Genomic DNA, 55,805 nt, shown 5'->3' on the forward strand with positions numbered 1-55,805 from the left:
GAAGCTGTTTCAGCGGAGCCTTCGATTATGCACTGTTTTTTGCAATCCAGTCAACTTCGAAGAATCTTTTTATCAGCCAACTATCAGCAACCACCCCTTCCAGAGCAACCACCGAAACACTACGTAAGCGTCATCAGCCGAGCCCACGAGTATATGCCAAATCCATGGCCTCGCAAGACTTCGCCGAACAAAATCGACATCGAAGCCTCTTTGCCTTGAGGCAGCGCTTCGCGCCGTCTCAAGGCAAAGAGGAGGCTCCTCCGATAATCCGTGCCACATGGCACTCATCACACTCCTCGACGCCCAACTCGCGTTCGGTCACGTCCCGCTGCTCGATCATGCGGACTTCTCTCTTCTTGAATCGGAACGCATCGGCCTGATCGGCCGCAACGGCGCGGGCAAGTCCTCGTTGCTCAAGATACTGGGCGGCCTGGAGAAGACCGACGACGGCACTCTCCAATTGCAGCAGAACCTGCGCGTCGCCTACGTAGCCCAAGAGCCCGTACTAGATATGGATGCGGATGTATTCACCGCAGCCAGCCAGGGCCTGGGAAGCGTGATCGCCGTGCGGGACCTCTATCTGTCAGGCGCTGAAGGCCTCGACCTCGACGCCCTCCAGTCCCAGATCGAAGCCTTCGACGCCTGGAACTGGGAGCAGCGCGTCGAAGAGACGCTGCACCGCCTCCACCTGGACCGCAACGCCCGCGTCGGTTCCCTCTCCGGCGGCACACGAAAGCGAGTGGCGCTCGCCCAGGCCCTGGTGGCCGCACCCGACGTCCTTCTATTGGATGAGCCCACCAACCACCTGGACCTCGACTCCATCGAATGGCTCGAACAGTTGCTGATCGACTTCAAGGGCAGCGTCGTCACCGTCACCCATGACCGCAGCTTCCTGAACCGCGTCGCCACCCGCATCGTCGAACTCGACCGCGGCAAGCTGGGCTCCTACCCGGGCAACTTCGAGCAGTACCTCTTGCAGAAGGAAGAGCAGCTCGCCCAGGAAGCCGTCATCAGCGCCAAGGCCGACAAGCTCCTCGCGCAGGAAGAGATCTGGATCCGCAAGGGCGTCGAAGCCCGCCGCACCCGCAGCCAGAGCCGCATCACCCGCCTGCAGGAATTGCGCGCCAGCCGCTCTGCCCGCCGCGAGGTGCAAGGCAGCGTCAACATGGACGTCGCCTCGGGCCAGTCGAGCGGCAAGATCGTGGCCGAACTCACCGAAGCCACCAAGTCCTTCGGCGAGAAGACCGTCATCCGCAACTTCAGCGGCACCATCCTGCGCGGCGACAAGGTCGGGCTGCTAGGCCCGAACGGCGCGGGCAAGACCACGCTGCTCAAGCTCATCCTCGGCGAACTCGAACCCGACAGCGGCAAGATCCGCCGCGGCACCAACCTGCAGGTGGCGTATTTCGACCAGATGCGCGACAAGCTCGACCTCGACGCCACGCTGGAAGACTTCATCAGCCCCGGCAGCGAGTGGATCGAGATCGGCTCGCAGAAGAAGCACGTCAAGAGCTACCTCTCCGACTTCCTCTTCTCCCCCGCGCGCGCCAACTCCCCTGTGCGATCGCTCAGTGGCGGCGAGCGCAACCGCCTGCTGCTGGCGCGCCTGTTCGCCCGTCCCGCCAACGTGCTGGTGCTCGACGAGCCGACCAACGACCTGGACATCGACACCCTGGAGTTGCTCGAGAACCTGCTGCAGGACTACGACGGCACTGTGTTCCTCGTGAGCCATGACCGGACCTTCCTCGACAACGTGGTCACCAGCACCATCGCCTTCGAAGGCGACGGCCGCTGGCGCGAGTACGAAGGCAGCGTGCAGGACTGGCTGATCCAGTCGAAGCGCGCGAGAGAGATCGCAGAGCAGCGCCTCGCAGCGGCGCCGCCACCCGCCGCACCCGCGCCCGCCCCGGCGGCCGAGGCAGCCCCCAAGGCAGCAACAGCTCCCCGCAAGAAGCTCTCATATAAAGAGCAGCGCGAACTCGAAGCCCTCCCCGCCCAGATCGAAGCCCTCGAAGCCGAGCAGAAGCGCATCACCGAGATGCTCGAACTCGACGGCGGCGCGATCTACGCTTCGGACGCCTCGCGCGCCGTCGAGCTGAGCGAACGCCACGCCCAGATCGACGACGAGCTGCTCGCCGCGCTCGAGCGCCAGGAAGAACTGGGCGTCGCGCGTTAAGCGTCAAGGCGCTCGTCCGTCCGTCCGACGCGGGGCGGGCGCCGACTAGGCTATATATGCGGCTACCCCATTCCCCGGGAATCGCCGCATGCTTTCACCTCTCACGTTCCTTGGCCGCCATGCCGTGCTCGTCGCGGCATTGCTGCTGGGCGCCTGCGCGCAATTGCCGCAAAACGTCGACCGCCCCACGTCCACCGCGCTCGCCTCGCCGAACGACACCGCACTCGGCGCGCTGGTCCGCCAGCGCCGCCAGGCCGACAAAGCCCGCTTCGAGTCGGGCTTCCTGCTGCTGGGCGGCCCGCCCGCCGCATACGGCAGCCGGCTCGCGCTGATCGAAGGTGCGCAGAAGACGCTGGACCTGCAGTACTACGCCATCCACGCCGATGCCAGCACGGGCCGTCTCGTGCGAGGCCTGCGCGCGGCCGCCGAGCGCGGCGTTCGCGTGCGCATCCTGCTGGACGATTTCCACAGCACCGGCCGCGACGCGCTGGTGCTGGGCCTGGCCTTCGTGCCCAACATCGAGATGCGCCTGTTCAACCCGCTCGCGGGTTCGCGCGATTCCACCTTCAGCCGGCTCCTCAATTCGATCGGCGACGCCTCGCGCATCCAGCAGCGGATGCACAACAAGCTGTTCCTGGCCGACAACGTGCTCGGCGTCACCGGTGGACGCAACCTGGGCGACGCTTACTTCGGCAATGCGACCACCGGCAATTTCGTCGACCTCGACGTGCTCGCGGCCGGCCCGATCGTGCAGGACCTCTCGCGCAGCTTCGACAGCTACTGGAACAACGAGCGCGCCTACCCCGTGCAGTCGCTGGTCTCTCGCGAAGAGTTCCAGGAGATCCGCGAACGCGCGCGCAAGGCCGACAAGGAAATCACCGACGAAGCCGCAGCAGCCGGGAAAGAGAATCCCGGCGCGCCCGAAAGCAAACCCAAGCCCGGCGCGCCGCCCACCGCAGAGCAACGCGCCCGCGTCTGGGACGAGAAACCGCTGGACCTGCGCACCGCCACCTTCGTCTGGGCGCCGGCCGTGATGCTGGCCGACCAGCCCGGCAAGATCCCGGCCGACAGCGGCCCCGGCGCGACGCGCGACCCGGGCCTCGTGGTGAGCCAGTCCGCCGACGCCGGACGCGCCCCCCGCGCATCGAACGCGCGGCCGCCCTCACCGGCCTCGCACCGCACCGAGTCGCTCGAAGCCGCATCGGACGCGGCCGCCAGCGGCGACACCGTGGTCGAGGGCCTGCTGCAGCTGATCGGGCAGGCGCGCTCCGAGCTCCTCATCATTTCGCCGTACTTCGTGCCCGGCCAGGACATGAAGCAGGCTTTTGCCGCGGCACGCGCCCGCGGCGTGAAGATCCGGGTGCTGACCAATTCGCTGGCCTCGAACGATGCGCCGGTGGCACACGTGGGCTACGCGCGGCACCGGGAAGAGCTGCTGAAGATGGGCATCGAACTCTACGAACTGCGCAGCGAACAGACCACCTTCGGCACCGTTTTCGGCTCCGGCTCCTCGGGCGGCGGCAGCAGCGCCACCGGCGAATCGCGCGCGATGCTGCACTCCAAGGTGCTGGTGATGGACGGGCGGCTGCTGGTCGTCGGCTCGATGAACCTGGACCTGCGCTCTCAACTCCAGAACACCGAGATCGCCCTCTTGATCCGCAGCGACGAACTCTCGCGCGTGGCCGGCGAGCAGATCGATCGCGGCATGCGCGAGCGCTCCTGGCATGTCGAGCAGGTCAACGGCGCGCTGGTCTGGCATGCACCCGAAGGCAGCGGCCTCGCGGACACCACCACCGAGCCCGACGCCAGCGCCACGCTGCGCCTGATGCTCAAGCTCTTCGGTCCGCTGGCGCCCGACCAGCTGCTCTAGCAGCCGATCCGGTCAGGCCCGATCAGGTCAGTGCTTGTGCTGGTGGGCTCCGCCGGCATCGGCGCCTTCAGGCGCACCCACCGGCAGCGTCACGTCCAGCACGGTCTTCACACCTTTGGCATCTTCGAACTTCAGGGTGAACGGCACGGTCGCGCCCTTGGCCAGCGCGCCCTTCAGGTCCATCATCATCACGTGATAGCCGCCGGGCTTGAGCTCGACGGTCTGGCCCGCGGGCAGGTCGAGGCCGCCGGCGAGCTCGCGCATCTTCATGGTGTCGCCTTCCATCTTCATCTCGTGCACCTCGGCCACGCCGGCCGCGGGCGTCGAGATGCCGACCAGCTTCGCGCCCGTGGGCGCGGTGAGCTTCATGAAGGCGCCCGTGCCGCTCTGGCCCGGCACCGATTGCCGCACCCAGCCATCGCGCACGTCGACCGTGGCCACGCCCTGCGCCACCACGTTGAGCTTCGCGGCCGGCGCCTTGAGCCCCGCGGTCGAATTGCCCGACGTCGGCACCTCGGCCCAATCGGCGACGCCGACGTCGCAGGTCTGCAGCACCTTGAACCACAGCGTGCCCGGCGTGGCCGGCACCTTGCCGCGCAGCACGAACTCGCTTCGCTCCTTGCCGGGCAGCGCGTCCTGCGGGGTCTCGGCGGTCCAGCGCACTTCGCCGTCGCCGGCGTTCTTCTGCACGTCGAGCTTCCAGCCCTTGCGCGCCTGCGCATCGCTCAGCACGAAGCCCTTGGGCAGGCGCACCGCCAGGCCAGTGGTAGCCGTGGCGCCTTCGCAGGCGTGGCCGACGCGGAAGGCGGCGTTGTAGTCGCTGCCCACGGTCGCGCCCCCGGGCGGCAGGGTGACGTGGGCCAGCGCAGCGGCGGCGCCGGCCAGCATGGCGCAGGCGGCGATGGTCTTGATCGTGAAGGTGGGGGTGTTCATGTCGGCATGTCCTCTGAAGAATGAATGAATGAAAGCGTCAAAGGTCGAACTTGAGTTCGGCCACGTAGGTGCGTTGCGGGTACGGGTGGAAGGCCCAGTACTTGTTGTTGTTCAGGTTGTCGATGCCAAAGGCCGCGCTCCACTGCCGGTCGATGCGATAGCGGATGCGCGCATCGACCACGAAGAACTTCGAGAAGCCCATGTACGCGAAGCCGTTCGGGTCGCTGTTGTCGAGCGAACCATATTGCTTGCCGCTGTAGCGCATGCCGACGGTGTAGCTCCAGTTGGCATCGGGCCGATAAGTCGCGAGCAGCGTGGCGCGCACCTTGGGCACGCGCGGCTGCTCGCGGCCGACGCTCGCGGGGAAGCCGCTGTTGGCGGTGATCTTCGAGTTCGTGAGCGTGAGGCTGCCGCTCAGGTCGAGCCCCTTCACGCCCACGTCGACCGCGTTCAGCGCCACCTCCAGGCCGCGGGTGCGGATGGCATCGACGTTCTGCACCGTGCTCACGTTGTTGCTGAGCGCCTGGCTGTAGAGCGCGTCCTTCGTGTTCTCGAAGAACAGCGTGGTGCGCAGCATGCCGTCCAGGCCCCAGCCCTTGAGGTCGCGCTCGGCGGTGAGCTCGGTGGTCCACGAGCGCTCGGGGCGCAGGTTCGGGTTGGTGTTGATGATGGTGTTGCCGTCGATCGAGCCCTGGTAGAGCTCGGTCACCGTCGGCATGCGCACCGCGCGGCCGGTCGATGCCTTGAAGAGCCAGTCGGGCGTGGCTTGCCAGGCGATGGCGGCCTTGGGCGAGTCGTAGCTGTTCTTGCGCGGCGCGAAGTCGAGCAGCCGCGTCGCGTTGCCGAGCTGCCCGCCGTAGGCCTCCCAGCGCTCGTGGCGCAGGCCCAGCGTGGTCTTCCAGTCCTTCGCGAAGCGCCAGGTGTCCTGCACATAGAGCGACTGCAGCCGGGTGTTGCCGTTGAAGGCGGAGAACGGCGTCACGGCCGGCCCGTTGGTCCAGTCGAACGTGTTGCCGACGCTGGTGCGCAACCGTGCCGTGTCCTGCTGGAAGCCGAAGTCGACCACGTGCGCGCCCACGCCTTCGGCCGAGCCGGTGGGCCGCCAGGTGCCGGCGGCCTTGAAGGTGTTCCAGCCGGAACCGCCCATGTCGGTGGTGCGCCCCGGGCCGCCGTTGAACGCACCGGGCAGCGGGTTCACCGGCACCGGCGTGCGCGAGGTGTCGCTCGAATAGTCGAACAGGCTCGCCGCCACCTCCCAGTCGAACACGCCGCCGGTGTGGCTCTTCACCGAGAGGCCGTGCATGTAGTGCGTGAGCGCGGTCTCGGTCGGCGCCAGCGCGGCGCTGGGCCCGTCGAGGTTGTAGCTGCGCCCGGCGATGTTCACCCGCCCCGAATACACCGGCCGCCCGAGCGCATCGCGCAGGTATGTGTCGACGCCGCCGTGCGTGGTGTTGTTCCAGGCGCCCAGCGTGTAGGTGGCGCGGAGGGTGGGCGAGAAGTCGTAGGCCACCTTGAGCTTGGCCTGCTCCTGCGTGGTGTCGTAGAGGGTCGAGCCGCCCACCAGCCACCACGGCTGGTTCGACGGGTTCAGCCCCAGCACGGCGCCGGTGACGGGCGTGCCCGCGTTGCCCACGGTGCCGGCGCTGAGCAGGCGATTGCCGAACACCAGCGCCTGCCCCTTGCTGTGGGTGCGCGAGGCGCTGAGCCACCACGACCAGTCGCCGCTGCGGCTGCCCAGCGACAGGTCCAGCTGCTGGCCGGCCGGCGACGAACGGCTGTTGTAGAGGTCGAAGTTCGAGGCGAAGCCGCTGAGCTTGATGTGCGCCTCCAGCTGCGTGGGCATGCGCGTCACGTAGTCGACGACAGCGCCGACCGAATTGCCCGGGTACGCGGCCGAGAACGGCCCGTAGAGCACGTCGACCCGCTCGATTTCTTCGGGCGACACCATGCCCCAGCGCGGCGCGTAGGTGGCGCCGTTGCCCAGCGGGTTCGACAGCATGATGCCGTCCGCATAGACCATCGAGCGCGCGCTGTTGCCCGTGCCCGAGGCGCGGGTGGCGAGCACCGCGTGGTTGAAGTCGCCGATGTAGCGCTTGCGCACGACCAGGCTCGGCAGGTACTTGAGGGCGTCCTCGGCATCGGTGGCGTTGACCGTCTCGGCGATCTGCTCGTGCGTGACGCCCTCGATGGTGGTGGGAATCTGCGCCGGCAGCGAGGTCGGCCGGCCGCCGCTCACGGTGACCGTGCTCAGGGCCCGGCCGGTGCCGCCTTCAGGCGCATCGGCGGTGGCCTGCTGCTGCGCCCAGGCGGGGACGCCGAGGGGAAAGGCCATGGCGATCGCCAGGGCGCGGGAATGCTTTTTCACTGGGAACCTGCTCCACGAACTTCAAGCCGGACAGGCCGCGGGCGCCATCGGTCGGGCGCATGCGGCTATGGGTTGGAAAGCTTCAGGAGAGGTTCGGAGGCCCGCGCGCCGGCAACGGCGCCGCGGTGGCCGCGGCAAGGCGCGCGGCGGGAATCGGCTGGACCACGCGGCCCAACGGCAGGGGAATCTCGAAGGAGACCGGGGCCAGCGCCGGCGGCGGTGCGCCGGTCAGCACGCACAGCGGGCAGTCCATGTGCGAGACGCCCACTTCCTGCGCGCCGTCTTGCGTGTGCACCACGACCTTGATGGAGCCGGCACCGGAGCACACCAGCTCCATGGCCTGCGGATGCACGATGGGCGACGCCACCGCCACGCCCAAAGACAGCATGAACCACAACAGCACCCAACGGCCGATCTGGCCGAGGACGCGGGGGTGGGGGCGCTGCAGGTGCATGGCGGTCGCGATTATCTGCGCACTTTGCCTTTGGGCGCTGTCTTGGCCGGGGCCTTGGCGCCCTTGGACGCCGGTGCGGCCTTCGAGGATTTCGCCCCTTTGGCGCCCTTGGCAGCGACCGCGCCCTTCTGGGCTTTCTGCCCCTTCTGTCCCTTCACGGCCTTGCCGCCACGCACAGCGCGCGGCGCCGGCTCGGGCGCCGACAGCGCCGGCATCGGCACCGCCGTCTGCGCCTGCGCGCTGGTGAGCACCGGTGTCACGGTGAAGCCGCGTGTCGCCATCAGCGCCGGCAACCCCTGCGGGCCGATCATGTGCAAGGCGCCGACAGCGGCGAACACGCTCTTGCCGCCTGCGTGCATGCGCTCGATGCCGTCGGCCAGCCCCGGATTGCGGTCGTCCAGCAGGCGCTTCATGAGCCGCTGCTCGGCGGGAGTGCGAAGGCAGTCGCACCAGTCGGCATAGCGGGCCAGCTTGTCGGCGTCGCTGCGCGCCCAGACATCGGCCAGTTCCTTCATCTGCCCGCGCAGCTTGCCGGACTCCAGTTCGTCGAGCGCCGCATCGACCTGCTCGGCTTCCTCCGCTTCGGAATCGCCGGTCAGCGCCTTCACCTGGTCGGCCGCGTTCTCCAGCGCGAAGATCGGCTTGTTGCCGTTGCGCGCGGAGACCGCCATCGTCTCGTCGACGCCGAATTCCGGGTACAGCCCGTCGGCGCGCGCCACCAGGCCCGCGAGCGCGGACACCTGCAGGATGGGCTGCAGCCTGGCCGTGGCGCCCGGCGGTACGCAGGCCTCGGCGTTCTGCCGGTCGAGCCGGCGTGCGCGCTCGCCGCTGAGCATGCGCGAGAGCAGGGCCGGATCGGCCGGCTGGCCCATCACGCGGGCGGTGGCCTCGTCGCGCGAATCGATCTCCAGCGCGAGCGCATCGCTCTGCGCGAGCGCCTTCTGCACAGTGGGACCGGGCCGGACCCACTCGGCGCGGCCGATGTGGATGGTTCCGTAGAGCCAGGAGGTGCGCCCGTCGCGCTCGATGCGCCAGAGCAGGCCCCGGTCGACGCCGTTACGCACGCCCGGTCCGAGCTTGGCGAGGCTGGCGATGGCCGAGGGCGGGCAGTCGGCCGCATGGGCCGCGACCGCGAACACGCAGAGGGCGCCCGTCAGCACCTGGCGTGCAAGGCGCACAGGCGCCGATAAATCAGTGGTGCGCTTCTTCAGCGCGGCGAGGATCCGGAGTATCCGCAAGGCCTGCTCCATGATGAAAGAAAGTCCGGCATTCTCACAGCACCGCTGCCCATAATCCGAAACCATGCAGAGCATCTTCCACCTTGCCTTTCACGTGCGTGACCTCGATGGTGCGCGCCGCTTCTACGGCGACGTCCTCGGTTGCGCCGAGGGCCGCAGCACCGACACCTGGGTCGATTTCGATTTCTTCGGCCACCAGATCTCGCTGCATCTGGGCGAGCCTTTCGCCACCGCGCGCACCGGCCGCGTCGGCGACGTGATGGTCCCGATGCCGCACTTCGGCCTCGCGCTGGCCCTGCCCGACTGGCAGGCGCTGGCCGAACGGCTGGAAGCCGCAAACACCGATTTCGTGCTGAAGCCCCAGGTGCGCTTCGAAGGCCAGCCCGGCGAGCAGTGGACGATGTTCTTCTGCGACCCCTTCGGCAATCCGATCGAGGTCAAGGGCTTCCGTTCCCTGTCCACCCTCTACGACAAGTAAAGACAAGTGAGCCAGCGCCGGGCCGCCCCAAGCAGGCTCGCGGCCCCCTCGGGGGGCAGCGAGGACACGAAGTGCCGAGCGTGGGGGTCCACATGAGCTACACCTTCGCATCGGCCACCGTGTTGCTGCTGCTGATCACCGATCCGCTGGGCAACATCCCGATCTTTGCCAATGCGCTCAAAGGCGTGGCGCCCGCGCGGCGCACCCGGGTGATCGTGCGCGAGGTGCTGATCGCCTTTGCGCTGCTGCTGGTCTTCATGTTCGTGGGCGACGGGTTCCTGCGGGTGATGGGTCTGTCGGGCCTGTCGCTGCAGATCGCGGGCGGGGTGGTGATGTTCCTGATCGCGCTGCGCATGATCTTTCCGCCCGAGCACGGCGCCGTGCCCGTCGCGCCCCCCACTGAAGAGCCGCTGATCGTGCCGCTCGCCGTGCCCGCGCTGGCCGGCCCCTCGGCGCTGGCCACGGTGATGCTGCTGGTGTCGCAGGCACCCGAGCGGCGCCTCGAATGGGTGGCCGCGCTCAGCGTCACCATGGCCGTGTGCGCCATCGTGCTGGTGCTGGCCGAGCGCATCCAGCGGCTGGTCGGCGAGCGCCTGGTGCTGGCCTTCGAGCGGCTGATGGGCCTGATCCTGGTGGCCGTGTCGGTCGAGATGATGATCCGCGGCGTCAAGCTGCTGGCATCTGAAATGGGGAGGTAGCTGTCCAAATGCCTTTCTTCGCAGAGCCCCATCTGGCGGCATGGATCTTCCGGGTCACGCTGGCCACCCTGATTCCGCTGCCCCTCTTCTTCTGCGCGAGCGGCGCGCAGGCGGTGCAGGTCTGCGAACTCAACGGCCAGAGCGTGAGCCCTTCCAACGGCAGCACCACGGCCGGCAAGACCGGCCTCATGCGCTGCAAGGACGGCACCACCGGCGAGCTCCAGCGCGAGCAGCAGGTGCAGAACGGCGTCTTCATGGGCCTCGTGCGCTTCTACGAAAAAGGCAAGCTCGCGCGCGAGCACACCCTCAACGCCAAGGGCAACATGCAGGGGCGCGCCCGCGAGTTCTCGCCCGCCGGTCAGGTGCTGCGGGAAGCCGTCTACGACGACGGCCAGGAGCGCGGGCTGGTGCGCAGCTTCTACCCCGGCGGCCAGTTGCGGCGCGCCACCTTCTACCCCGACACCGGTGCCGGTCCCGAGCGCGCTTTTGTCGAATTCACCGAGCGCGGCCAGATGTCCATGCTGCGCTGCGGCGAGGCGCCGGTGCTGGCGCCCGTGGCCGACGACGCCAAACTGTGCGGCTTCACGAGCGGCGGCGCATCGCAGGTCGACCTTTTCGATGCGCGCGGCACGCTGCGCTCGCGGGTGTCGTACCTGGCGGGCAAGCGCGTGCGCAGCCAGGAGTTCTACGACAACGGCAAGCCCTCGACGCTCGACGAGACCACCGGCAACCAGCGCATCGAGCGCAGCTTTTCGTCGGAAGGCGTGAAGCGCCGCGAGACCGTGTGGCTGCTGGCCGAGCGCATCGCCATCCGGCAGCGCGAGCAGGAGTTTTCCGAAAAAGGCACCGTGGTGCGCGACCAGCGCTGGACCCCCAAGGGCGAGCCGCTGCGCGACGACAGCTTCTACCTGAACGGCCAGCCGCGCAGCAAGGCGGTGTACAGCGGCACCGGCACGGCGCGCGTGGTCGAGGTCACCGAGTTCTACGACAGCGGCCAGCGCGCCGCGCAGGGCCGCTACCTCGCGCCGGGCCGCAACCGCCAGGTGCCCATCGGCACGCACCAGCGCTTCAGCGAAAAGGGCACGCTGCTGGCCGAATCGCACTTCGATCCCAAGGGACGCGTGACGCGCGAGCGCGCGTGGGACGAAAACGGCGAACTGCAGCGCGACGACGAGGTCTTCGAGGACGGTTCCCGCAAGGCCTTCACGGAATAAGGCTCGCCCCCAGGCTTCGCGCACTTCGTGTCGCTTCGCCAACCCCCTACCGGGGGCAACACCAACGGCCCGGCAAAGCCGGTTCCGTGGTGTTTCCCGAACAATCGGGTGCAGCCCGGAAGGTTGCTGCGGGGGTCAGTCCAGCTTGATGCCGGCCTGCTTGATGATCGGCCCCCAGCGCTTCGACTCGGCGCGCGACAGCGCCGCGAACTGCGCCGGCGTGCCGGGCATCGCTTCCATCCCGAAATCGTCGAAGCGTTTCTGCACAGCGGGCGTGCCGAAGGCCTTGTTCAGGTCGCCATTGAGCTTGTTCACCACCGCGGGCGACAGACCGGCCGGGCCGAGGATGCCCTGGAACGCGAACACCTCGGTGTTGGGCACTCCCACTTCGGCCAGCGTCGGCACGTTGGGCAGCGGCTTGCTGCGCGCACCCGAGCCGATGGCCAGCACCCGCACCTTGTTGCTTTGCATGATCGGCAGGCCCGAGGCCAGGTCCAGGAACATGCAGGGCACCTGCCCGCCCATCACGTCGGCCATCGCGGGCGCGGCGCCGCGGTAGGGGATGTGGGTGATGAAGGTGCCGGTGCGCACCTTGAACATCTCCATTGCCAGATGGTGCGGCGAGCCGTTGCCGGGGGAGGCGTAGTTGACCTTGCCGGGGTTGGCCTTCACGTAGGCCAGGAACTCCTTGAAGTTCTTCGCCGGGAAGTCCGGGTGCACCACCAGCGCGAGCGGGAATTTGCCGATGGCGCCGATGTAGGTGAAGTCCTTTTCGGGACTGAACGGCAGCTTGCTGAACAGGTGCTCGTTGAAGGCCAGCACCGCGTTGTCGGCCGAAAGGATCGTGTAGCCGTCGGGCTTGCTCTTGGCGACGATGTCGGCGCCGATGTTGGTCGAGGCGCCGGGGCGGTTGTCCACCACGATCTGCTGGCCCAGCGTCTGGCGCATGGCCTCGGCCAGCACGCGCGCGATCACGTCGGTGCCGCCGCCCGCCGGGTACGGCACGACCCACTTGATGAGTTGCGCGGGGTACTCCTGCGCATGGGCCAAAGGCGAGGCGGCCACGGCGGCGCCGGATGCGAGCGTGGCGAGAAGGGTGCGGCGATCCATGGATCAGTCTCCTGGTTGTAATTGGGTTGCGGAAAGCGATGGTACGGGCAGCGCGCGCAGCGCATCGGCGAGCGCGGCACGGCAGCGCGCCTCGTCGCCCACCTGCTCGAACAGCAGCAGCGCGAGGCGTGCGAGGAACAGCGATTCGCGCTCGGCGCCCGCTTCGGTGATGGCCCGCGCGCAGTCGGCATAGAGCCGGTCGCGGGCGTCGGGATGAAGGGATGCGGTCTCGGTCATGCGGTCTCGGTCATGCGGTGACGGGCTCCAGGGAAACGGCGGCGCGGGCGAGCGCGCCTTGCAGTGCGCCGGGCGGCATGCGGTGCCAGCGCACGGCCACGTGACCATCGGGGCGCAGCAGGTAGACAGCGCCGTCGCGTGCGCCGAGGGCCTGGAAAACGGCTGGGTTCGCGTGCGCATCAGCGCCGTCGACGCCCGGGGCGGCGATGGTGCGGATGGCAAAAGGCAGCGCGCCTTGCTGCGCCTGCTTCACATCGTCCTCGGGCAATTGCACGGCGGCACTGGCATTCGGCCGCAGCACCAGCAGCGTGAAGACCGGCGCGATCAGGTCGGTGAGATGGCCGTGTTCGAGTTGCTGCTCCGGCATCACCTCGCCCGGCAGCGGCCCCGCGGGCAACGCATCACCCTCGCTCGACAACGGCGACTCCGCATAGCGCACCGCCTGCGTCTGCCGCGGGTTGATCAGTTGCGCGATGCCGCGATGTTCTTCCGACAGCGAGAGCGCAGCTTCGCGCAGCAGGTCGAAACCGCGCGAAGGCGGCGACATGAACTCCGTGCTGCGCATCGCGTTCTCTGCGTTGACGTGGAAGGCCGCGATGCGCTCCTCGGAATACGAATCCAGCAGCGCCGCATCCGACACGCCGCGCGCCACCAGCGCCAGCTTCCATGCCAGGTTGTCCGCATCGTCGAAGCCCGAGTTGAGCCCGCGCACGCCGAAGATCGGCATCGCATGCGCCGCGTTGCCCGCGAACACGACGCGGCCGTGGCGATAGCTCTCGAGCGTCATCGCGCCCGCGCGGTAGACCGAAGTCCACACCGTCTTCCACGGCAGGTGCCCTTCGCCGATCGCATCGAGATGGCGCTGCACGAACTCGGCGACGGCCGCGGGCTGCAGCGCCTCTTCAGTGCTCTGGCCGGCGCGCAGCTGGTAGTCGATGCGCCAGATGTCGTCGGGCTGGCGGTGCATCAGCACGGTCGAGCCGGGGTTCCACGGCGGATCGAACCAGGCGCGGCGCTCGGTCGGGTGGTCGCTGTGCAGCTCGATGTCGATGATCACGTAGCGGCCTTCGTAGCCCGTGCCTTCGAGCGAGAGGCCGAGGGCCTTGCGCACGAAGCTCTGGCCGCCGTCACAGGCGGCGAGCCACTGGCCCTGCAGGCGGTAGCTGCCCTCGGCGTTGCGCACGTCGAGCGCGACGCCGTCCTCGTCCTGCGCGAGCCCCGTGAGCTCGGTGCCCCAGCGGATGTCGATGAGCCCCGGCGTCGCCTCGTTGCGGCGGAAGATTTCCTCCAGCAGGTAATGCTCGGCGTAGTACTGCTCCAGGTTGATCATCGGCGGCAGTTTTTGCTGCGCGTCGTGCGGCATCTCGAAGCGGAACACCTCGGCCGTCTTGTAGTAGCTGCGCCCGCCGGTCCACGGCAGGCCCTTGGCCATGAAAGAGTGGCGCACGCCGAGCCGCTCCATGATCTCCAGGCTGCGCCGCGAGATGCAGGCCGCGCGGCTGCCGACGCACACCGTGTCGTCGGCTTCCAGGATCACGCAGCGCACGCCGTGGTTCGCGAGCCCCAGCGCGAGCGCCATGCCGACCGGCCCGCCGCCCGCGATCACCACGGGATGGCGGCCGGGCTCGATGCCGTTTGCTTCGAGCGGCGGCGTCCAGACCTTGTAGCGCGTGTAGTCGAAGGCGCCGACCGACGGCGGCAATTCAGTCGCGCCCAGGGTGGGCCGCACGGGGCCGCTCGCGGCATCGGCGGCAACAACAACGGTGGGGTTCGTCATGCAACGGGATTGTCCCGATGCACGGCGGCCGCCAATGTCATAACTTCGTATGAAGTATTTACCCTCGAAGATTCACCCGAACGCATGAGACGCTGGCGCATCCACCCCACCGACGCGGCGCTGGCTGCGGCCGTCGTCGGCGACGTGCTCTCCGGCGTGGGCACGCCGCACCTGGCCGCGAGCTATCTCAAGGCGATGCAGCGCGTGATGCCCGTCACCTTCTGCACGGTGTTCGCGGTGAGCGCCGCGGGCCGCATCGAGGCGGTGTCGGCCGCCAGCAGCTACGGCAGCACGGCCGAGCGCACCACCGAGCGCTATGTGGAACAACGCTTCGACCTGCTCGACCCCAACATGGCCTGGCTCGCGGCCCGCAAGCTGCCGCAGCGCGCGCAGCTCTGGCTGGGCCACCAGCGCGCCGAGGAGGTGGCCGACCCGGCCTACCGCGCCGCCTGCTATGGCGACGTCGGCATCCGCGAACGGGCCTCGGTGCTGTTGCTGCTGCCGACCGGCCAGCGCGTGGCGGTGAGCTTCTACCGCAGCCTCGCGCAGCCGGCGTTCGATGCGGCCGACTTCGCGCGCATCGAGGCGCATGCGACGCTGCTGGCCGACGCCACCGCGGCGCATGGCCGCAGCGCGATGGCGGCAAGGGAGTCCGCGGCGCCCGCCCTCGCCTCGCGGTTGCTGACGCTGAGCCTGCGCGAACGCGAGGTCATCGGCCACCTGATCGCGGGCAGGACGGCGAAGGAAGCGGCGCGTGAGATCGGGGTGGAGCTCACGACGGTGCGCACGCATCAGTACCGGGCGTTCCGGCGGCTGGGCATTCGTTCGCAGAAGGAACTGCTGCTGCGCGCCACGGCAGGCGCGTAGCGCCCCTTCTCTGTCTCTCTTTGCTTACTTGGCTGCGTCCAGGCGCTTCTGCATGCGCGCCGAGCGGTCGGCCGACGGCGGATGCGAGCTCATGAGCGAGCTGCCGGTGGCGCCGCCGCTGAGCTTGGCCAGCTTGTCGAAGGCAGTGACCAGACCCTTGCGATCGAGCTTGCGCTCGGTCAGCAGGTCGAAGGAATAGTTGTCGGCCGCGCTTTCGTTGGCTTGCGAGAACTGCGCGTTGACGAACTTCTCGCCCAGGTCGCCGGCCTGCGACTGCGACAGCTGGGCCGCGACCCCACCGGCAGCGCCGGCCAGTCCGCGCACGGCCGAGGCGGCGTAGGCGGTCTGCATGCGCGACTTCGAGTGGCCCAGCGCCACGTGGCCGATCTCGTGGCCGATCACGCCACGCAGTTCATCGTCGTTCATCAGATCCATCAGGCCGCTGTAGACACGGATGCAGCCGTTGGCCATGGCCCAGGCATTCACGTCCTTGGTCATGTAGACCTTGTAGTTGGCCGTCTTGCCGTTGACGGTGGTGGGCATCTGCTTGATGACCTGGTTCAGGCGCGTGGCATAGCGGCTGCCGGCGGGCGCAATCTGGTTCTTCTGGTCCATGGCGGCGCACGACTGATCGGACATCGTGCTGACCTCGGTGTCGCTCAGCGACATGGCCTTGAAGGCCGAACCGCCCGCCTGGGCGAGCGCGGCGGTATCGGCGTTCTTCATGGTTTCGCAACCGGCAAGGGCGAAGGCCGCGACGGCGGCGGCGATGGGCAAATAACGCATGGGAACTCCCGTTTTTATTGGTATGGATGGCGGCCGCAGAGCGCAGCCGCCGGACGCGCTGCCCGCGCGATGAAGACGCGCCAGGGCGGCCGCTCGATCATAGCCATGGCAAAACGGGCCGGCCGACACCGGCAAGCAGCGGCATGCGCGACACGCGGCGCACTGCCGCCGTGCCCTCAGTCTTCGGCCGCTTCCTCTTCCGCCGCCGGCTTCACCAACGACACCGGCGCCTCCTTCGGCCGTCCATTCGTCGACACGATCTCCTGGTCGATCGCCCCGAACAGCGAGCGCCCGTCCAACCCCTTCATCTCGATGCGGATCGTGTCGCCGAACTTCATGAATTCGGTGACCGGCGCGCCGGTCTGGATCGTCTCGATGCAGCGCTTCTCGGCGATGCACGAATAGCCCTTGGGCCAGTCCATCTGGCCGTCTTTCTTCTCGACGCCCTTGTTGCTCACCGTGCCGCTGCCGACGATGCTGCCGGCGCGCACGTTGCGCGTCTTGGCGATGTGGGCGATGAGCTGGCCGAAGTGGAAGGTCATCTCCGGGCCGGCGTCGCACATGCCGACCTTGCGGCCGTTCCAGCTGCTTTGCAGCGCGAGGTGCACGCGGCCGTCCTGCCAGGCTTCGCCGATCTCGTCGAGCGTCACGGCCACGGGGCTGAAGGCGGTGGCGGGCTTGCTCTGGAAGAAGCCGAAACCCTTGGCGAGCTCGGCTGGAATCAGGTTGCGCAGGCTCACGTCGTTGGCGAGCATCACGAGGCGGATGCCGTCGAGCGCCTGGTCGGGCGTGGCGCCCATCTTCACGTCGCCGGTGATGACGGCGATCTCGGCCTCGAAGTCGATGCCCATGGCTTCGCTGGGCACGACCACGTCGTCGACCGGGCCGAGGAAGTCGTCGCTGCCGCCCTGGTACATCAGCGGGTCGGTATAGAAGCTCTCGGGCACCTCGGCGCCGCGGGCCTTGCGCACCAACTCGACGTGGTTGATGTAGGCCGAGCCGTCGGCCCACTGGTAGGCGCGCGGCAGCGGCGCCATGCACATCGCGGGATCGAACGGGAACGAATGACGCGCGCGACCGGTGTTGACGGCGTCATACAGGTCCTGCAGCTGCGGGCTCATGAAGCCCCAGTCGTCCAGCACCTGCTGCAGCCGGCTCGCGATGCCGGTGGCGTAATGGGCGAGCGTGAGGTCGCGCGAGACAACGACGAGCTGGCCGTCGCGCGAGCCGTCCTTCAGGGTGGCGAGTTTCATGATGCGGTGCGTGATGAAGGACGCGGCGCGAACCCGTAAGGCCGGGCGCCGCTCCCACTAAACTGGTTGAACGGGCGGCAGTTTACCGAGGTGGTCTTTCTGAACCTCCGCGCGCCGCGCCCACTCCACACCTGATGTCGACGCTCGTCGCCCCCCCTTCGCGATCTTCGCTGCCTGCCGGCCTGCCTGGGCGTCCGTCCTGGCGGGTGCTGATCGGGCTGACGCTGGCAGTCGCGCTGGTCCATTTCCTGGTCCTCGGGGTGGCACCGATGGCGATCGGGCCGGAACCCTCGCCGCTCGCGAACAAGTTCATCACCCGGACCATCGTGATCGCGCCGCCCGCGGCGGACAAGCCCGCGGCGCCCGCACCGGCCGCCGCCGCGCCGGTCGAGGCCAAGCCGAAGCCGCCGGCCAAGCCCCGGCGCCCGCGCGCGCCGACGCCGCCCAAGCCGGAGCCGCTGCCCGAACCGGACATCTCTGCACAACCCGCCCCTGAAACGCCCGACCTGACGGCGCAGGCCGCTACCGATTCAGGAGCAACACCGCCCGAATCGCCTGCCAGTGCACCGGCAGCCCCCGAAGCCGCACCTGCTGCCGCTGCCGGCACCGGAAGCGGCACGCCGGGCGGCACAACGGCAGCCGGCAGCGAAGCCTCGGGCACCATCGCCGGCACCCAGGCGCTGCGGATTCCCGGCTCCGTGACGCTCGATTTCGAAGCCACCGGCCAGACCGGCGCCTCCCCGCAGCGCGGCGTGTTCGGCGAACTGGTCTGGCTGCAGGACGGCAGCCGCTACGACGGGCGGCTCACGCTCAAGGCGGTGTTCTTCACCCTGCTGAACTGGCACAGCACCGGCAGGATCGGCCCCTCGGGCCTTGAGCCCGAGCGCTATTCGGAAAGCCGCAAGGCCGAGGTGGCCTCTCATTTCGTGCGCGACCAGGGGCAGGTCATCTTCAGCAACAACGCCCCGCCCGTGCCGCTGCAGCCCGGCGCGCAGGACCGCATGAGCGTGATGATGCAGCTGGGCGGCCTGCTGGCGGCCAGCCCCGAGCGCTACCCGGCGGGCACCCGGATCTCGGTCCAGACCGTGGGCGTGCGTGACGGCGACGTCTGGGTCTTCGTGGTCGGCGACGAGGAAAAGCTGACCCTCCCGGCCGGCGAATACACCGCGCGCAAGCTCACCCGCACGCCCAGGAAGGAATTCGACCGGAAACTGGAACTCTGGCTGGCGCCGAAGTACGGCTACCTGCCGGTTCGCATCAAGCAAACCGAGACAAACGGCGACTTCGCTGACGCCCAATTGCGCAAACCCCTACCCGAAGGCCCTGCCAATTGAGGCAAAAAGATCACAAGTCGACCGGCCCAGCGACAACTGTTCTTGAAACTGGCGCGTTGATTGCTATCTAACCCGATATGAACGCCATCGATATCCTCACTGGGCCCGCCATGAACATGCTTTACGACTCGGAGTCCTTCGTTGTCGTGCACGTGCAGCCGAATGACGGCGACGAGCCCGCGAAGCCCAATGTGCCCGTGCTGGAGCGCCACGGATTCGAAATCGTGGACAAGCGCTCGGGCAAGGAGGTGTACCTCGACGGCTCCTGGGCCGAACTGTTCCAGCAGCAGATCGCCGCCTGGCAGCTCAACACCCCCACGCAGGAAGAAGTCGAGGACACCCTCGAGGGCTACGCCGAACTGGCCCACACCCCCGTGCTGGTGCACTGAAGAGCGCTCGGCCTCCCCATGAAAAAGCGCCCCGCCGGGCGCTTTTTTCATGGGGCGCCGGTCTTGCGCAGGTAGATCCACCGGAACATCGGCCCGACCAGCAACAGCACCGCCACCAGCCGGCAAACCTGGAACGCCGTCACCACCGGCACGCCGAGCTGCAGCACCTTGGCCGTGATCGCCATCTCGGCGATGCCGCCCGGCGAGGTGCTCAAAAGCATCGTCGCCGGATGCAGCCCGGTCGCCCGGGCCAGCAGCCAGGCCACCCCGCCGCACAGAACCAGCATGGCGAAGGTGCCCAGCGCCACCGAGCCCAGCCAGCGCGGCGCCGTGTGCAGGAACTCGCGGCTGAAGCGCACGCCCAGGCTCACCGCGATCACGAGCTGCGCCGCGTTCGACATCCACGTGGGCACCGCCGACAGCGACTGCCCGGCGATCGTGAATCCCATCGCCACCAGCAGCGGGCCGATGAACCACGGGTTGGTGCGGCCCAACGCGCGCATCGCGAGGCCACCGATGCCCGTGGCCAGTGCGAGCAGCGCCAGCCCGCCCGCGTTCACTTCGCGCACGCCCGGCGGGTTGATCTCCAGGCCGTGCAGCCCGCTCCACTGCATCGCGAACGGGATCGTGACCGTCACCACCACCAGCCGCAGGCTGTGCGCCGCCGCCACGAGGTCGGTGCGGGCGCCGGCCGATTCGGCCAGCAGCGTCATCTCCGAGGCGCCGCCGATGGCGCCGGCAAAGTAAGTCGTGGCTTTCATGGCGCGCGGCGGCACATGCGGCATCCGCGACGCATGCACTCCGTACAGCCAGCGCCCGAAGCCCCAGCCGAGCAGCAGCGCCCATGCGATGGCCAGCGCAATCGCCCACCAGATGCCCGCCACCAGCGACACCACATGCGGCGTGAAGTAGAGACCGAGCGCGGTACCGATGGTCCATTGCCCCGCGTTGCGCAGCGGCGTGGAGCTGGCGGTCGGCGCACCCGCGATCGAGGCGAGCGACACCGCCAGCAGCGGGCCGATCATCCAGGGCAGCGGCGTGTGCAATGCGAGGCAGGCGCCCGCCGCGGCCAGTGCGAGCAGCAGCGTGGCCAGCACGCGAACGAAAAAACGGAGGGGCACGAACAAGGAAAAAGGGACAGGGAAAAGCGCAATTGGATGGCACGGCGCGCATGCACCGCGGGGATAGTATGGCCCGATGCTTTTTCAACGCTGGCCCGCGCGGGCTCCACGTTTCCTGTTCCCGCTACTGGCCGCGGCCGCCCTCGTGGCGTGTTCCCCGTCCCGCCTCTTTCCCTCCGGCCCCGATGCGCCCGTCGCGAACCGTGTCTCTGCGTTGTTGCCGGTCGATGCGCTGCTCCTCGGCGAGCAGCACGATGCGCCGGAACATCATGCGATCGAGCGTGAAACCGTCGAAGCGCTGGTCGCACGCGGCCAGCTCGCCGCGCTGGCGCTCGAGATGGCCGAGGAAGGCCGCAGCACCGCGCAGCTCGCCTCCACCGCGAGCGAAGCCCAGGTGCAGACCGCCCTCGGCTGGAGCGACAAGGCCTGGCCCTGGGCCAACTACGGCCCGGCCGTGATGGCCGCCGTGCGCGCCGGCGTGCCGGTGGTCGGCGCCAACCTGCCGCGTGTGCGCATGAAGGATGCGATGGCCGATGTGTCGCTCGACGTGCAACTGAACGGCGAGGCCTATACGGCGCAGCAGGATGCCGTGCGCGAAGGCCACTGCAAGCTGCTGCCCGAGTCGCAGATCATTCCGATGACGCGCATCCAGGTCGGCCGCGACCGGGCGATGGCTCAAACGATCGTGAAGTCCAGGCAGCCGGGCAAGACAGTGCTGCTGATCGCCGGCGCCGGCCACGCGGTGCGCACGCTCGGCGTGCCGCAGCACCTGCCGGACGACGTCAAGGTGACCTCGGTGCGGCTCCTGGCCTCGGCGACGAACACGGTCGAAGCGGGTGACTACGACAAGACCTGGCTGACGCCGCCGCTGCCCGAGAAGGATTACTGCGCCGAGCTGCGCCGCCCGGCCAACAAGGCGAACGCCGCGTCCTGATCGTCCGCCTTTCTGCAGTTCGCGATGAACAGCAGAAAGGCTGCAGGCAGACCGCTCAGGCGTGCTTCCTGATCGAATCCGCCAACGTGTTCACCAGCGTGTCGATGTGCGACTTCTCCACGATGTACGGCGGCGCCATCACCAGCACGTCGCCCGCGGGCCGCACCAGTGCGCCCTTGTGGAAGCAGTCCAGGAAGATCTCGAACGCGCGCTTGCCCGGCGTGCCCGCGATGGGCGCGAGTTCCACCGCCGCGGCGAGGCCGAGGCTGCGGATGCTGATCACGTTGGGCAGGCCCTTGAACGCGCTGTGGAACGCATCGCCCAGCACCTTGCCCATCTCGCCGGCGCGGGCGAACAGGTTTTCTTCCTTGAAGAGATCGAGCGTGGCAATGGCCGCGGCGCAGGCCACGGGATGGCCCGAGTAGGTGTAGCCGTGGAAGAACTCGACCACATGCTCGGGCGCGTCGGTCTTCATCATCGCGTCGTAGAGCTTGTCGCGGCAGATCACGCCGCCCAGCGGAATCACGCCGTTGGTGACGCACTTGGCGAAGTTGAGCATGTCGGGCACGACGCCGAAATAGTCCGACGCGAAGTTGGTGCCCATGCGGCCGAAGCCGGTGATGACCTCGTCGAAGATCAGGAGGATGCCGTGCTTGTCGCAGATCTCGCGCAGGCGCTTGAGGTACCCCTTGGGCGGCAGGTACCAGCCGGCCGAACCGGCCACCGGCTCCACGATGATCGCGGCCACGTTGCTCGGATCGTGCAGCGGCAGGATGCGCGTTTCCAACTCGACCAACGGGTCTTCGGCCCACACCGGCTCCTCGTTGTGGATGTAGGCGTGGTTCACCGGATCGTGGATGAAGCGCATGTGATCCACGCGCGGCAAAAAGGCAGAGCCGAACACCTTGCGGTTACCCGGAATGCCGCCTACCGACATGCCGCCGAAGCCCACGCCGTGGTAGCCCTTCTCGCGTCCGATGAACACATTGCGATGGCCCTCGCCGCGTGCGCGGTGGTAAGCCAGCGCCACCTTCATCGAGGTGTCGGCGGCTTCTGAACCTGAGTTGCAGAACAGCACCTTGTTGAGGTCGCCCGGGGCGAGCGCCGCGATCATCTCGGCCGCGCGGAAGGCCTTGTCGTTGCTGACCTGGAAGGCGGTGGCGTAGTCGAGCGTGTCGAGCTGCGTCTTGATGGCCTCGTTGATGGGCTTCCTGTTGTGGCCCGCCCCCACGCACCAGAGGGAGGAGACGCCGTCGATCACCTTCTTGCCGTCGTGCGTGGTGAACTCCATGCCGTCGGCCGCCACGAAGACGCGCGGGTCTTTCTGGAAATGGCGGTTGGGGGTGAAGGGCAGCCACTGGTTGCCCATGTTGAAGTCCTGGTAGGCCATGTCTCGCTCCTGCGGTTATCTATCGGGGGAAAATCGGGATTCTGGCACCCCTGCGACAATCCTGCCCCTGATGACGACCCCAACTCCCACCTCGCCCGCCTACATCCTGAACCTCTCGTGCCCCGACCGCACGGGCATCGTGCATGCCGTCTCGGGCTTCCTGCTCGAGCGGGGTGCCAACATCGAAGAGGCCGCCCAGTACAACGACCACGGCACGGGCCTGTTCTTCATGCGCGTGCGCTTCGCCTGCGGCGACCACGGCGAAGCGGTGTTGCGCGAGGAACTCAAGACCTTCGCCGCCGGCTTCGGCATGAACCTGCAGCTGCACGCCGCCGCGGAGCCGATGAAGACGGTGATTCTGGTCAGCAAGGAAGGCCACTGCCTCAACGACCTCCTGTTCCGCTGGAAGAGCGGCCTCCTGGCCATCGACGTGCGCGCGATCATCTCGAACCACCGCGACTTCTACCAGCTGGCCGCGAGCTACAACGTGCCGTTCCACCACATCCCGGTGACGGCCGCGACCAAGCCACAGGCCGAAGCCAAGCAGCTCGAAATCATCGAGGCCGAGGGCGCCGAACTGGTGGTGCTCGCGCGCTACATGCAGGTCCTCAGCAACGACCTTTGCAAGAACCTGGCGGGCCGCGCGATCAACATCCATCACTCGTTCCTGCCCAGCTTCAAGGGTGCCAAGCCCTACTACCAGGCGCACGATCGCGGCGTGAAGCTGATCGGCGCCACCGCCCACTACGTGACGGCCGACCTCGACGAGGGCCCGATCATCGAGCAGGACGTGGCCCGCGCCGACCACACCGACACCGTCGAAGACCTCACGGCCCGCGGCCGCGACACCGAGAGCCAGGTGCTGGCCCGCGCAGTGAAGTGGCACAGCGAGCACCGCGTGCTGCTGAACGGACACCGGACGGTCGTGTTCCGCTGAGCACTACCGGCGGCCGGCGTCTTCTCCATAAAAGAAAATGCCCGCGGAACCGGCTCGGCCGGTGCCGCTGGCATTTGCCCTTGTGGCCTTGTGAGGGACAGGCCAGAGAGCGGCGCGACATGCGCGCCGCCCCCGAAGATCAATTGCGGTTCGGGTTGTTCGGACGGCTGTCGTAGCGGTTCGGCACGCCATCGCCGTCGCGGTCCCAGCGGCCGCGGTTGTATTCCCAGCGGCCGTTGTTCTCACGCCATTCCGGTGCGCGATACGCATAGCCCGGACGAGCGCGCACATAGGTGCCGCGGACCCACACGTGGTGGCCGCGCTTCCATTCATAGTGCCCCGGCGCCCACACATAGCCACGGCGCGGCGGCGGCACGCGTTCCGCACGCGGCGGCGGCGGTGCGACCTGGATAACCACCGGCTGCGCTTGCGCCGTCGTGGGAATGGTCATTGCCGCGCCCATCGACAGCAGCGAAGCGGCGCCAATGGAAAGGGTGATTGCGAGTTTTTTCATGGGAAGCTCCTCATGAGTGGTTGGAGCCTTCATGCTGATCGGCCCATGTGAAGGCCCTGTAAGCCTTACACGAAATCTTGTGTAAAGCTGTTTCGCTACCTTTTGGGGTACTTTCGGCGCATTCGCCGCACTTACTCCTGCAATTCCTTCAGGTCGATGGCCGCGGCCATCGCGGCGTGGCCGGCCTTGTTGGGGTGCAGGTGATCGCCGTTGTCGAACTGCGGATTCAACGCCTGCGGGTCCGCGGGATCGCGCAGCACGGCATCGAAATCGATCACGCCATCCACGTCATGGCGACCGCGGATCCAACGATTGACCGCGTTGCGCATGGCCTCGTTGCCCTCGTTCCAGTACGGCGTATTGCGGAACGGCGGCACGGTGCCGAGCAGCACCTTGATGCCCTTGGCGCGCGCCTGCTTCACCAGCTGCTGCAGCCCGTCGGTGATGCGCTCGGCGGTCGGAAGATCATGCACCGTGTCCGGGTTCCCGGGCACGCCCAGGAACACGCTGCGGCCGATGTCGTTGGTGCCCAGCAGCACGATCGTGTGCGTCACGCCGCTCTGCCCCAACGCATCGCGCGCGAAACGCGAAAGCCCGTGGGGCCCGATGCCATCGACCAGCAGGCGGTTGCCGCCGATGCCGGCATTGAGCACCGACACCTCGTGCGCCGCCTGCGGGCTGTCGCGCAGCCGGGTGGCCAGCATGTCGGGGTACGCGCCATCGCCGGACTCGCCGCCGCCCGCGGTGATCGAGTCGCCGAACGCGACCACGGTGCGGACGGACTTCGTGGTCAACACGTCCAGGCCCGTCACGATGTGGTTCATCGGGAGCGTCGTTGCACCCTGCAATTTCGATGCTGTCACGGCATTGCCCGGCGCGACCCAGCTCGTGTCGACGGAGAGCAGGTGCACCGTGCCATAAGGCGTTTCGCGGTCGAAGAAAGCGCTGACCGCCATGGTCTGCCCGGCCTCGATCTTCAGGTCGACGCCATCGCTCCACGCCTCCGCACCGGGTGCGATGGTCAAGCTGCCGCGACCGCCGAAGCGCAGCACCCGCAACGTCGACGGAGAAATCGCATCGGCGCCCGTGCTGCGCGCCACGCTCGCGGCCGCGATGCGCAACGGCGCCTTGCCGAAGCGGTTGGAAAAACGAATGCGGATGCGCTCGCCGCCGAGCGTGGGTGCCAGTTGCTGGCGCAGCGTCTGCCCGCGGAACTGATCGCCGCCGGGTGCGGGCTTGTGCGCCACGGCCGGGTTCGCAGCCAGCTCGCGAAAGTCCATCGGTGCCACGGCCCAACTACCGACCCAGTGCGCGTCGGCGGGTTGCTTCGGGCGGTGGTCGGGCTGCACGGCCTGCACGCCGACCGCCAACACGGCGAGGCACAGCGCGGCGACCCAATGCGCCAGTGCCACTTCGCGAAGGCGCAACAGCCAGCGGGAAACGAGATTCATGCGTGCAAAGCGGCTCAGTTTACGGAGCCGTCTTGCCCTCTGGCGCGACGGGGTCTAGCGCGTGGTTACCAAGTGTCTATATAGGGAGAAACACGTGCTGCTGCACGCGTGGCGGAAGCCAAACCACGCACCAGCCAGGTGCGGGTCTCGGCCGGATCGATGACCGCATCGATCTCCAGCGTCTGCGCCATGTGAATCGCCTCGCCGTTCGCGTACTGCTGCGCCACGAGCTTCTTGAAGAGCGCGTCGCGCTCCACGCCCTCGGGCACCGCCGCAAGTTCCTTGCGAAAGCCCAGGCGCACCGCGCCTTCGAGTCCCATCGCGCCGAACTCGCCCGTGGGCCAGGCGACGGTGAACACCGGCGCATCGAAGCCGCCGGCCGTCATCGCCTGCGCGCCGAGGCCGTAGCCCTTGCGCAGCACGACCGCGAAGAAGGGCACGCGCAGGTGCGACGCCACCATGAACATGCGACAGACGTGGCGCACCTGGGCCTGTGCCTCGATCTCGGGGCCGACCATGAAGCCCGGCGTGTCGCACAGCGAGACGATGGGCAGCCCGTGCGCGTTGCACAGCTGCATGAAGCGCGCAGACTTGTCCGCGGCCTCCACGTCGATCGCGCCGCCGAGGTGGTGCGGGTTGTTGGCCATGAGGCCGACCGGCCGGCCCTCGATGCGTGCGAGCGCGGTGATGATGCCGGCGCCGAAGCCCGCGCGCAACTCGAGCAGCGAGCCGGTATCGGCCACGCCGCGCATCGCCGCGCGCACGTCGTACACGCGCAAGCGGTTCTCGGGCACCACATGGCGCAGCGTGCGCGGATCGGCGCAGTGCCAGTCGGCGACCGGGCCCTGGAAGTACGAGAGGTATTGCTTCGCCGCGGCGACTGCGGCGGCTTCGTCTTCCACGAGGATGTCGATCACGCCGTTGCGCGACTGCACGCTGCTCGGCCCGATCTGCTCCGGCGCGAACGTGCCGAGCCCGCCGCCTTCGATCATCGCGGGCCCGCTCATGCCGATGTTGCTGCCGCGCGTGGCGATGATCACGTCCGCGCAACCCAGCAGCGCCGCATTCCCGGCGAAGCAGCGGCCATGCACGATGCCGACCACGGGCACCTTGCCCGAGAGCGCCGCGAACTGGCTGAAGGTGTGGTTGTTCAAGCCCGCGACGATGGGCATGTCGGTGTCGCCCGGCCGGCCGCCGCCGCCCTCGGCGAACAGCACCACGGGCAGCTTCAGCTGGTGCGCCACCGCCAGCAGCCGGTCGGTCTTGTGGTGGTTGCGCATGCCCTGCGTGCCGGCAAGCACCGTGTAGTCGTAAGCCAGCACGGCGCAGCGCGATTTCTCGGGGCCGAACTGCTTCGCGTTGATGCTGCCGAGGCCCGTCACCATGCCGTCGGCCGGCGTGTTGGCGATCAGGTCTTCGAGCGTGCGGCGGCGCGTCTGCGCGGCAATGGCGAGTGCGCCGTATTCGATGAAGTTGCCGGGGTCGGCGGCGGTGTCGCACAGGTCCGCGATGTTCTCGCGCGCGGTGCGGCCGCCTTGTGCGTGGCGCTTGTCTACGGCCGGCTTGCGGTTGACGTCGAGCGTGGGTGCGTGGCGGTCGATCACCTTCTGCAGATCGGGGCGAATCGCATCGAGGTCGTGCTCGGTGCGCGCCTCGGCCTCGACGGCCTGCGCATCGACGGCCTCCAGCCGCACCAGCGACTGGCCTTCGACGAGATAGTCGCCGGGCTCCGCGAGGAGCGCGACCACGCGGCCTGCACACGGCGCGTGGAGAAGGTGCTCCATCTTCATGGCTTCGAGCACACCGAGCTGCGCGCCGGCCGGAAGCACGTCGCCGACGGCCACTTCGAACTGCACCAGCTTGGCGGGCATCGGGGCTTTGATAGTCAAGCCATCGTCCGGCTCATCGGCCACGGACGTTGCGGCCTGCGCAGCGACGGGGGCAGTTGCCCTCGCGTGCTTTTCAAGCGATGCAGCAGCAGCCAGCAGATCGCCCAGATGCGCCTCGACGAAGCGCGTGTGCACCGCCTGCGTCGCGAACTCGGGCCGCGCGGCGATGGCACACAGCAGCGGGAGATTGGTGGCGATGCCGTCGATGCGGCACTCGTCCAGCGCGCGCAGCGAACGCCGCAGCGCGTCGGCAAAGTTCGGCGACGGCGAATGCACGATCAGCTTGGCGAGCAGCGTGTCGTAGTGCGGCGAAGGTGCGAGGCCTGCATAGCCGTGTGTATCGACGCGCACGCCCGGACCGCTCGGCAGATCGAAGCGTGCGAGCGAGCCGCCCGATGGCCGCGCATGGCCTTGCGCGTCCAGCGTCTCGGCGTTGATGCGCCACTGCACCGCGAAGCCGCGCTGCGGCGCCGTGCGGTCGGCTTCCACGCCCAACGCATTCAGCGATTGGCCCGCAGCCACCGCGATCTGCAGTTGCACCAGGTCCAGCCCGGTGACGGCCTCGGTCACCGTGTGCTCGACCTGCAGCCGCGGATTCGCCTCGATGAAGACGAAGGGCAACGTCGCCGATGCCGCATCGACAAGAAATTCGAAAGTGCCAAGGCCGCGATAACCCACCGCCTTCGCCATGCGCAGCGCAGCCTGCGTGACCTGCGCGCGCAACGCCTCCGGCAGCGAAGGACTGGGCGCGATCTCCACCAGCTTCTGGAAGCGCCGCTGCAACGTGCATTCGCGCTCGCCGAGGCTCGCCACGGCCTGCCCGTCGCCCAGCACCTGCACCTCGATATGCCGCGCGTTGCGCATCAGCCGTTCGACGTACACGCCCTCGATGCCGAACGCCGCCTTGGCCTCGGACATGCAGCGCGCATGCGCTTCGGGCAGTTCCTCGGCATTCAGCACCGCGCGCATGCCGCGCCCGCCGCCGCCGCCGATGGCCTTGACCATCACGCCCGCGCCCTGTGCATGCTGCTCGGCGAAGAAGGCCTGTGCCTCTGCGAGCGTCACGGCACCGGCGCTGCCGGGCATCACGGGCACGTCGCATTGCGTGGCGAGTTCGCGTGCGCGCGCCTTGTCGCCGAACAGGCCCAGTTGTTCAGGCGTCGGCCCGATGAAGACCAGCCCCGCATCCGCGCAGGCCTGTGCGAAATCCGCACGTTCGCTGAGGAAACCGTAGCCGGGATGCACCGCATCGCAACCCTGCGCCTTCGCGACCGCGATCAGCGCAGCCACGTTGAGATACGCAGACGGCCCGGTCGCATCGAGCGCCACCGCCACGTCGGCCAGTTGCACATGAAGCGCCGCAGCATCGTCGCGCGCATGCACCGCCACGCTGGCAATACCCAGGTCGCGCAGGGCGCGCACCAGCCGCACGGCGATCTCGCCGCGGTTGGCAATCAAAACTTTGGAGAACACGCGATGTCTTTCAGTTCTTGTCTTTGAGCAGCCGGCGCAGCACCTTGCCGGCGCCCGTTGTGGGCAATGCATCGATGAAGCTCACGGCGCGCGGCGCCTTGTAGCTCGCCATGTTCTCGCGCGACCAGGCGATGAGCGCGTCGGCATCGAGCTGCGCATCTGGCTTCCGCACGATGAACGCCTTCACCACCTCGCCCTTCTCGGCATCGGGCTGCGCGATCACCGCGGCCTGCGCCACCGCGGGATGCTTGATGAGGATGGTCTCGACCTCTTCCGGGAACACGCTGTAGCCCGAGACCTTGATCATTTCCTTGAAGCGGCCGATGAAGGTGAGGTAGCCGTCCGCATCGAGCTTGCCCATGTCGCCGGTGTGCACCCAGCCGTTGCGCAACGTGGCCGCGGTGGCCTCGGGCTTGTTCCAGTAGCCCTTGAAGACGCCCGGGCTGGTGAGCACGATCTCGCCGACTTCGCCGGTGGGCATGTCGGCACCCGTGTCGGCATCGAGGATGCGGATCGTCACGCCCGGCACCGCGATGCCTTGCGTGCCCCAGCGCGGCGCATGGTGCGGCGTGTAGGTGTCGCAGGTGTGGGTTTCGCTCAGGCCGTAGGCGGCCTCGAACGAGGTGCAGTTCGCAGCATGCGAGCGCCACTGCGCGGCGAGCGGTTCGGTGAAGGTGATGCCGAAGCTGGTCACCGGGTTCATCTGGAGGCTCGACAGGTCGAAGCCCGCGATGTCTGGCACCTGCATGCACGCCACGTTCATCGGCGCGATGCTGTACCACCAGCTCACCTTGTGCGCGGCAATGGCCTGCAGCACCGCACGCGGATCGAAGCGGTGCAGCAGCACAGAGGTGGCACCGCTCAACACCGGCACGTTGACGCCCATCAGCATGCCTGCGATGTGATACAGCGGTGCGATGGAGAGCAGCACGTCGTCCGGGCGCACGCCGTTGCAGTCGACCACCGCGCGCGTCTTGAAGAGCGCATTGCCGTAGCTCAGCATCGCGCCCTTGGGCAAGCCCGTGGTGCCCGAGGTGTAGGTCATGAGCGCGACATCGTCCATATCGATGGCCACGGGCTCCGGCTTCGCACCGGACTTCATCACCGCGAGGAAGTCTTCGCAATCGTCGGGCACGTTGCGCTGCGTCTTCTGTTCGGCAGAAAGCTCGGCCGGCAGGTCGAGCACCGCGGACGCGGGCAAGAGGTCTGCGTAGTGCACCACGAACACATGCGCGAGCGCGCTCTCGGACTGCACCTTGCGCACCACCGGCAGCAGAGATGCGGCCGCGACGATCACGCGCGCCTTCAGGTCGTTGACCTGGTAGGCGAGCTCGTGTTCCTTGTTGAGCGGGCCGCTCGGGCAAACGATGGCGCCGATCTTCTGGATGCCGAAGTGCGCGACCAGGTACTGCGGGCAGTTGTTGAGAAAGAGCACCACCGGCTCGCCCTTCGCAACGCCGATGGCCTGCAGCCGCGCGGCGAAGGCATCGCTCGCGCGGTCGAGTTCGGACCAGCTCATCGCGTGGCCGTACCAGATGCAGGCGGCGCGCTCGCCGCGGTCTCGCGCATGGGTGCGCAGGTATTCGTGCAAGGGTTGTTGCGGACGATCGGGCAGTGTCTCCATGGCGTCTCTTTCTCAGGGTTATCGATAGCCGCCTGCACGGGGCAGGCGCTTGCCAATGGGTGCATGGTGCACGAACAATCCTACCCATGGGTATAACTTCCGCGACACGGCACAAACCCTCTGGGTCCGACACGCAGCCGCCGGCCACCACGGCGCAACCGCACCTGCCGCAGGGCACGGGCCGCCAGCGCGCCGCGACGCAGAGCACCGACACGCAGCGCGAACGCATCCTGCAGGCGGCCGCGCAGCTCTTTGCCGCACAGGGCTACGCCAACACGACGATGGCGCAGATCGTGCGCGCGCTGGGCGTGACCAAGCCCTTCGTGTACTACTACTTCCGCGACAAGCAGGAGATCTTCGAGACACTCTCCTGGCGCCCGGCGGTCGACTGCTTCACCGCGCTCGACTTCGCGGCCGACGACCCGCGCCGCGCCAGCGAGAAGGTGCTCGAGGGCATCGAACGGCTGATCCGCGCGACCATCGCGCACCACCCTGTCGCCTTCTTTCCGTACCGCGAGCCGCAGGTGTACCGGCCCGAATACATCGCGGCGCAGAAGAAGCTCGCGCATCACTTCTACGACCTCTTGTGCCCGCTGCTCGAAGAGGCGCGGCGCGACGGCGACCTCGACTTCGGCGAAACCAAGATCACCGCGCTCGCGGCCTGCAGCCTGCCGGGCTTTCTCTACAGCTGGTATCGCCCCGGCGGCCGGCTGTCGCCCGACGAGGTGGTGGCCGAGCTCACGAAGCTCGCGAGTCGCGTGATCGGGCTACGCGCGAGAGACTGAATACCAACCTCCGGAGACACACCATGAAGCTCAAGAAGGCGCCCCTGGCGCGGATCGCCCTTGCCTCGCTGTTTTGCATCGCGGGTGCCACGCACGCGCAGCAGCCGACCTACAAGATCGCCTACATCGATCCGCTCTCGGGCCCGTTCGCCAACGTCGGCGAGCTGATGCTGATGCACACGCAGTACGCGATCGAGGACATCAACGCCAAGGGCGGCGTGCTCGGCGGCACCAAGCTGCAACTGCTGCAGTTCGACAGCAAGCTCTCGGCGCAGGAAAGCCAGAGCGCGCTGCAGGCCGCCATCGACCAGGGCGCCAAGGCCATCGTCACGGGCGGCTCGGGTTCCTCGGTGGTCACGGCGCTGGTGCAGTCGGTGGCGCGCTGGAACCAGCGCAACCCGGGCCAGGAGCTGATCGTGCTGAACCACTCCTCCATCGACCCCGAGATGACCGGCAAGGGCTGCAGCTTCTGGCACTTCCAGACCGAGGCCAACACGGCGATGAAGATGAAGGCGCTGGCCAACTACATCAAGAAGACGCCCGATGTGAAGAAGGTCTACCTGCTCAACCAGGACTACGCGCACGGCAAGCAGTGGGCCAGCTACGGCCGTCAGATGGTGGGCCTCGCACGGCCCGACATCGAGTTCGTGGGCGAGGCGCTGCATCCCATCGGCCGCGTGAAGGACTTCGCGCCCTACATCGCCAACATCCGCCAGAGCGGTGCCGATTCGGTCATCACCGGCAACTGGGGCCAGGACATGACGCTGCTGCTCAAGGCCGCGGGCGACGCGGGCTACAACCTGCGCTACTTCAACCACAGTGCGGGCTCGGTGCCGGGCACGGTCACCGCGGTGTCGCAGGCCAAGACGGGACAGCTCACCTGGGTGGCCGAATGGCATCCGGGCCAGGCCGATACGCCGAAGACCGATGCGCTGGCCAAGGCCTACAAGACCAAGACCGGCAAGGACTTCCTCGCGCCGCGCATCGACATGACGCCGCGCCTGCTGGCACTGGCCATCAACAAGGCCGGCAGCGCCGACACCGTGAAGGTGGCCCGCGCGCTCGAGGACCTGACTTTCGACTCGGTGGTCGGGCCTGTGCGCATGCGCGCCGAAGACCACCAGCTGCTGCTGCCGCAGGTGGTCAACACCATCGCGCCGGTGGACGGCAAGGCAGTGAAGGTGGGCTGGGAAGGTACGAACTATGGTTTTCGCACCGATGCGGTCTACACGGGCAACGAGCTGGCGCAGGGCACGGAGTGCAAGATGGCCAGGCCCTGAGCAGCCTATGAGGGACGCAAGCAATTTCTAGGGGAAACCCCGTCCTTCCTGCCCCCTGTGCCGTCGGGATACTCCGGGTGATACCTCACGGATTTCCGAAGCGGGTCCATTCCAAAGGCACAACACCAAATGGCAGGCAAAAACTCGCTCTATCCGATCCCGCATCCGGCGAAGAAACCCTTCGTCGGCAACCTGCTGTCGATCGGCTCCGACTCCCCCGTGCTCGACATGTGGAAGATCGCGCAGGACCTGGGCGGCATCTACTGGCTCGACATGCCGGGCATGCCGGTGATCGTGGTGTCGTCGCCCGCGCTGGTCGACGAGCTCTGCGAGGAAGCCCGCTTCGACAAGAGCACGCGCGGCGCATTGCGCCGGCTGCGCGCCGCGTCGCACGGCCTCTTCACCTCCGACACGCACGAGGAAACGTGGTCCAAGCCGCACAACATCCTCCTGGCCAACTTCAGCCAGCGCGCGATGCAGGCCTACCACCCGATGATGCTGGACATCGCGGGCCAACTGGTCACCAAGTGGGAGCGCCTCAATTTCGACGAAGAGGTGGACGTGGTGCGCGACATGACCGCGCTCACGCTGGACACCATCGGCCTGTGCGGTTTCGGCTACCGCTTCAATTCGTTCTACCGCGAGGGCTTCCACCCCTTCGTCGATGCGATGGTGCGCACGCTGGAGACGGTGCAGAACCGCCGCGGCCTGCCGCTCGAAGAGCTCATGCTCAAGAAGGAGCTCGCGCAGCAGCGCAAGGACATCCGCTACATGCACAAGATGGTGGAAGACATCATCGAGGAGCGTCGCGCGAGCGGTGCCGACATCGCCACCAAGCCCGACCTCCTGAGCTACATGATCGCGGGCGTGGACAAGAAGAGCGGCGAGCAGCTCACCGACAAGATGATCCGCGACGAGTGCATCGAATTCCTCATCGCGGGTCACGAGACCACCAGCGGCCTGCTCTCCTTCGCGATCTACTTCCTCCTGAACAACCCGGAGGCAATGGCCAAGGCGCAGGCCGAGGTCGACAGCGTGTTCGGCGGCGACACCTCGCAGAAGCCCACCTATGCGCAGGTCAACCGGCTGCAGTACGTGATGCAGGTGCTCAAGGAGTCGCTGCGCATGTTCCCGACCGCACCGGCAATTTCGATGCGCGCGAAGGAAGACACGACCATCGGCGGCCAGTACACGATCAAGAAGAACAACATGGTCATCATGCATGCGCTCGCGCTGCATCGTGACAAGGGCATCTGGGGCGAGAACGCCGACCGGTTCGACCCCGACAACTTCAGCCGCGAAGCCGAGCGCGAGCGGCCGGTGAATGCCTTCAAGCCCTTCGGCAACGGGCAGCGCGCCTGCATCGGGCGGCAGTTCGCGCTGCAGGAAGCCGTGCTCACGCTGGGCATGATCCTGCAGCGCTTCAACCTGGTCGATCACACGGGCTACAAGCTCAAGATCAAGGAAGCGCTGACGATCAAGCCGGAGAACTTCAAGATCAAGGCGCTGCTGCGCGACCCGGCCTCGCGTCCGCGCAGCAACAACGGCGAGGCGAACGCCACGCCGGACGCACCCGCCAAGCCCGTTGCGCGCAAGCCCCAGGCGGCGCGCCACGGCACCTCGCTGCTGGTGCTGCAGGGCTCCAACCTCGGCACCGCCGAAGACCTCGCGCGCCAACTGGCAGAGGCCGGCGAGCTGCGCGGCTTCTCCACGCAGGTGGCCTCGCTCGACGACTATGCCGAGCGCCTGCCGGCCAATGGCGCGGTGGCCATCGTCTGCGCCTCGTACAACGGCGTGGCGCCCGACAACGCGGCCGAGTTTCACCGCTGGCTCGACAAGGCCGACGACGCGCTCAACGGCGTGCGCTTCAGTGTGTTCGGCTGCGGCAACACCGACTGGGCCGCGACCTATCAAGCGGTGCCGCGCAGCATCGACGAGCGGCTCGAAGCGCTGGGCGCCACGCGCGTGCATCCGCGCGGCGAAGGCGATGCGCGCGAGGACATGGACGGCGCCTTCCAGGACTGGAGCGATGCGCTCTGGCCCGAGCTGGTGAAGGCCTTCGGCATCAAGGCCGGCGCCGACACGCCAGCCGAGGCCGAGCCGCTCTACACGCTCGAGGAACTGCCGCCACCACAGAAGAATGCACTGGTCGATGCACTGGGCGCCGTGGCGCTGCGCGTTATCGAGAACCGCGAACTGCAAAGCCCCGGCAACGATGCCGGGAACAGCCGCTCCACGCGCCACGTCGAGCTGATGCTGCCCGAGGGCGTGAACTACGTGCCCGGCGACCACCTGAGCGTGGTGCCGCGCAACAGCCCCGCGCAGGTCGAACGCACGATGGCACGCTTCGGCTTCGACCGCTCGGCGCACGTGCGCCTTTCGGCCGTGCCGGGCCGCAAGACCGCGCTGCCGGTGGACCAGGTCATCGCGGTCGATCGCCTGCTGGGCGACTACGTCGAACTGCAGGACGTGGCCACGCGCAAGCAGATCGCCACGCTCGCGGCGTACACCGAGTGCCCCTTCACCAAGCCGAAGCTGCTCGCGCTCTCGGGCAGCGACGAAGCCTCGCAGGCCGCCTACAAGGCCGAGGTGCTGCACAAGCGCAAGTCGCTGCTCGAACTGCTCGAAGAACACCGCGCCTGCCAGGTGCCGTTCGCGGTGTTTTTGGAGATGCTGTCGCCGCTCTCGCCGCGCTATTACTCGATTTCGTCGTCGCCTTCGATGACGCCGGGCCGCTGCAGCGTGACCGTGGGCGTGGTGAGCGAGCCCGCGCTCTCGGGCAACGGCATCTTCGAAGGCGTGTGCTCCAACTACCTGGCACGCGCCGAGGCGGGCGACACGGTGCACGGCGTGATCCGCGAGACCACGGCCGAGGGCTTCCGCCTGCCGGAGGACGCCAACCGTCCGCTGATCATGGTCGGCCCCGGCACCGGCCTCGCGCCGTTCCGCGGCTTCCTGCAGGAACGCGCGGCGCAGGTCGAGCGCGGCGAGGCGCTGGGCGAGGCGATGCTGTTCTTCGGCTGCCGCCACCCCGAGCAGGATTTCATCTACGCCGAAGAGCTGCAGGCCTGGTCGCACCGCGGGCTGATGAAGCTGCACACCGCCTTCTCGCGCTCGGGCGAGCGCAAGGTGTATGTGCAGGACCTGATCCGCGAGCAGGCCGCGGCCGTGTGGAAGCTGCTCGAAGCGGGCGGCGTGATCTACGTGTGCGGCGACGGTTCGCGCATGGAGCCCGACGTGCGGCGCACGCTGACCGACATCGCGCGCGAGCACGGCCACGACAGCAACGCCTGGATGGACAAGATGATTGCCGACCAGCGCTACGTGCTGGACGTGTGGGCGGGGAGTTGAACTAGGCGCTCAGCGCCGCGGCATGGTCCTGGAACGTGCCGCGGATCTGCCAGCCGTCCGGCGTGAGCGCGATCACCTTGTCCGAGAGGCCGTGCTCCCTGGCCTGCACCTTGATGTCGGCCGCGGTCGCGCACATGAGGTCGAGCATCGTCTTGGCCGTGAGTTGCTGTCCCGCGAGCTGGCGCTTGGCGCCGCTGTCCATGAAATAGACCGTGTTCCGGCTCGGCACGACCGCGAGCAGTTCGCCTTCGAACCCCTCCGACAGCCTTTCCCATACACCGGGCAGCAGCAGCGTGGAGGCTTCGAACTCGTCGCCCGCCACCAGGGCCTTGTACATGACGAGGTCTTGCGCGCCGATGTTCGCGCCCGCCTTGCGGATCAGGTTCTCGACCGCCAGTTCGTGGAGCTCTTGCGCGTCGAGACCCAGTTCGTCCATGCGTTCCTGCGTGAGCGGAACGGGCTGCGCGGGTTCATCGATGGCATAGGTCACCAGCAGGCCCGCGTCTCCGGCCAGGGGATAGGCCACGGGTGTCTGCGCCTCCCGGTTGCCGCCCTGTGCTTCGATGCGGTCGAGCATCGGCTGGACCGTATCGAGAAAGCTGACATGCTTGATGCGCGGATAGATCCGGGGTGGATTCGGCTTCATGGTGCCCGGATTGTTCGGACGGCCCCACGGCGCAACAAGTGCAGGAAGTCATGGGTCGAAATAAAAAAGCCGGCAGTTGCCGGCTTCAGGATATTCCCCGATTGGTTCACAGATCGCGGTCGGGGTCGGGATAGACCAGTGGCCCGAGGAGCCCGCGATTGAACGGCTTCCACTCGCCCTCGGGCTGCGCCAGCCGGTCGGCCACCGCATAGAGCACCGCGGGATGCGCGCCGAGCCCCAGGTGACTGGCCATCACTTCGATGTTTTCCGACTGCGGGCCGGTCTTCTCGATGCTGCAGCGCCAGGCGACGACGCCGTCGGTGCGGCTGAAGATCGAGGTGGTCGGCACCGGCGGCGTGGGCTGCACGAACTTCATGCGGCGCGGGTCGTGCGAGCTCTGGCCGCTCACGCCTTCGTACACGCGCCAGGCGTTGGTCGCGCGCGGGCTGCCGGAGAACGGGCTGCCCAGCGTGATGACGTTGCGGATCAGGCCCGAGTGGGCCGAGGCCAGTAGCCGGGCATAGACGCCGCCGAGGCTCCAGCCGATCACGCTGACCTTCTGGCCGCTCTTGTCATTCAGGGTCTTGAGCAGCTCGACCATGCCGTCTTCCACGCCTTCGCGCGGACCGAGGTTGCGGCCCAGGCCCCAGCCGTGAGCGTCGTAGCCGCGGCTCGACAGGTAGCGGCGCAGCAGCAGCGTGGAAACATCGCTCGCCACCAGGCCCGGCAGCACGAGCACCGGATGCCCGTCGCCGCGCGGCGTGAGCTGCAGGAGCGGCCACATGGCGATGCCGGCGCCCGTTTCCCAGAGGGCGCGTGCTTCGGCCAGCAGCAGCAGGCGCGAGGGCGGCGCGATGTGATCGTGGGTGGCGGTGGTCATGGAGGCGGCTTCCTTTCGGGTTTTCTCTTTTATAGGACGAGCATGAGGGGCCATGGTTGCACTCTCCCGTCGGACGACATCGTCATTTATCCGAGGTATTTGCCCCTCAGGTAATCAAGGTAAGCCCTCGATTCGCTGGAAACATACGGAGAAACCAGCGTGAGCGTGTAGAAAGCCGCCAAACCGGGATCGGCCTGCGCGAGGGCATCGCGCCCGGGCACCAGCCGCTCGAACGACAGCCAGCAGGTGGTGGTGAACACCATCTGCAGCGCGAGGATGCGCGCCTGCTCGGCGCTGGTCTCGATCACGCCCGAGGCGACGAGCCCTTCGCACAGCGTTTGCGCAGCGAGCAGGTTCTGCGCGGTGAGCGCCTGCGCGCGCTGGCCCAGGGCCGGGTACTCGCTGGCCAGGAAGGCCATGTCGCGGTAGATGAAGCGGTATTCGTCGATGGCCTCGAAGCGCAGGTGCAGCGCGAGCCAGAGGTCGTCGATGGCGGAGATCGGCGACGAGGAGCTGTTGAGGGTTTCGAGCCGTTGCTCGAAGCGCCGGAACAGCCACTCGACGATCAGCTGCTTGGCCTTGAAGTGGTAGTGCAGGTTGCCGGGGCTGATGCCGAGCTCGGCGGCGATCTTGTGCGTCGACACGGCCGCAAGGCCTTCCGCGTTGAACAGCGCGAGGCTGGTCTGCAGGATGCGATCGCGCGTGGTGTTGGAGCTGGCCACAACCGGGTTGCGTTGTCGTCGCTCAGCGTTGCTTGGTGCCGCGGCGCGGGCTGTCGCTGCCTTCGAGTTGCGCGAGGCGTTCGCGCAGGTGCGCCACCTCGTCGCGCAGGGCCTGCACTTCTTCCGCGCTCGGCATGCCCAGGCGTTGCAAGGCGGTGGCGACGCGCTGGTCGAACACGTCCTCGAACTTGCGGATGCCGAAGCTGTCGAGGCTCGGAAAGCCGCGGGTGAGCGCGGCCTTGGCAGCCGCCGCATCGACCTTGCCCTGCCCGATGCCGAGCAGGCCTTCGATCACGTTGGCCTGGCGCTTGGCGACGTCGCTGCGCACGTTGTCCAGCGCCTTGAGGCCGGCACGCAGCAGGCCTTCGGCCTTGCTGGGTGCAGCTGCCTCGGCCTTCTTCGCCGCGGGGGCCGCCTTGCGGGGCGCCGCGGCTTTCTTTCCAGCCGGAGCCTTGGCCGGAGCTTTCTTCGCAGGCGTCGCCTTCTTCTTCAACTTTGCAGTTTCGTCAGTGCGGGTCGCCATTCAGTAATGCTCCAGATAGCAGAAAGAGAAAGAGGCGCAGAGCGCCTCGGGGGTCAGGCCGCCTTGCGGGCAGCAGCGCGGCGAACCGGCTTCTTGGCGACGGGCGCCTTGGCCTTCACGGTGCGCACGGGCTTGGCAGCTTCGCCGGCCACGCGGGTTTCGATTTGCTTGGCGCCGGCAGCGATGCGGTCGGCGATCTGCACCGAGACGGTGGCGATCGGCTGGTTGATGGCGGTCAGCGTGTTCAGCACCGAGGTGGCAACCGGCGATTCGACGCGGGCCACGCGGCCGGCGACGGTTTCGATGCCGCTGGTGGTGCCGGCTGCAACGCGGTCCATCACCGAGACGATGCGGCCGGTGTCGATGTCCAGGCGGTTGGCCAGGAAGCCGTTGACCTTCTCTTGCGCGCCGATCAGGTTGGCCTTGATCTGTTCGCTCACCAGGGGAATCTGGCGGCTGCCCAGGAAGTTGCTGTAGCGCGTGGCGGCGCCGCCCAGGAGGCGATGCACGCCGGTGCGGTAGGCGCCGACCAGGGTCTTGCCCGCGTCGTTGTATTGGCCGACGACGTGGATGGCTGCGGAAGCGAGGGTGGTTTGCGTGGACATGATGAAGATTTCCTTGAAGTTGAATGGGTCGCTGGATGCGATGGGCCCATCTTCTTCCGAAGGGCCTAGGCCTGCAAAACTAGAACCGTCGGAAAACTAGTCCAACTGCCCCAATTTTCGGGCCCGGCGCCTTCTACACCCCTTCGATCATGCGGCGGCCGCCCTGGGAGCGCTGGCTCGCTTGGCCGGTACGGCCTTTCGGGCTACGGGCTTGGCGGTCGTCTTGATGGCGGTCTTGGCAGCGACCTTCTTGGCAGGCGCCTTCTTCGCCGGGGCCTTGGCCGCAGCCTTGGCCGGCGCGGGTTTCTTGCCCGCCGCACTCACCGGTGCCTTCTTGCGCGCGGCCGGCTTCTTCACTTCGGGGGCCTCCGGCGCAGGCTCGGCGACAGGTGCGGGCTTGGGTGCCGTGACGCCAGCGGCGGACGGATGCTTCTGCGTCAGGTCCATCAGGAGCTTGTGCTCGGCCAGCATGTAGTCGCCGATCTCGGTGATGTCGGGCACCGCGCGGCGGCAGGCGATGAGGCCGTAGTCCATGCGGCCGTTGTAGCTCTGCACCGTGACGTTGAGCGCCGTGCCGTGGCTGGCGATCGACACCGGGTAGTAGCAGGTGACCAGCGCGCCCGCGAAGTACATCGGGAACGGCGCGCCCGCCACATTGGAGATGGCCACGTTGGCCGCCGGCGGCAGCAGGTTCACGAGCCCCGAGCGGCCGACCATCGAGGCGATGCCCGACACGAGCCACGGCGCGGCGAAGGTCGGGAAGTCGTCCAGGATCACCGCCTTGAAGCGGTTCATTGTCGACTTGGAGCTGTTCGACGACGCATTGATCGCCTTCAGCCGCTGGATCGGGTCGGTGATGTCGGTCGCCAGGCTCACCAGGATCATGCTGGCCTGGTTGTTGGCCGTGTCGTCGCCCGCTTCGCGCAGGCTCACCGGCACGCCGGCCACCAGCGGCTTGGCGGGCAGCTCGTTGTTGTCGGCCAGGTAGTGGCGCAGCGCACCGGCCACGGTGGCCATGACCACGTCGTTGAGCGACACGCCGAAGTGCTTGGCGATGTACTTGGTCTCGGCCAGCGAGATGGTGCGGCCGGCAAAGGTGCGCTGGTTGGTGATCGACACGTTGAGCGAGGTGCGCGGAGCGAAGAGGTTGAACTTCTTCGGCGCGGTGGCCGTGGCCTTCTCGGCCGCCTTCTCGTCGGGCTTGGCCAGGCCGCTGATGGCCCGTGCGATGGCGGGCGCCATCTTGAAGAGCTTGACGTACTGCTGCGCCGTGTTGCGTAGCGCCGCTGTCGCGAGTTCGGCCATGCCGAGCTGGTAGTTGTGGTTGCGCGGCCGCGCGCGCGGCGGCTTCACCACGCGCCCCGTGGCCTCCAGGTCGAAGATGGCCTTGCCCACTTCGACGCCGGCCTGCCCGTCGATGCCCGCGTGGTGCACCTTGGTGTAGAGCGCCACCTGGCCGCTCTTGAGGCCATCGATGATGAAGAACTCCCACATCGGGCGGCTGCGGTCGATGAGCGTGGAATGCAGCCGCGCCACGTACTGCTGCAGCTGGCGGTTGGTGCCGGGCTTGGGCAGCGTGATGTGGCGCACGTGGTAGTCGAGGTCGATGTCGTCGTCCTCCACCCACACCGGGTTGGTCATGTCGAAGGGCATGAGCGCGAGCTTGCGGGTGAACACGTCGGCCAGGTGGATGCGGCTGGCCATGAACTGCTTGGCGTCTTCGTAGAAATCGCCCTTGTAGCCCTTGGGCAGGTCCAGCACGTTCAGCGAGCCCACGTGCATCGGCATCTCGGGCGTTTCCAGGTGCAGGAAGGTGGCATCAAGACCGCTCAGGTGTTTCATGTGTTGTGTCTCCTTGGTGGGGCATGCGCCGTTCGGCAGGATACCCCGCACGTGGCGTTCGTGGGCCCCGCCTGCTTCAGTGTTTCCACCGAGGTTTTCCCGAGTAATGAAAAAGTGGCGGCGGCCGCGACAACGGCGCGCAGCGCCTTTTTCACGGGGGCTTCGTACACTGCCGTTCATGACATCCACCCCCTCCCTGCCTCCCCAAGACGACCACCTCTGGCTCGAAGAGATCGACGGCGAGGCCCAGCTCGACTGGGCCCGCCAGGAGAACGCGAAGACCGTGCAGGCGTATGCACAGTCGCCCGCCTTCAAGGCGCTCGAAGCGGGCATCCTCGAAGTGCTCGACTCGGACGAACGGATTCCGATGGTCCGCAAGATCGGTCCGTTCTTCTACAACTTCTGGCGCGACAAGGACCATCCCAAGGGCCTCTGGCGCCGCACCACGCTCACCGAGTACCGCAAGCCCCAGCCCGCCTGGGAAACCGTGATCGACATCGACGCGCTGGCCGCCGCCGACAAGGAGAACTGGGTCTGGCACGGCGCCGACTGCCTGGAGCCCGACTACAAGCGCTGCCTCGTTTCGCTCTCGCGCGGCGGCGCCGATGCCGATGTGGTGCGCGAATTCGACCTGCAGAGCAAGACCTTCGTCGAAGGCGGCTTCACGCTCCCCGAGGCGAAGAACCACGTGGGCTGGAAAGACATCGACCACCTCTACGTGGCCACCGATTTCGGCCCCGGCTCGATGACCAGCTCGAGCTACCCGCGCATCGTGAAGGAATGGAAGCGCGGCACGCCGCTCGACGCCGCCGTGACGGTGTACGAAGGCGCGCACGAGGACATGTCCGTGAGCGCCTACCGCGACAACACGCCCGGCTTCGAGCGCGACTTCGTCTCGCGGCAGATCGACTTCTACGAAAGCGAGACCTGGCTGCGCGGCACGGACGGCACCCTCGCCAAGATCGACGTGCCCGACGACTCCAACACCGACATCTGCCGCGAGTGGATGCTGATCGAGCCGCGCGAGGACTGGACCGTGGGCGGCGCGACCTACAAGTCGGGCTCGCTGCTGGCCGCGAAGTTCGACGACTACATGGCCGGAAAGCGCGAACTCACCGTGCTGTTCGCGCCTGACGAAACGACCGCGCTCGACAGCCATTCGTGGACGCGCCACCACCTCATCCTCAACGTGATGCACGACGTGGTGAACAAGCTCGAAGTGCTCACGCCGCAGGACGGCGGCCCGTGGAAGCGCGAGAGCCTGGGCGGCGCGCCCGCGCTCTCCACCATCGCGGCCGGCGGCATCGACGAGGACGAGAACGACGACTACTTCCTCACCGTGAGCGGCTTCCTGCAGCCGACCACGCTCTACATCGGCACCATCGGCCAGGGCGAGCCCGAGGTGCTGAAGGACAGCCCCGGCTTCTTCGATGCATCGCGCTACACCGTGAGCCAGCATTTCGCGGTGTCGAAGGACGGCACGCGCGTGCCCTACTTCGAGATCGCGCCCAAGGACCTGAAGGCCGACGGTACGAACCCCACGCTGCAGTACGCCTACGGCGGCTTCGAGATTTCGCTGCAGCCCAGCTACAGCGGCAGCATCGGCCGCGCCTGGCTCGAGCAGGGCGGCGTCTACGTCATCGCCAACATCCGTGGCGGCGGCGAGTACGGCCCGCGCTGGCACCAGGCCGCACTGCAGGAGAACCGGCTGCGCACCTGCGAAGACTTCGCGGCCGTGTCCGAGGACCTGATCGCGCGCGGAATCACATCGCCGAAACACCTGGGCGCGATGGGCGGCAGCAACGGCGGCCTCCTGATGGGCAACATGCTCACGCTGTACCCGCAGCTCTACGGCGCGATCGTGAGCGAGGTGGCGCTGCTCGACATGCGGCGCTACACGCACCTGTCGGCCGGCGCTTCGTGGATCGCGGAGTACGGCGACCCGGACCAGCCCGAGGAGTGGGCCTTCATCCGCACCTTCTCGCCCTACGAGAACGCGAAGGCCGAGGCGCACTATCCGCCCGCGCTCTTCACCACCTCGACCCGCGACGACCGCGTGGGCCCGGTGCATGCGCGCAAGATGCGTGCGAAGCTGGCCGCACAGGGCCACGCCACCAGCTTCTACGAGAACATGGAAGGCGGGCACAGCGCGGCCACGGACAACAAGGAATCCGCCTTCATGGATGCGCTCGGCTATGCGTATCTGTGGCAGCACATCGGCAAGACGGCATGAGCCACCGGGCAGGGCCGAACCCAGTACGAAGCACGGAGATCACCCGATGAACACCACCCTCGAACTGATCGGCGCGCCGACCGACATCGGCGCCAGCGTCCGAGGCGCCGGCATGGGCCCCGACGCGCTGCGCGTGGCCGGCGTGGCCGAGGCGCTCGCGAAGCAAGGCTTCATGGTCATCGACCGCGGCAACCTCGCCGGCCCGGCCACGCCCTGGGCACCACCGGCCAACGGCCTGCGCCACCTCGCCGAGGTGATTGCCTGGAACCGCTCGGTCTACAACGCCGTCGACGCCGCGCTGGGCGCAAACCACGTGCCGCTGATGATGGGCGGCGACCATTGCCTGGCCATCGGCTCGATCAGCGCGGTGGCCTGGCATGCGCGCAAGCGCGGCAAGAAGCTGCGCGTGTTGTGGCTGGACGCGCACTCGGACGTCAACACCGAGACGACGAGCCCCAGCGGCAACCTGCACGGCATGCCGGTCTCGTGCCTGCTGGGCCACGGGCCCGCGGAACTCACCGGGTGGAGCGGCGAGCCTGCGGCGCTGGCGCACGAGGCGATCCGATTCATCGGCATCCGCAGCGTCGACTCGGACGAGAAGGAGGCCATCCGCACGCTCGGGCTGAACGTGTTCGACATGCGCCACATCGACGAGCACGGCATGCGCACCACCATGACCGAGGCGCTGCAGGACGTCGACGAGGACACCCACCTGCATGTGAGCTTCGACCTGGACTGCCTCGACCCCAACATCGCGCCCGGCGTGGGCACCGGCGTGCGCGGCGGGCCGACCTACCGCGAGATGCAGCTGTGCATGGAGATGATCTCCGACACAGGGCGGCTGTGTTCGCTCGACGTGGTGGAACTCAACCCCGCGCTCGACGTGCGCAACCAGACCGCGGAAATCGCCGTGGAGCTGATCGAGAGCCTGTTCGGCAAGTCGACGCTGGTTCGGTAGGCCGCGCGTTCAGCCGCGGTTCGGTGAAGGCGCAACCGGGAAGCTGGTTGCGGGCGCCGGTGCTGTGGCGGGCGCTTCTGCCGGCATGTCGGGTGGTGCATCGGCGCCGCCGCCCTCGAGGAAACGGTCGAGCAGCGTGAAGAAGCGGTCGTAGAAGCGTTCGTCGGTCAGCGTCTCGCTGGCCACCTTGACCATCGCGTCGTCGCTGCCGGCGAAAGGCAGCGAGAGCGAGCCGATCGCGCCGACGCCCAGGCTGGCCGAGTTGTTGACCTTCTTGATGCCGTAGCGGTCCTGCAGCGCCGTTGCGAAAGCGACGGTGCTCTGCTTGCCGGACTTGCCCCCCTCCCGCGCGCAGACCACGCGGAATTCGACTTCGACGTGCACCTCGGCCGCCGGCTGGAAGCTCTTGCGCCCGGTCACCAGGTCGGCGTTGGCCGCGGTGACCATGTAGCCCTGGCTCAGCAGCGCGCGCCGCGCGGCCTCGCAGGTCTGGGCCTCGGTGGCGGCGTAGTTGCGCGTGTGGGTGGTGGTGGAGTCGAACTCCTCCGGCTCGTACGACACGCGCCGCGAGGCGCTGCCGCAGCCGGCGAGCACGAGGGCAGACAGCAGGCCCAGAACGAGGACCGGCGTGCGAAGGGAAGAAAAGGAAGGCAAGGCAGTGAAGTGGGACGGCATGGCGCGGCGAATGCTAACCGGCGCCTCCGCCGGCAAGGCTTCGAGCGCGGCGGCGGGCCGGCGTTCCCTGGCGGCGGATTATTTTCAGGACCACATGAGCACGTGATGGGCCCGCACCTTGGTGGCGGCGATCAGCCGCGCGTTGGGCGCATCGGTGCTGGCCACCCAGTCGCGCGCGGCCTCGGCGCTGCGGCCGAACTGCTCGTGGCGCGCGACCAGGCGCGCTTCGCGCACCGCGTCGTCGATGTCCACGTACCAGACCTCGTCGAGCATCGCCGCCGCACCGGCCCAGGGACCGACGTCGTGCAGCAGGTAATTGCCTTCGGTGATCACGAGCCGCGTCGAGGGCAGCACCGCGATGGCGCCGGCAACCGGCTCCTCGATCTCGCGGCGGAATTCGGGGGCGTAGACGATGTCGCCATCGGGCTTCTGGTTGCGCAGCCGCTGCAGCAGGGCGACGTAGCCGGCACTGTCGAAGGTGTCGGGAGCGCCCTTGCGGTCGGCGCGGCCGAGCCGTTGCAGCTCGACATTGGCCAGGTGGAAGCCGTCCATGGGGACGACCTGGGCGCGGTCGGCACCCACGGCCTGGAGCATCGCGAGCGCCAGCGTGGACTTGCCGGCACCCGGCGCACCGACCAACCCCAGCAGCTTGCGCTGCCCGGTGGCCATGAGGGCCTGCAGACGGGCAAGGCCGTCTGCAGGAACGGAAGGAAGCTTTTGCACGGGGATGGAACTCATCCCTCGAGCGTAGCGTCCCCGCGCGTCAAAAAAGCATCAGGGGTACAGGCCGCGTTCCTGGCGCGCCATCAAGATCCGCTCGCAAGCCACCGCGTACGTTGCCGTGCGCAGCGTGATCTTGTGCTTGTCGGCCGTGTCCCAGATCTGGTTGAGCGCGTTCATCATGATGCGGTCCAGGCGCACGTTGATCTCGTCCTCGTCCCAGAAGAAGGACGAGAAGTCCTGCACCCACTCGAAGTAGCTCACCGTCACGCCGCCGGCGTTGCAGATCACGTCGGGCACCACCAGCACGCCGCGCTCGGCGAGGATGTCGTCGGCCGTGGGCACCGTGGGGCCGTTGGCGCCTTCGAGCACCAGCTTGGCGGTGGTCTTTTGCGCGCGCTCGGCGGTGATCTGGCCTTCGAGGGCGGCTGGGATCAGGATGTCGCAGGCCGTGTCCCAGAAGGCTTCGTTGGGCACCACGTCGCCGCCCTTGAAGGCGATGACGCCGTCCTTGTTGGCGATGGGGATGAGCGTCGCAAGGTCCAGGCCGTTGGTGTTGACGATGGTGCCGGTGTGGTCCTGCACAGCAACGATCTTGGCGCCCGCTTCGGCAAAGAGTTCGGCCGCGACCGAGCCCACGTTGCCGAAGCCCTGCACCGCGATGCGCGCGCCGCGCAGGTCCATGCCCAGGCGGCGCGCGGCTTCACGGCCGGTGACGAACACGCCGCGGCCGGTGGCCTTCACGCGGCCGAGCGATCCGCCCAGGTGCAACGGCTTGCCGGTGACGACGCCGGTGGCGGTGCCGCCGACGTTCATCGAATAGGTGTCCATCATCCACGCCATGATCTGGCCGTTGGTGTTGACGTCGGGCGCGGGAATGTCGGTGTGCGGGCCGATGATGATGCCGATCTCGCTGGTGTAGCGGCGGGTGATCTTCTCGAGCTCTTGCAGCGAGAGCTTCTTCGGGTCGACGCGGATGCCGCCCTTGGCGCCGCCGTACGGCAGGTTGACGGCGGCGGTCTTGATGGTCATCCAGGCCGACAGCGCCATCACTTCCTCGAGCGTGACGTCGGGGTGGAAGCGCACGCCGCCCTTGCCCGGGCCGCGGCTCATGTTGTGCTGCACGCGGTAGCCCTCGAAATGGGCGATGGTGCCGTCGTCCATTTCGATCGGCACGTCCACGATCAGCGCGCGCTTGGGGCGCTTCAGGGTTTCGACCCAGCGGGCCAGCGGGCCGAGGTACGGCACGACACGGTCGACCTGGGAGAGGTACGTTCCCCACGGGCTGTTGGCGGTGGGGGAGACGAAGGAGAGTTTTTCACTCATGAGAGATCCCTTGGATTGGAACTGAGGTGGCCGCAACGATAGACCTCTCGCGCCGGTCGCGCCATGGCTTATGCGCGCCGCGCTGGCGGTTATGCAAGAGACGTTATGCGGCGTTGTTCCGGGCACCGACCGGCCAGCGACAAGGCGAGCGGCCGGCAGATAACCAAACTGTCATCGACCGGTTATCGATCGCGCAGATCCACTTCATAGAGTTGGCCTCACCAACCAACCATCTCAAGGAGCTAGCGAATGAAGTCCTCTTCCACCACCCGCACCAGCCACGTCCTGGGCACCGCCGCCGTCGCCGCCCTGCTGGCCATCGCCTCGGCACCGAGCCTTGCAGGCAACTACGCCGAAGGCGACCCGCGGCCCGTGCCGCTTGCCTCGTCGACGACGCGCGCGGCCGTGACGACCGATGCGCAGCAGTGGCTCAAAAGCGCGCCCACGCAGGGCTACACCGCCAGCTACGCGCCGCCGACCGCCGTCGGTCCCGCGAACAGCCGCGCCGCCGTGGCGGCCGACGCACGGCTGTGGGTCCAGTCCGGGATGGCTGCGCTGCAGAACAGCGATGCCGGCGCCGACCCGACACGGCCCGCCTACCGCCAGGCCATGGCCGAATACAACAAGCTGCGCACGAGCCGCGCCTATGGCGCGCTGGTCGACCAGCTCACGCGCCAGCAGGCGGCTGCGCAGTCGCACACCAACGTTCGCTGAGCGGCAACGGTGCCGGATCGCGCGGGGAGGAGCGACGCAGGGTAGGCACAGGGCACTTCCTTGGTTCTATCTCCTATGGCCAGCCACCATAGGCCGCATCTTCTGCAAGGAATCGATGCAGGGACCGGATAATTCTCCGATGCTCGACCTGGACCGCATCGACCTTCGCCTGCTGAAGATCCTTCAGGAGGACGGGCGCATCACCAACCTCAAGCTGGCCGAGGCGGTGGCGCTCTCGCCCACCGCGGTGCTGGCGCGCGTGCAGCGCCTCACGCGCGACGGCTTCATCCTGGGTTACGAGGCCCGGCTCGATCCCGAGAAGCTGGGCCGGGGCTTCACGGTGTTCGTCGAAGTGCTGCTCGACCGCACCACGCCCAACGTGTTCGATCAGTTCAAGGCCGCGGTGCAGGTGCGCGACGAGATCATGGAATGCCACATGGTCGCCGGCGGCTTCGACTACCTGCTCAAGACCCGCATGGCCGACATGGCCGCATACCGCGAGTTCGCGGGCACGGTGCTGTGGCAACTGCCCGGCGTGCGCGAGACGCGGACCTATGCGGTGATGGAAGAAGTAAAGAGCAGCGCGCGGCTGCCGCTCGGAATCTGAAGCTCAGGCGGGCTTGCGGGCCCGGCCGCCGAAGAGCGCGGTGCCGACCCGCACCATCGTGCTGCCGGCGCTGATGGCGGCTTCGAGGTCTGCGCTCATGCCGAGCGAGAGTGTGTCGAGCGCGATGCCCGCTCCCTTGATCGATTCGAAAACTGCATGCGCTCGCAGGCACAGATCGCGCTGCGCCGCGAAATCCGGCGCCGGTTCGGGGATCGCCATGAGCCCCCGCAGCCGCAGATGTGGCAACGCCGCCACAGCGCGAGCGAGTTCGATGGCCTCTTCCGGCGGCACGCCGGACTTGTTCGCGCCGCCGTCCACGTTAACCTGAAGGCATACATTGAGCGGCGGCAAATGGGCCGGCCGTTGCGCCGACAGGCGCTCGGCGATCTTGAGCCGGTCGATGCTGTGGACCCAGTCGAACTGCTCGGCGACAGGTCGCGTCTTGTTGCTTTGCAGAGGGCCGATGCAGTGCCATTCGAGGGAGGCGCGCAGATCGGCGAGCGCTTCGATCTTGTCCAGCCCCTCCTGCACATAGTTCTCGCCGAAGGCGGTTTGGCCCGCCGCATGCGCCTCACGCACCGCCTCGGCCCCGAAGGTCTTGGACACCGCCAGCAACCGGACCCCGGCCGGGTCGCGGCCGGCCGTTACACATGCCGCCTCGATCCGGTTCTTTACTTGCTGGAGGTCGTCGCCAATCATCGTCATAATCGTCCAAAATCGTATCAAAACGTCACCGAACTCGAGCCGAGGAGCCCCGTGGACATCACCCAACTGCTGGCATTCAGCGTCAAGAACAAAGCCTCCGACCTGCACTTGTCGGCCGGGCTGCCGCCCATGATCCGCGTCAATGGCGATGTGCGCCGCATCAACGTCGATGCGCTCGACCACAAGGGCGTGCACGCGATGGTGTACGACATCATGAGCGACACGCACCGCAAGCACTACGAAGAGTTCCTGGAGGTCGACTTCTCGTTCGAGATCGATGGCCTTGCCCGCTTTCGCGTGAACGCCTTCAACCAGGCACGCGGCGCGGCCGCGGTGTTCCGGACCATTCCTTCGAAGATCCTCACGCTCGAGCAGCTCAACGCGCCGAAGATTTTCGGCGAACTGGCGCTCAAGCCGCGCGGGCTGGTGCTGGTGACAGGCCCCACGGGCTCGGGCAAGTCGACCACGCTGGCGGCGATGGTGAACTACCTCAACGAAAACGAGTACGGCCACATCCTCACGGTGGAAGACCCGATCGAATTCGTGCACGAGTCCAAGAAGTGCCTCATCAACCAACGCGAAGTGGGCCCGATGACGCTGTCGTTCTCGAACGCGCTGCGCTCGGCCCTGCGTGAAGACCCGGACGCCATTCTTGTGGGCGAACTGCGCGACCTCGAAACCATCCGCCTCGCGATGACCGCGGCCGAAACGGGCCACCTGGTGTTCGGCACGCTGCACACCTCGTCGGCCGCCAAGACCATCGACCGGATCATCGACGTGTTCCCCGGCGAAGAGAAGGAAATGATCCGCGCGATGCTCTCGGAGTCGCTGCAGGCAGTGATTTCGCAGACGCTGTGCAAGACCAAGGACGGCCAGAGCCGCGTGGCGGCGCACGAGATCATGCTGGGCACGCCTGCCATCCGGAACCTGATCCGCGAGGCCAAGGTGGCGCAGATGTACTCCACCATCCAGACCGGCCAGGGCTCCGGCATGCAGACGCTCGACCAGAACCTGATGGAACTGGTTCGCCGCAACACGATTTCCGCCGCCGAAGCCCGCGGCAAGGCGAAGATTCCCGAGAATTTCCCCGGCTGATCCACAGCCCACCGGAGTACCGACATCATGGAACGCGATCAAGCCAGCCAGTTCATCAACGACCTGCTCAAGCTCATGGTGAGCCGCAACGGCAGCGACCTGTTCATCACCGCCGACTTTCCGCCCGCGATCAAGGTCGACGGCAAGGTCACCAAGGTGTCGCAGCAGGCGCTGGGCGCGCAGCACACGCTGGCGCTCACGCGCTCGGTCATGAACGACCGGCAGGTGGCTGATTTCGAACGCACCAAGGAGTGCAACTTCGCGATCTCGCCGACCGGCATCGGGCGCTTTCGCGTCAACGCCTTCGTGCAGCAGGGCAAGGTCGGCATGGTGCTGCGGACCATTCCCGCCAAGCTGCCGACCATCGACGGCCTGGGCATGCCGCAGATCCTGAAGGACGTGTCGATGACCAAGCGCGGTCTCACCATCCTCGTGGGCGCCACGGGCTCGGGCAAGTCGACCACGCTGGCCGCGATGATCGACTGGCGCAACGAAAACTCCTACGGCCACATCGTCACGGTGGAAGACCCGGTCGAATTCGTGCACCCGCACAAGAACTGCGTGGTGACGCAGCGCGAAGTGGGCATCGACACCGACAGCTGGGAAGCGGCACTCAAGAACACGCTGCGCCAGGCGCCCGACGTGATCCTGATGGGCGAAATCCGCGACCGCGAAACCATGGAACACGCGGTGGCCTTCGCCGAAACGGGCCACCTCTGCATGGCCACGCTGCACGCCAACAGCGCCAACCAGGCGCTGGACCGGATCATCAACTTCTTCCCCGAAGAGCGCCGCGCGCAACTGCTGATGGACCTGTCGCTGAACCTGCGCTCGCTGGTCTCGCAGCGCCTGGTGCCGACCGAAGACGGCCAGGGCCGCGTGGCCGCCGTCGAGGTGCTGCTGAACACGCCGCTGATTTCCGACCTGATCTTCAAGGGCGAGGTGGGCGAGATCAAGGAGATCATGCGCAAGAGCCGCAACCTGGGCATGCAGACCTTCGACCAGGCGCTGTTCGACCTGTTCGAGAGCCATTCGATCACCTTCGAAGACGCGATCCGCAACGCCGACTCGGCCAACGACCTGCGGCTGCAGATCAAGCTCAACAGCCAGCGTGCGCGCAGCACCGACCTGGCAGCGGGCACAGAACACTTCGCGATCGTCTGACCGGCGAGTGGGGCGGCACCAGGGCGAGGCTGCGCCCATTCGCCGAATGGCTTTAAGCTCGTGCTCCATGAGCAGCATCAACACCCGAACCTACGAATCCATCCCCGCGCAGACGGTGGCCTTTCTCGGCCTCGGCGTCATGGGCGGGCCGATGGCCGGCCACCTGGCCAAGGCCGGCCACAGCGTCACGGTCTACAACCGCACGGCCGCCAAGGCAGAGGCCTGGGCCGCCGAATTCGGCCCACCCGGCCGCCATGCCGCCACCCCTCGCGAAGCCGCGGCGGGCGCCGACATCGTTTTCTGCTGCGTCGGCAACGACGACGACCTGCGCTCGGTGGTGCTGGGTGCCGACGGCGCCTTCGCCGGCATGAAGAAAGGCGCCGTGCTCGTCGACCACACGACCGCTTCGGCCGACGTGGCGCGCGAACTGTCGAAGGCGGCCGAGGCGCTGGGCCTGCACTTCATCGACGCGCCGGTCTCCGGCGGCCAGGCCGGTGCGCAGAACGGCGCGCTGACCGTGATGTGCGGCGGCGACGCGGCCGCGTTCGAGCGCATCAAGCCGGTGGCCGCGTCGTTTTCGCGCGCAGTCACCCTGTTGGGCGAGAGCGGCGCGGGCCAGCTCGCGAAGATGGTGAACCAGATCGCCATCGCGGGCCTGGTGCAGGGGCTGTCGGAGGCCATCGCCTTCGGCCAGCGCGCCGGCCTGGACATGGAAGCCGTGCTCGGCGTCATCGGCAAGGGCGCAGCCCAGAGCTGGCAGATGGACAACCGCGGCAAGACCATGATCGAGGGCAAGTTCGACTACGGTTTTGCGGTCGACTGGATGCGCAAGGACCTGGGCCTGGTGCTCGACGAGGCCAAGCGCAACGGCGCGCGCGTGCCGGTGACGGCGCTGGTCGACCAGTTCTATGCCGACGTGCAGCAGGCCGGCGGCAGGCGCTGGGACACCTCGAGCCTGATCATCCGGCTCAAATGAAAAAGGCCCGCGGATGCGGGCCTTCTTGTTTCAGCGGACCGGCGAGGTCGTCACCGCCGGCTGCGCGGGCGTCGCCGAGCCCGGCGCGGGCAGCGGCTCCATCGGCGGCAGCGGCACGCGCGACGATGAAGAAGGCGTCGACGGCGTCGCGTTGCTCACCGGCGCAGGTCCCGTGCCGCCACGCTGTGCCGACGACTGGTTCGCCGCCTGGCTTGCGGCGAGGTCGGCCTCGCTCACCACCTCGACCACGCGCACGACCTTCACCACGCCGCCCACGCCGCGCGTGATCTCGGTTGCGCGATCGGTCTCGCGCCGCGTGGCGATGCCCATGAGGTAGACCACGCCGCGTTCGGTGATCACCTTGAACGAATTGGCGAAGATGTCCTTTGCATCGAGCAGCGAAGCCTTCACCTTGCCCGTGATGTAGAGGTCGTTCGAGCGGTCCTGGAAGGTGCTGGGCGCGCCGAGCGTGAGCTCGTTCACCACGGAGCGCACGTTGACCACGCGGCTCACTTCGTCCTCGACGCGGCGACGGTCGGCCTCGTTGCCCACCGCGCCGGTCAAAAGCACCTGGCGGTTGTAGCTGGTGACGCTCACGTACATCTGGTCGTTGGCGATGTCGCGCACGCGGGCGGCGGCGCGCAGTTCGATGCCCTGGTCGTCGAGCTGGGCGCCCGAACTGCGGCGATCGGTTGCCACCATGCCCACGCCCACCACCGCGGCCCCCCCCACCACGAGCGGCACGCAGGCCGAAAGGCCTGCGACCAGGGCGGCACCCAGGGTGAGAGCGAGGGCGAAACGCTGGGTCGACGTGGCCGTCATGGTCTTCATGGTCATGAGGAAGCTTCCTGTTCTCCGAGTAACTGGGCATCCACGCCGTCGCACAGGCAATGCAGCGCGAGCAGGTGGACTTCATGGATGCGCGCCGCACGCTCGTGCGGCACGCTGATCTGGACATCGGTCTCGCGCAGCGCACGGCCGATGACGCCGCCGGTGCCGCTGCTGCCTGCGCCGGGCGCTGCGGGCGGGCCCGAGACGGCATTGCCGAGCAGCGCGACCACTGTCATGTCGCGCTCGTGCGCCGCCAGCACGGCGGCGAGCACCGCAGCCGACTGGCCGCTGGCGCTCAACGCGAGCAGCACGTCGCCGGCCTGGCCCAGTGCGCGCACCTGGCGGGCGAAGCGATCGGCATCGAGCGCACTTGCGCTGTCGGCGTTAGGGTCGGTGGCGTCGCCAGGCAGTGCGATGGCGCCCAGTTCAGGGCGCTCGCGTTCGAAACGACCGACGAACTGCGCGGCGAACTGCGTCGCCAGCAGGCCCGAGACGCCCGCGCCGCAAGCCAGCACCTTGCCGCCGCTGGTCACACAGGCCAGGATGGCCTGCATCGCCTGGGAGATGGGTTTGCTGAGGACCGGTCCGGTCTGATATTTGAGGTCGGCACTGTCGATGAAGTGCTGCTGAATCCGTTGCTCGAGCATGGGGCGGGATGATAACTGGGGGCCGTGAAACAGAACGTGTGAGTTGTGGAGCCTTCAGTGGCGCTTCGGTTCCCTCGCTCAGTTCATCAGGCTGCGTCGAACGCGGCCTGGAGCCAGGTGATCTTCTCCTCGACCAGCACCACGTCGAAGCGGCACGGCGGCACCGAGCGCAGCCGGCTCAGGTAGTGCTGCGCGGCAAACACGATGCGCCGCTGCTTGAGGCCGGTGATGCTGCCGCCCGCGCCGCCGTGCGTGCCGGCGCTGCGCTGGCGGACCTCGACGAACACCAGCGTGCCGCCGCCGGGACCCCGCGGATCGCGCATGATCAGGTCGATCTCGCCGCCGCCGCGCCCGGGCGTTCGATAATTGCGCGCGATCAGCACGAGGCCGGCGTCCTGCAGATGCGCGAGCGCGGCGTCTTCCGCCGCATCGCCGCGATGCTTCGTCGTTCTGGTCTTCATGGCTCCCTGCCGTCTTCTCTTTCTTGTCGTTCGCTCTCACGGAGAAACCTCTTGGCTTCACTCGCCCCTGCTTCTTTCGGCGCCGCCCTTGCGGCCGCGCACGACGCCGCGGGTGCGCAGCATTATCCGCAGGCCACGCTCTACGTGGTCGCAACGCCGATCGGCAACCTGGCCGACATCACGCTGCGTGCGCTGCACGTGCTGCAGCTGGTCGATGTGATCGCCTGCGAGGACACGCGCCACACGCAGAGCCTCTTGCGCGCCTACGGCATCGACCGCCCCGGCGCCCGGCTGCTGGCCGTGCACCAGCACAACGAAGCCGAGGCCGCGCAGGCCGTGGTCGCACGGCTCGCGCAGGGGGAGCGTATCGCGTACGTGAGCGACGCCGGCACGCCCGGCGTGAGCGACCCCGGCGCGCGGCTCGTCGCGGCGGTGCGCGCGGCAGGCCAGCGCGTGTTGCCGCTGCCGGGCGCGAGCAGCGTCACCACGCTGATCGGCGCCGCCGGCCTTGTGGCGGACGGCGCGGACGGCAACGCGAGCAGCGCCTTTGTCTTCGCGGGCTTCCTGCCGAGCAAGGCCGGCGAGCGCGACACCGCCGTGCAGGCGCTCTCGCAGGAGCCCCGCGCCGTGGTGCTGCTGGAGGCGCCGCACCGTATCGAAAGCCTCGCGCGCGCAATGGCCGTGCTGGGCGAGCGCCGCATCACCGTGGGCCGCGAGCTCACCAAGCAGTTCGAGGACATCGCGACAGTGGCGGCCAGCGCCCTGCCCGACTGGTTCGCTGCCGACCGCGACCGCGTGCGCGGCGAGTTCGCACTGGTGCTTCACCCGGTCGCGGTAAGTGGTGACGGCGGCGCGGAAGGCGAGCGCGTGCTGCGCCTGCTGCTGGCTGAGCTGCCGGTGAAGACCGCGGTGCGGCTGGCGGCCGAGATCAGCGGGGCGCCGCGCAATGCGCTCTATGAGATGGCGCTGCGTATTCGCAATGACGAGCCGAGCGACTAGCCGGCCCTCAAGCCGGGGCGACCGGACGCGACCTCCGAGAGAAACTCTGGTGGAACCACCTCCGTCAGCCAGACCCCGTTTTCCGCGAGATGAAAGGCGTGGCCGAGCGCGTGCATGCGGCCCGCGTCCACGACGAGGACATGCGCCCGACCATGGCGCCGCCCCACCCGCACCGCCGTGTCCACGTCGGCCGACAGGTGCACATGCTGCCGCGCGCCGGGCCTGAGCCCCTGCACCCGAATGGCATCGAGAAAGCGCGTCGCCGTGCCGTGAAAGAGCCGGGCCGGCGGCTCGACCGCATCGAAGCTGCGTTTCACCTGCGGCGTCGAATGGCCCTGCAGGGCACGAATGCGCAGACCGTCGTCCGACAGCTCGTAGCGCGTCTTTTCCCCTGATGTCACCGCGCCCACGACGTCCGCCCGGGCCAGGTCACGGCCACCGGCAATGGCCCCCACCACCAGAGCGTCGATGTCCGCCCAGCCTTCCGCGTCGAGTTGCAGGCCGATGGATTCGGGCGCGTGCCGCAGCACGTAGGCGATGAACTTGCT

Annotated in this window: 51 protein-coding genes (1 of these 51 running past the window's edge); 22 read left to right on the forward strand and 29 right to left on the reverse strand. The window is 67.8% G+C overall.

All coding sequences use genetic code 11. The annotated features are described in order from the left end of the window. The 3 genes from J2W23_RS29375 to J2W23_RS29385 all read left to right on the forward strand — a co-directional run. On the forward strand, positions 1 to 219 hold a 219-nt coding region (locus J2W23_RS29375; RefSeq protein ID WP_307651256.1), incomplete at its 5' end, for a hypothetical protein. 58 nt (positions 220 to 277) lie between these two features. After that, positions 278 to 2,176 (forward strand): ATP-binding cassette domain-containing protein, encoded by a 1,899-nt coding sequence (locus tag J2W23_RS29380; protein WP_307651257.1) that lies wholly within the window; start codon positions 278 to 280, stop codon positions 2,174 to 2,176. 88 nt (positions 2,177 to 2,264) lie between these two features. Further along, complete coding sequence (locus J2W23_RS29385) at positions 2,265 to 4,046, forward strand: phospholipase D family protein (RefSeq protein WP_307651258.1); 1,782 nt, start codon at positions 2,265 to 2,267, stop codon at positions 4,044 to 4,046. A gap of 27 nt (positions 4,047 to 4,073) precedes the next feature. Here J2W23_RS29385 and J2W23_RS29390 read toward each other — a convergent pair whose 3' ends face one another. The 4 genes from J2W23_RS29390 to J2W23_RS29405 all read right to left on the reverse strand — a co-directional run bounded on the left by J2W23_RS29390 (position 4,074) and on the right by J2W23_RS29405 (position 9,036). Further along, complete coding sequence (locus J2W23_RS29390; protein WP_307651259.1) at positions 4,074 to 4,979, reverse strand: copper chaperone PCu(A)C; 906 nt, start codon at positions 4,977 to 4,979, stop codon at positions 4,074 to 4,076. Positions 4,980 to 5,016: 37 nt separating this feature from the next. Next, positions 5,017 to 7,311 (reverse strand): TonB-dependent receptor, encoded by a 2,295-nt coding sequence (locus J2W23_RS29395; protein ID WP_307651260.1) that lies wholly within the window; start codon positions 7,309 to 7,311, stop codon positions 5,017 to 5,019. A 115-nt stretch (positions 7,312 to 7,426) separates the two neighbouring features. Continuing rightward, positions 7,427 to 7,798, reverse strand: a complete 372-nt coding sequence (locus J2W23_RS29400; protein ID WP_307651261.1) for a DUF2946 family protein — start codon at positions 7,796 to 7,798, stop codon at positions 7,427 to 7,429. Between the two features lie 11 nt (positions 7,799 to 7,809). Beyond that, entirely contained in the window at positions 7,810 to 9,036 is a 1,227-nt protein-coding gene (locus J2W23_RS29405) for a TraB/GumN family protein (RefSeq protein WP_307651262.1), read from the reverse strand. Positions 9,037 to 9,100: 64 nt separating this feature from the next. Between J2W23_RS29405 and J2W23_RS29410 the strand changes: the two genes are divergently transcribed. From J2W23_RS29410 to J2W23_RS29420, 3 genes are all read left to right on the forward strand, one after another. Further along, entirely contained in the window at positions 9,101 to 9,514 is a 414-nt protein-coding gene (locus tag J2W23_RS29410; protein WP_176661939.1) for a VOC family protein, read from the forward strand. A 92-nt stretch (positions 9,515 to 9,606) separates the two neighbouring features. Next, positions 9,607 to 10,212, forward strand: coding sequence for a MarC family protein (locus tag J2W23_RS29415; protein ID WP_307651263.1), 606 nt, complete (start codon positions 9,607 to 9,609; stop codon positions 10,210 to 10,212). A gap of 8 nt (positions 10,213 to 10,220) precedes the next feature. Further along, positions 10,221 to 11,426: a toxin-antitoxin system YwqK family antitoxin gene (locus J2W23_RS29420; RefSeq protein ID WP_307651264.1), complete on the forward strand. Its 1,206-nt coding sequence runs from the start codon at positions 10,221 to 10,223 to the stop codon at positions 11,424 to 11,426. A gap of 135 nt (positions 11,427 to 11,561) precedes the next feature. Here the strand turns inward: J2W23_RS29420 and J2W23_RS29425 are convergent, their stop codons facing one another. From J2W23_RS29425 to J2W23_RS29435, 3 genes are read right to left on the reverse strand one after another with little or no spacing between them, the layout of a single operon-like run. After that, a complete protein-coding gene (locus J2W23_RS29425; RefSeq protein ID WP_176661936.1) occupies positions 11,562 to 12,536 on the reverse strand; it encodes a Bug family tripartite tricarboxylate transporter substrate binding protein in 975 nt (324 codons plus the stop codon). A gap of 3 nt (positions 12,537 to 12,539) precedes the next feature. After that, on the reverse strand, positions 12,540 to 12,773 hold the full coding sequence (locus J2W23_RS29430; protein ID WP_176661935.1) for a hypothetical protein: 234 nt from the start codon (positions 12,771 to 12,773) through the stop codon (positions 12,540 to 12,542). 10 nt (positions 12,774 to 12,783) lie between these two features. Beyond that, positions 12,784 to 14,550, reverse strand: coding sequence for an FAD-dependent monooxygenase (locus J2W23_RS29435; RefSeq protein WP_307651265.1), 1,767 nt, complete (start codon positions 14,548 to 14,550; stop codon positions 12,784 to 12,786). A gap of 84 nt (positions 14,551 to 14,634) precedes the next feature. Between J2W23_RS29435 and J2W23_RS29440 the strand changes: the two genes are divergently transcribed. Next, positions 14,635 to 15,417, forward strand: a complete 783-nt coding sequence (locus tag J2W23_RS29440) for a helix-turn-helix transcriptional regulator (protein WP_176661933.1) — start codon at positions 14,635 to 14,637, stop codon at positions 15,415 to 15,417. A 24-nt stretch (positions 15,418 to 15,441) separates the two neighbouring features. Here J2W23_RS29440 and J2W23_RS29445 read toward each other — a convergent pair whose 3' ends face one another. Further along, positions 15,442 to 16,203: a M48 family metalloprotease gene (locus J2W23_RS29445; RefSeq protein ID WP_176661932.1), complete on the reverse strand. Its 762-nt coding sequence runs from the start codon at positions 16,201 to 16,203 to the stop codon at positions 15,442 to 15,444. 176 nt (positions 16,204 to 16,379) lie between these two features. Further along, complete coding sequence (locus tag J2W23_RS29450) at positions 16,380 to 17,456, reverse strand: fumarylacetoacetate hydrolase family protein (RefSeq protein WP_176661931.1); 1,077 nt, start codon at positions 17,454 to 17,456, stop codon at positions 16,380 to 16,382. A 134-nt stretch (positions 17,457 to 17,590) separates the two neighbouring features. Between J2W23_RS29450 and J2W23_RS29455 the strand changes: the two genes are divergently transcribed. Together J2W23_RS29455 and J2W23_RS29460 are read left to right on the forward strand one after the other, a co-directional pair. Continuing rightward, the gene (locus J2W23_RS29455; protein WP_307651266.1) at positions 17,591 to 18,790 is read left to right on the forward strand and encodes a DUF3108 domain-containing protein; all 1,200 of its coding nucleotides are present in this window, start codon (positions 17,591 to 17,593) and stop codon (positions 18,788 to 18,790) included. A 110-nt stretch (positions 18,791 to 18,900) separates the two neighbouring features. Continuing rightward, positions 18,901 to 19,179 carry a BTH_I0359 family protein gene (locus J2W23_RS29460; RefSeq protein WP_042577641.1) on the forward strand — a complete coding sequence of 93 codons (279 nt, stop codon included), beginning with the start codon at positions 18,901 to 18,903 and terminating at the stop codon, positions 19,177 to 19,179. Positions 19,180 to 19,226: 47 nt separating this feature from the next. Here the strand turns inward: J2W23_RS29460 and J2W23_RS29465 are convergent, their stop codons facing one another. Then, on the reverse strand, positions 19,227 to 20,300 hold the full coding sequence (locus J2W23_RS29465) for an AbrB family transcriptional regulator (protein ID WP_307651267.1): 1,074 nt from the start codon (positions 20,298 to 20,300) through the stop codon (positions 19,227 to 19,229). Between the two features lie 76 nt (positions 20,301 to 20,376). Here J2W23_RS29465 and J2W23_RS29470 point away from each other — a divergent pair, with 76 nt between their 5' ends. After that, the gene (locus J2W23_RS29470) at positions 20,377 to 21,234 is read left to right on the forward strand and encodes a ChaN family lipoprotein (RefSeq protein ID WP_176661928.1); all 858 of its coding nucleotides are present in this window, start codon (positions 20,377 to 20,379) and stop codon (positions 21,232 to 21,234) included. Positions 21,235 to 21,289: 55 nt separating this feature from the next. On the opposite strand, the gene J2W23_RS29475 is transcribed toward J2W23_RS29470, so the two are convergent. Then, positions 21,290 to 22,624 (reverse strand): aminotransferase class III-fold pyridoxal phosphate-dependent enzyme, encoded by a 1,335-nt coding sequence (locus J2W23_RS29475; protein ID WP_307651268.1) that lies wholly within the window; start codon positions 22,622 to 22,624, stop codon positions 21,290 to 21,292. A 70-nt stretch (positions 22,625 to 22,694) separates the two neighbouring features. Here J2W23_RS29475 and purU point away from each other — a divergent pair, with 70 nt between their 5' ends. After that, the gene (gene purU / locus J2W23_RS29480) at positions 22,695 to 23,561 is read left to right on the forward strand and encodes a formyltetrahydrofolate deformylase (RefSeq protein ID WP_176661926.1); all 867 of its coding nucleotides are present in this window, start codon (positions 22,695 to 22,697) and stop codon (positions 23,559 to 23,561) included. 139 nt (positions 23,562 to 23,700) lie between these two features. Here the strand turns inward: purU and J2W23_RS29485 are convergent, their stop codons facing one another. From J2W23_RS29485 to J2W23_RS29500, 4 genes are all read right to left on the reverse strand, one after another. Beyond that, positions 23,701 to 24,075 (reverse strand): YXWGXW repeat-containing protein, encoded by a 375-nt coding sequence (locus J2W23_RS29485; RefSeq protein ID WP_176661923.1) that lies wholly within the window; start codon positions 24,073 to 24,075, stop codon positions 23,701 to 23,703. A 131-nt stretch (positions 24,076 to 24,206) separates the two neighbouring features. After that, entirely contained in the window at positions 24,207 to 25,526 is a 1,320-nt protein-coding gene (locus tag J2W23_RS29490) for an SGNH/GDSL hydrolase family protein (protein ID WP_307651269.1), read from the reverse strand. Positions 25,527 to 25,591: 65 nt separating this feature from the next. Further along, entirely contained in the window at positions 25,592 to 28,888 is a 3,297-nt protein-coding gene (locus J2W23_RS29495) for a carboxyl transferase domain-containing protein (protein ID WP_307651270.1), read from the reverse strand. A gap of 10 nt (positions 28,889 to 28,898) precedes the next feature. Then, positions 28,899 to 30,512, reverse strand: a complete 1,614-nt coding sequence (locus tag J2W23_RS29500) for an AMP-binding protein (RefSeq protein WP_307651271.1) — start codon at positions 30,510 to 30,512, stop codon at positions 28,899 to 28,901. A gap of 86 nt (positions 30,513 to 30,598) precedes the next feature. Between J2W23_RS29500 and J2W23_RS29505 the strand changes: the two genes are divergently transcribed. From J2W23_RS29505 to J2W23_RS29515, 3 genes are all read left to right on the forward strand, one after another. After that, the gene (locus J2W23_RS29505; protein ID WP_307651272.1) at positions 30,599 to 31,297 is read left to right on the forward strand and encodes a TetR/AcrR family transcriptional regulator; all 699 of its coding nucleotides are present in this window, start codon (positions 30,599 to 30,601) and stop codon (positions 31,295 to 31,297) included. A gap of 23 nt (positions 31,298 to 31,320) precedes the next feature. Then, positions 31,321 to 32,577 (forward strand): branched-chain amino acid ABC transporter substrate-binding protein, encoded by a 1,257-nt coding sequence (locus J2W23_RS29510; protein ID WP_307651273.1) that lies wholly within the window; start codon positions 31,321 to 31,323, stop codon positions 32,575 to 32,577. A 129-nt stretch (positions 32,578 to 32,706) separates the two neighbouring features. Next, positions 32,707 to 35,928: a bifunctional cytochrome P450/NADPH--P450 reductase gene (locus J2W23_RS29515; RefSeq protein ID WP_307651274.1), complete on the forward strand. Its 3,222-nt coding sequence runs from the start codon at positions 32,707 to 32,709 to the stop codon at positions 35,926 to 35,928. 1 nt (position 35,929) lies between these two features. On the opposite strand, the gene J2W23_RS29520 is transcribed toward J2W23_RS29515, so the two are convergent. From J2W23_RS29520 to J2W23_RS29545, 6 genes are all read right to left on the reverse strand, one after another. Continuing rightward, positions 35,930 to 36,574, reverse strand: coding sequence for a hypothetical protein (locus J2W23_RS29520; RefSeq protein WP_307651275.1), 645 nt, complete (start codon positions 36,572 to 36,574; stop codon positions 35,930 to 35,932). Positions 36,575 to 36,680: 106 nt separating this feature from the next. Further along, complete coding sequence (locus J2W23_RS29525; protein ID WP_176661915.1) at positions 36,681 to 37,454, reverse strand: esterase/lipase family protein; 774 nt, start codon at positions 37,452 to 37,454, stop codon at positions 36,681 to 36,683. A gap of 86 nt (positions 37,455 to 37,540) precedes the next feature. Then, on the reverse strand, positions 37,541 to 38,176 hold the full coding sequence (locus J2W23_RS29530) for a TetR/AcrR family transcriptional regulator (RefSeq protein WP_307651276.1): 636 nt from the start codon (positions 38,174 to 38,176) through the stop codon (positions 37,541 to 37,543). Between the two features lie 22 nt (positions 38,177 to 38,198). Then, positions 38,199 to 38,699: a phasin family protein gene (locus J2W23_RS29535; protein WP_307651277.1), complete on the reverse strand. Its 501-nt coding sequence runs from the start codon at positions 38,697 to 38,699 to the stop codon at positions 38,199 to 38,201. Between the two features lie 53 nt (positions 38,700 to 38,752). Then, positions 38,753 to 39,304, reverse strand: coding sequence for a hypothetical protein (locus J2W23_RS29540; protein WP_307651278.1), 552 nt, complete (start codon positions 39,302 to 39,304; stop codon positions 38,753 to 38,755). Between the two features lie 147 nt (positions 39,305 to 39,451). Next, complete coding sequence (locus J2W23_RS29545) at positions 39,452 to 41,146, reverse strand: WS/DGAT/MGAT family O-acyltransferase (protein WP_307651279.1); 1,695 nt, start codon at positions 41,144 to 41,146, stop codon at positions 39,452 to 39,454. A gap of 178 nt (positions 41,147 to 41,324) precedes the next feature. Between J2W23_RS29545 and J2W23_RS29550 the strand changes: the two genes are divergently transcribed. Beyond that, positions 41,325 to 43,379 (forward strand): prolyl oligopeptidase family serine peptidase, encoded by a 2,055-nt coding sequence (locus tag J2W23_RS29550; RefSeq protein WP_307651280.1) that lies wholly within the window; start codon positions 41,325 to 41,327, stop codon positions 43,377 to 43,379. 46 nt (positions 43,380 to 43,425) lie between these two features. After that, a complete protein-coding gene (gene rocF, locus J2W23_RS29555) occupies positions 43,426 to 44,337 on the forward strand; it encodes an arginase (protein WP_176661909.1) in 912 nt (303 codons plus the stop codon). Positions 44,338 to 44,346: 9 nt separating this feature from the next. On the opposite strand, the gene J2W23_RS29560 is transcribed toward rocF, so the two are convergent. From J2W23_RS29560 to J2W23_RS29570, 3 genes are all read right to left on the reverse strand, one after another. Further along, a complete protein-coding gene (locus tag J2W23_RS29560; RefSeq protein ID WP_176661908.1) occupies positions 44,347 to 45,012 on the reverse strand; it encodes a DUF2242 domain-containing protein in 666 nt (221 codons plus the stop codon). Between the two features lie 84 nt (positions 45,013 to 45,096). Then, a complete protein-coding gene (locus J2W23_RS29565) occupies positions 45,097 to 45,750 on the reverse strand; it encodes a nucleoside/nucleotide kinase family protein (protein WP_307651281.1) in 654 nt (217 codons plus the stop codon). Between the two features lie 36 nt (positions 45,751 to 45,786). Continuing rightward, a complete protein-coding gene (locus J2W23_RS29570) occupies positions 45,787 to 47,058 on the reverse strand; it encodes a Glu/Leu/Phe/Val family dehydrogenase (RefSeq protein ID WP_176661906.1) in 1,272 nt (423 codons plus the stop codon). Positions 47,059 to 47,307: 249 nt separating this feature from the next. Here J2W23_RS29570 and J2W23_RS29575 point away from each other — a divergent pair, with 249 nt between their 5' ends. Together J2W23_RS29575 and J2W23_RS29580 are read left to right on the forward strand one after the other, a co-directional pair. Then, positions 47,308 to 47,772 carry a hypothetical protein gene (locus tag J2W23_RS29575; protein WP_307651282.1) on the forward strand — a complete coding sequence of 155 codons (465 nt, stop codon included), beginning with the start codon at positions 47,308 to 47,310 and terminating at the stop codon, positions 47,770 to 47,772. Between the two features lie 139 nt (positions 47,773 to 47,911). After that, positions 47,912 to 48,379, forward strand: a complete 468-nt coding sequence (locus tag J2W23_RS29580) for an Lrp/AsnC ligand binding domain-containing protein (protein WP_013543828.1) — start codon at positions 47,912 to 47,914, stop codon at positions 48,377 to 48,379. Between the two features lie 3 nt (positions 48,380 to 48,382). Here the strand turns inward: J2W23_RS29580 and J2W23_RS29585 are convergent, their stop codons facing one another. Then, on the reverse strand, positions 48,383 to 49,084 hold the full coding sequence (locus tag J2W23_RS29585; RefSeq protein ID WP_307651283.1) for a YggS family pyridoxal phosphate-dependent enzyme: 702 nt from the start codon (positions 49,082 to 49,084) through the stop codon (positions 48,383 to 48,385). Positions 49,085 to 49,135: 51 nt separating this feature from the next. Between J2W23_RS29585 and J2W23_RS29590 the strand changes: the two genes are divergently transcribed. The 3 genes from J2W23_RS29590 (at position 49,136) to J2W23_RS29600 (ending at position 52,319) form a co-directional block, all read left to right on the forward strand. Next, the gene (locus J2W23_RS29590) at positions 49,136 to 50,179 is read left to right on the forward strand and encodes a type IV pilus twitching motility protein PilT (RefSeq protein ID WP_013543830.1); all 1,044 of its coding nucleotides are present in this window, start codon (positions 49,136 to 49,138) and stop codon (positions 50,177 to 50,179) included. 27 nt (positions 50,180 to 50,206) lie between these two features. Next, positions 50,207 to 51,343, forward strand: a complete 1,137-nt coding sequence (locus J2W23_RS29595; protein WP_176661903.1) for a PilT/PilU family type 4a pilus ATPase — start codon at positions 50,207 to 50,209, stop codon at positions 51,341 to 51,343. Between the two features lie 67 nt (positions 51,344 to 51,410). Continuing rightward, a complete protein-coding gene (locus tag J2W23_RS29600) occupies positions 51,411 to 52,319 on the forward strand; it encodes an NAD(P)-dependent oxidoreductase (RefSeq protein ID WP_307651284.1) in 909 nt (302 codons plus the stop codon). 30 nt (positions 52,320 to 52,349) lie between these two features. Here the strand turns inward: J2W23_RS29600 and J2W23_RS29605 are convergent, their stop codons facing one another. The 3 genes from J2W23_RS29605 to J2W23_RS29615 form a co-directional block, all read right to left on the reverse strand. Continuing rightward, positions 52,350 to 53,156, reverse strand: a complete 807-nt coding sequence (locus J2W23_RS29605; protein WP_176661901.1) for a BON domain-containing protein — start codon at positions 53,154 to 53,156, stop codon at positions 52,350 to 52,352. Further along, positions 53,153 to 53,797 carry an SIS domain-containing protein gene (locus tag J2W23_RS29610; RefSeq protein WP_176661900.1) on the reverse strand — a complete coding sequence of 215 codons (645 nt, stop codon included), beginning with the start codon at positions 53,795 to 53,797 and terminating at the stop codon, positions 53,153 to 53,155. Before J2W23_RS29610 ends, J2W23_RS29605 begins: the two co-directional genes overlap by 4 nt. Before the next feature lie 86 nt (positions 53,798 to 53,883). Beyond that, positions 53,884 to 54,258 carry a YraN family protein gene (locus J2W23_RS29615; protein WP_176661899.1) on the reverse strand — a complete coding sequence of 125 codons (375 nt, stop codon included), beginning with the start codon at positions 54,256 to 54,258 and terminating at the stop codon, positions 53,884 to 53,886. Between the two features lie 51 nt (positions 54,259 to 54,309). Between J2W23_RS29615 and rsmI the strand changes: the two genes are divergently transcribed. Beyond that, positions 54,310 to 55,257, forward strand: a complete 948-nt coding sequence (gene rsmI / locus J2W23_RS29620) for a 16S rRNA (cytidine(1402)-2'-O)-methyltransferase (protein ID WP_307651285.1) — start codon at positions 54,310 to 54,312, stop codon at positions 55,255 to 55,257. Here the strand turns inward: rsmI and J2W23_RS29625 are convergent. Then, positions 55,254 to 55,805 carry the 3' portion of an RNA 2'-phosphotransferase gene (locus J2W23_RS29625; protein ID WP_307651286.1) on the reverse strand. 18 nt of this gene lie beyond the right edge of the window, so 552 of the gene's 570 nt are visible here — the last part of the coding sequence; the start codon falls outside the window, past its right edge; the stop codon is at positions 55,254 to 55,256. The genes rsmI and J2W23_RS29625 overlap by 4 nt on opposite strands.

It is taken from the genome of Variovorax boronicumulans, from assembly GCF_030812215.1.
GTDB lineage: Bacteria > Pseudomonadota > Gammaproteobacteria > Burkholderiales > Burkholderiaceae_C > Variovorax > Variovorax boronicumulans_C.

Excerpts from the sequence above, each read along its gene's own strand:
- J2W23_RS29415 (WP_307651263.1), top strand. The coding sequence starts at position 9,607 with ATGAGCTACACCTTCGCATCGGCCACCGTGTTGCTGCTGCTGATCACC.
- J2W23_RS29585 (WP_307651283.1), bottom strand. The coding sequence starts at position 49,084 with ATGACGATGATTGGCGACGACCTCCAGCAAGTAAAGAACCGGATCGAG.
- J2W23_RS29615 (WP_176661899.1), bottom strand. The coding sequence starts at position 54,258 with ATGAAGACCAGAACGACGAAGCATCGCGGCGATGCGGCGGAAGACGCC.
- J2W23_RS29475 (WP_307651268.1), bottom strand. The coding sequence starts at position 22,624 with ATGGCCTACCAGGACTTCAACATGGGCAACCAGTGGCTGCCCTTCACC.
- J2W23_RS29525 (WP_176661915.1), bottom strand. The coding sequence starts at position 37,454 with ATGACCACCGCCACCCACGATCACATCGCGCCGCCCTCGCGCCTGCTG.
- J2W23_RS29485 (WP_176661923.1), bottom strand. The coding sequence starts at position 24,075 with ATGAAAAAACTCGCAATCACCCTTTCCATTGGCGCCGCTTCGCTGCTG.
- J2W23_RS29460 (WP_042577641.1), top strand. The coding sequence starts at position 18,901 with ATGAACATGCTTTACGACTCGGAGTCCTTCGTTGTCGTGCACGTGCAG.
- J2W23_RS29550 (WP_307651280.1), top strand. The coding sequence starts at position 41,325 with ATGACATCCACCCCCTCCCTGCCTCCCCAAGACGACCACCTCTGGCTC.
- J2W23_RS29520 (WP_307651275.1), bottom strand. The coding sequence starts at position 36,574 with ATGAAGCCGAATCCACCCCGGATCTATCCGCGCATCAAGCATGTCAGC.
- J2W23_RS29505 (WP_307651272.1), top strand. The coding sequence starts at position 30,599 with ATGGGTATAACTTCCGCGACACGGCACAAACCCTCTGGGTCCGACACG.
- J2W23_RS29600 (WP_307651284.1), top strand. The coding sequence starts at position 51,411 with ATGAGCAGCATCAACACCCGAACCTACGAATCCATCCCCGCGCAGACG.
- J2W23_RS29420 (WP_307651264.1), top strand. The coding sequence starts at position 10,221 with ATGCCTTTCTTCGCAGAGCCCCATCTGGCGGCATGGATCTTCCGGGTC.
- J2W23_RS29580 (WP_013543828.1), top strand. The coding sequence starts at position 47,912 with ATGCTCGACCTGGACCGCATCGACCTTCGCCTGCTGAAGATCCTTCAG.
- J2W23_RS29500 (WP_307651271.1), bottom strand. The coding sequence starts at position 30,512 with ATGGAGACACTGCCCGATCGTCCGCAACAACCCTTGCACGAATACCTG.
- J2W23_RS29430 (WP_176661935.1), bottom strand. The coding sequence starts at position 12,773 with ATGACCGAGACCGCATCCCTTCATCCCGACGCCCGCGACCGGCTCTAT.
- J2W23_RS29425 (WP_176661936.1), bottom strand. The coding sequence starts at position 12,536 with ATGGATCGCCGCACCCTTCTCGCCACGCTCGCATCCGGCGCCGCCGTG.
- J2W23_RS29515 (WP_307651274.1), top strand. The coding sequence starts at position 32,707 with ATGGCAGGCAAAAACTCGCTCTATCCGATCCCGCATCCGGCGAAGAAA.
- J2W23_RS29435 (WP_307651265.1), bottom strand. The coding sequence starts at position 14,550 with ATGACGAACCCCACCGTTGTTGTTGCCGCCGATGCCGCGAGCGGCCCC.
- J2W23_RS29575 (WP_307651282.1), top strand. The coding sequence starts at position 47,308 with ATGAAGTCCTCTTCCACCACCCGCACCAGCCACGTCCTGGGCACCGCC.
- J2W23_RS29380 (WP_307651257.1), top strand. The coding sequence starts at position 278 with ATGGCACTCATCACACTCCTCGACGCCCAACTCGCGTTCGGTCACGTC.
- J2W23_RS29470 (WP_176661928.1), top strand. The coding sequence starts at position 20,377 with ATGCTTTTTCAACGCTGGCCCGCGCGGGCTCCACGTTTCCTGTTCCCG.
- J2W23_RS29385 (WP_307651258.1), top strand. The coding sequence starts at position 2,265 with ATGCTTTCACCTCTCACGTTCCTTGGCCGCCATGCCGTGCTCGTCGCG.
- J2W23_RS29595 (WP_176661903.1), top strand. The coding sequence starts at position 50,207 with ATGGAACGCGATCAAGCCAGCCAGTTCATCAACGACCTGCTCAAGCTC.
- J2W23_RS29560 (WP_176661908.1), bottom strand. The coding sequence starts at position 45,012 with ATGCCGTCCCACTTCACTGCCTTGCCTTCCTTTTCTTCCCTTCGCACG.
- J2W23_RS29395 (WP_307651260.1), bottom strand. The coding sequence starts at position 7,311 with ATGGCCTTTCCCCTCGGCGTCCCCGCCTGGGCGCAGCAGCAGGCCACC.
- J2W23_RS29540 (WP_307651278.1), bottom strand. The coding sequence starts at position 39,304 with ATGTCCACGCAAACCACCCTCGCTTCCGCAGCCATCCACGTCGTCGGC.
- J2W23_RS29535 (WP_307651277.1), bottom strand. The coding sequence starts at position 38,699 with ATGGCGACCCGCACTGACGAAACTGCAAAGTTGAAGAAGAAGGCGACG.
- J2W23_RS29570 (WP_176661906.1), bottom strand. The coding sequence starts at position 47,058 with ATGAGTGAAAAACTCTCCTTCGTCTCCCCCACCGCCAACAGCCCGTGG.
- J2W23_RS29440 (WP_176661933.1), top strand. The coding sequence starts at position 14,635 with ATGAGACGCTGGCGCATCCACCCCACCGACGCGGCGCTGGCTGCGGCC.
- J2W23_RS29605 (WP_176661901.1), bottom strand. The coding sequence starts at position 53,156 with ATGACCATGAAGACCATGACGGCCACGTCGACCCAGCGTTTCGCCCTC.
- J2W23_RS29490 (WP_307651269.1), bottom strand. The coding sequence starts at position 25,526 with ATGAATCTCGTTTCCCGCTGGCTGTTGCGCCTTCGCGAAGTGGCACTG.
- J2W23_RS29610 (WP_176661900.1), bottom strand. The coding sequence starts at position 53,797 with ATGCTCGAGCAACGGATTCAGCAGCACTTCATCGACAGTGCCGACCTC.
- J2W23_RS29510 (WP_307651273.1), top strand. The coding sequence starts at position 31,321 with ATGAAGCTCAAGAAGGCGCCCCTGGCGCGGATCGCCCTTGCCTCGCTG.
- rocF (WP_176661909.1), top strand. The coding sequence starts at position 43,426 with ATGAACACCACCCTCGAACTGATCGGCGCGCCGACCGACATCGGCGCC.
- J2W23_RS29390 (WP_307651259.1), bottom strand. The coding sequence starts at position 4,979 with ATGAACACCCCCACCTTCACGATCAAGACCATCGCCGCCTGCGCCATG.
- J2W23_RS29455 (WP_307651266.1), top strand. The coding sequence starts at position 17,591 with ATGTCGACGCTCGTCGCCCCCCCTTCGCGATCTTCGCTGCCTGCCGGC.
- J2W23_RS29450 (WP_176661931.1), bottom strand. The coding sequence starts at position 17,456 with ATGAAACTCGCCACCCTGAAGGACGGCTCGCGCGACGGCCAGCTCGTC.
- J2W23_RS29545 (WP_307651279.1), bottom strand. The coding sequence starts at position 41,146 with ATGAAACACCTGAGCGGTCTTGATGCCACCTTCCTGCACCTGGAAACG.
- J2W23_RS29445 (WP_176661932.1), bottom strand. The coding sequence starts at position 16,203 with ATGCGTTATTTGCCCATCGCCGCCGCCGTCGCGGCCTTCGCCCTTGCC.
- J2W23_RS29410 (WP_176661939.1), top strand. The coding sequence starts at position 9,101 with ATGCAGAGCATCTTCCACCTTGCCTTTCACGTGCGTGACCTCGATGGT.
- J2W23_RS29400 (WP_307651261.1), bottom strand. The coding sequence starts at position 7,798 with ATGCACCTGCAGCGCCCCCACCCCCGCGTCCTCGGCCAGATCGGCCGT.
- purU (WP_176661926.1), top strand. The coding sequence starts at position 22,695 with ATGACGACCCCAACTCCCACCTCGCCCGCCTACATCCTGAACCTCTCG.
- J2W23_RS29565 (WP_307651281.1), bottom strand. The coding sequence starts at position 45,750 with ATGAGTTCCATCCCCGTGCAAAAGCTTCCTTCCGTTCCTGCAGACGGC.